This window comes from Terrisporobacter mayombei, assembly GCF_020748465.1.
GTDB lineage: Bacteria > Bacillota > Clostridia > Peptostreptococcales > Peptostreptococcaceae > Terrisporobacter > Terrisporobacter mayombei.
In genome coordinates, this window is sequence record NZ_JAHZMP010000009.1 from 1 (window position 1) to 57,671 (window position 57,671).

General features: G+C 28.4%; 52 protein-coding genes and 1 riboswitch (1 of these 53 running past the window's edge). Of the genes, 7 read left to right on the forward strand and 45 right to left on the reverse strand.

The features are described 5' to 3' along the window. Positions 1-526: 526 nt before the first annotated feature. The gene (locus K0039_RS18030; RefSeq protein WP_228106461.1) at positions 527-3,142 is read right to left on the reverse strand and encodes a heavy metal translocating P-type ATPase; all 2,616 of its coding nucleotides are present in this window, start codon (positions 3,140-3,142) and stop codon (positions 527-529) included. Positions 3,143-3,153: 11 nt separating this feature from the next. Beyond that, positions 3,154-3,522 (reverse strand): ArsR/SmtB family transcription factor, encoded by a 369-nt coding sequence (locus K0039_RS18035; protein WP_228106462.1) that lies wholly within the window; start codon positions 3,520-3,522, stop codon positions 3,154-3,156. 207 nt (positions 3,523-3,729) lie between these two features. Here K0039_RS18035 and K0039_RS18040 point away from each other — a divergent pair, with 207 nt between their 5' ends. Then, positions 3,730-4,221 carry a hypothetical protein gene (locus K0039_RS18040; RefSeq protein WP_228106463.1) on the forward strand — a complete coding sequence of 164 codons (492 nt, stop codon included), beginning with the start codon at positions 3,730-3,732 and terminating at the stop codon, positions 4,219-4,221. A 288-nt stretch (positions 4,222-4,509) separates the two neighbouring features. On the opposite strand, the gene K0039_RS22070 is transcribed toward K0039_RS18040, so the two are convergent. Together K0039_RS22070 and K0039_RS18045 are read right to left on the reverse strand one after the other, a co-directional pair. Then, complete coding sequence (locus K0039_RS22070; protein WP_265589527.1) at positions 4,510-4,638, reverse strand: hypothetical protein; 129 nt, start codon at positions 4,636-4,638, stop codon at positions 4,510-4,512. Positions 4,639-4,759: 121 nt separating this feature from the next. Next, positions 4,760-5,842 (reverse strand): hypothetical protein, encoded by a 1,083-nt coding sequence (locus tag K0039_RS18045; protein WP_228106464.1) that lies wholly within the window; start codon positions 5,840-5,842, stop codon positions 4,760-4,762. A gap of 134 nt (positions 5,843-5,976) precedes the next feature. Between K0039_RS18045 and K0039_RS18050 the strand changes: the two genes are divergently transcribed. Further along, complete coding sequence (locus tag K0039_RS18050; protein ID WP_228106465.1) at positions 5,977-6,711, forward strand: HAD family hydrolase; 735 nt, start codon at positions 5,977-5,979, stop codon at positions 6,709-6,711. Positions 6,712-6,738: 27 nt separating this feature from the next. Next, positions 6,739-7,518 (forward strand): hypothetical protein, encoded by a 780-nt coding sequence (locus K0039_RS18055; protein WP_228106466.1) that lies wholly within the window; start codon positions 6,739-6,741, stop codon positions 7,516-7,518. Between the two features lie 49 nt (positions 7,519-7,567). On the opposite strand, the gene K0039_RS18060 is transcribed toward K0039_RS18055, so the two are convergent. From K0039_RS18060 to K0039_RS18070, 3 genes are read right to left on the reverse strand one after another with little or no spacing between them, the layout of a single operon-like run. Then, positions 7,568-8,056 carry a DUF2232 domain-containing protein gene (locus K0039_RS18060; protein WP_228106467.1) on the reverse strand — a complete coding sequence of 163 codons (489 nt, stop codon included), beginning with the start codon at positions 8,054-8,056 and terminating at the stop codon, positions 7,568-7,570. Between the two features lie 16 nt (positions 8,057-8,072). After that, positions 8,073-8,495, reverse strand: a complete 423-nt coding sequence (locus tag K0039_RS18065) for a tetratricopeptide repeat protein (RefSeq protein WP_228106468.1) — start codon at positions 8,493-8,495, stop codon at positions 8,073-8,075. Next, the gene (locus tag K0039_RS18070) at positions 8,485-9,324 is read right to left on the reverse strand and encodes a DUF5685 family protein (protein ID WP_228106469.1); all 840 of its coding nucleotides are present in this window, start codon (positions 9,322-9,324) and stop codon (positions 8,485-8,487) included. Before K0039_RS18070 ends, K0039_RS18065 begins: the two co-directional genes overlap by 11 nt. A 217-nt stretch (positions 9,325-9,541) precedes the next feature. On the opposite strand from K0039_RS18070, the gene K0039_RS23915 reads away from it, so the two are divergent. After that, a complete protein-coding gene (locus K0039_RS23915) occupies positions 9,542-10,270 on the forward strand; it encodes a carbon starvation CstA family protein (protein ID WP_331476781.1) in 729 nt (242 codons plus the stop codon). Beyond that, positions 10,170-10,934, forward strand: coding sequence for a carbon starvation CstA family protein (locus K0039_RS23920; protein ID WP_331476782.1), 765 nt, complete (start codon positions 10,170-10,172; stop codon positions 10,932-10,934). Before K0039_RS23915 ends, K0039_RS23920 begins: the two co-directional genes overlap by 101 nt. Positions 10,935-11,021: 87 nt before the next feature. On the opposite strand, the gene K0039_RS18080 is transcribed toward K0039_RS23920, so the two are convergent. After that, entirely contained in the window at positions 11,022-11,285 is a 264-nt protein-coding gene (locus tag K0039_RS18080) for a hypothetical protein (protein ID WP_228106470.1), read from the reverse strand. Positions 11,286-11,513: 228 nt separating this feature from the next. Between K0039_RS18080 and K0039_RS18085 the strand changes: the two genes are divergently transcribed. Next, positions 11,514-15,188 (forward strand): efflux RND transporter permease subunit, encoded by a 3,675-nt coding sequence (locus K0039_RS18085; RefSeq protein ID WP_228106471.1) that lies wholly within the window; start codon positions 11,514-11,516, stop codon positions 15,186-15,188. Positions 15,189-15,190: 2 nt separating this feature from the next. Continuing rightward, positions 15,191-15,811 carry a TetR/AcrR family transcriptional regulator gene (locus tag K0039_RS18090; RefSeq protein WP_228106472.1) on the forward strand — a complete coding sequence of 207 codons (621 nt, stop codon included), beginning with the start codon at positions 15,191-15,193 and terminating at the stop codon, positions 15,809-15,811. Between the two features lie 64 nt (positions 15,812-15,875). Here K0039_RS18090 and htpG read toward each other — a convergent pair whose 3' ends face one another. The 37 genes from htpG to K0039_RS18275 all read right to left on the reverse strand — a co-directional run. Further along, entirely contained in the window at positions 15,876-17,744 is a 1,869-nt protein-coding gene (htpG, locus tag K0039_RS18095) for a molecular chaperone HtpG (protein ID WP_228106473.1), read from the reverse strand. A gap of 202 nt (positions 17,745-17,946) precedes the next feature. Further along, positions 17,947-18,387, reverse strand: coding sequence for an Hsp20/alpha crystallin family protein (locus K0039_RS18100; protein WP_228106474.1), 441 nt, complete (start codon positions 18,385-18,387; stop codon positions 17,947-17,949). 390 nt (positions 18,388-18,777) lie between these two features. Continuing rightward, complete coding sequence (locus tag K0039_RS18105; RefSeq protein ID WP_228106475.1) at positions 18,778-19,386, reverse strand: hypothetical protein; 609 nt, start codon at positions 19,384-19,386, stop codon at positions 18,778-18,780. After that, the gene (locus tag K0039_RS18110; RefSeq protein ID WP_228106476.1) at positions 19,364-19,738 is read right to left on the reverse strand and encodes a hypothetical protein; all 375 of its coding nucleotides are present in this window, start codon (positions 19,736-19,738) and stop codon (positions 19,364-19,366) included. The genes K0039_RS18105 and K0039_RS18110 overlap by 23 nt, the downstream gene beginning before the upstream one ends. Continuing rightward, entirely contained in the window at positions 19,719-19,958 is a 240-nt protein-coding gene (locus tag K0039_RS18115; protein ID WP_228106477.1) for a helix-turn-helix domain-containing protein, read from the reverse strand. The genes K0039_RS18110 and K0039_RS18115 overlap by 20 nt, the downstream gene beginning before the upstream one ends. Before the next feature lie 20 nt (positions 19,959-19,978). Next, positions 19,979-20,938 carry a hypothetical protein gene (locus tag K0039_RS18120; RefSeq protein ID WP_228106478.1) on the reverse strand — a complete coding sequence of 320 codons (960 nt, stop codon included), beginning with the start codon at positions 20,936-20,938 and terminating at the stop codon, positions 19,979-19,981. A gap of 201 nt (positions 20,939-21,139) precedes the next feature. Next, the gene (locus tag K0039_RS18125; RefSeq protein ID WP_228106479.1) at positions 21,140-22,297 is read right to left on the reverse strand and encodes an ABC-2 transporter permease family protein; all 1,158 of its coding nucleotides are present in this window, start codon (positions 22,295-22,297) and stop codon (positions 21,140-21,142) included. A gap of 12 nt (positions 22,298-22,309) precedes the next feature. Further along, on the reverse strand, positions 22,310-23,191 hold the full coding sequence (locus tag K0039_RS18130) for an ABC transporter ATP-binding protein (RefSeq protein WP_228106480.1): 882 nt from the start codon (positions 23,189-23,191) through the stop codon (positions 22,310-22,312). Between the two features lie 9 nt (positions 23,192-23,200). After that, a complete protein-coding gene (locus tag K0039_RS18135; RefSeq protein WP_228106481.1) occupies positions 23,201-24,049 on the reverse strand; it encodes a hypothetical protein in 849 nt (282 codons plus the stop codon). After that, entirely contained in the window at positions 24,012-24,596 is a 585-nt protein-coding gene (locus K0039_RS18140; RefSeq protein WP_228106482.1) for an RNA polymerase sigma factor, read from the reverse strand. Before K0039_RS18140 ends, K0039_RS18135 begins: the two co-directional genes overlap by 38 nt. 308 nt (positions 24,597-24,904) lie before the next feature. Further along, complete coding sequence (locus tag K0039_RS18145; protein WP_228106483.1) at positions 24,905-25,414, reverse strand: OB-fold protein; 510 nt, start codon at positions 25,412-25,414, stop codon at positions 24,905-24,907. Between the two features lie 33 nt (positions 25,415-25,447). Further along, positions 25,448-26,560 (reverse strand): hypothetical protein, encoded by a 1,113-nt coding sequence (locus tag K0039_RS18150; protein ID WP_228106484.1) that lies wholly within the window; start codon positions 26,558-26,560, stop codon positions 25,448-25,450. 86 nt (positions 26,561-26,646) lie between these two features. Continuing rightward, complete coding sequence (locus tag K0039_RS18155) at positions 26,647-27,609, reverse strand: hypothetical protein (protein ID WP_228106485.1); 963 nt, start codon at positions 27,607-27,609, stop codon at positions 26,647-26,649. Between the two features lie 153 nt (positions 27,610-27,762). Beyond that, positions 27,763-31,551, reverse strand: a complete 3,789-nt coding sequence (locus K0039_RS18160) for a phosphoribosylformylglycinamidine synthase (RefSeq protein WP_228106486.1) — start codon at positions 31,549-31,551, stop codon at positions 27,763-27,765. A 24-nt stretch (positions 31,552-31,575) separates the two neighbouring features. Beyond that, entirely contained in the window at positions 31,576-32,826 is a 1,251-nt protein-coding gene (gene purD / locus K0039_RS18165) for a phosphoribosylamine--glycine ligase (protein ID WP_228106487.1), read from the reverse strand. A 12-nt stretch (positions 32,827-32,838) separates the two neighbouring features. Beyond that, positions 32,839-34,371, reverse strand: coding sequence for a bifunctional phosphoribosylaminoimidazolecarboxamide formyltransferase/IMP cyclohydrolase (gene purH / locus K0039_RS18170; RefSeq protein ID WP_228106488.1), 1,533 nt, complete (start codon positions 34,369-34,371; stop codon positions 32,839-32,841). Continuing rightward, the gene (gene purN / locus K0039_RS18175) at positions 34,364-34,957 is read right to left on the reverse strand and encodes a phosphoribosylglycinamide formyltransferase (protein ID WP_228106489.1); all 594 of its coding nucleotides are present in this window, start codon (positions 34,955-34,957) and stop codon (positions 34,364-34,366) included. The genes purH and purN overlap by 8 nt, the downstream gene beginning before the upstream one ends. Further along, positions 34,951-36,027 (reverse strand): phosphoribosylformylglycinamidine cyclo-ligase, encoded by a 1,077-nt coding sequence (gene purM, locus K0039_RS18180; protein WP_228106490.1) that lies wholly within the window; start codon positions 36,025-36,027, stop codon positions 34,951-34,953. The genes purN and purM overlap by 7 nt, the downstream gene beginning before the upstream one ends. After that, positions 36,021-37,391: an amidophosphoribosyltransferase gene (gene purF / locus K0039_RS18185; protein ID WP_228106491.1), complete on the reverse strand. Its 1,371-nt coding sequence runs from the start codon at positions 37,389-37,391 to the stop codon at positions 36,021-36,023. Before purF ends, purM begins: the two co-directional genes overlap by 7 nt. 16 nt (positions 37,392-37,407) lie before the next feature. After that, complete coding sequence (purC, locus tag K0039_RS18190) at positions 37,408-38,103, reverse strand: phosphoribosylaminoimidazolesuccinocarboxamide synthase (RefSeq protein ID WP_228106492.1); 696 nt, start codon at positions 38,101-38,103, stop codon at positions 37,408-37,410. A gap of 5 nt (positions 38,104-38,108) precedes the next feature. After that, positions 38,109-38,585: a 5-(carboxyamino)imidazole ribonucleotide mutase gene (purE, locus tag K0039_RS18195; protein WP_228106493.1), complete on the reverse strand. Its 477-nt coding sequence runs from the start codon at positions 38,583-38,585 to the stop codon at positions 38,109-38,111. Between the two features lie 571 nt (positions 38,586-39,156). Further along, positions 39,157-40,482: an NCS2 family permease gene (locus tag K0039_RS18200; RefSeq protein WP_228106494.1), complete on the reverse strand. Its 1,326-nt coding sequence runs from the start codon at positions 40,480-40,482 to the stop codon at positions 39,157-39,159. Positions 40,483-40,762: 280 nt separating this feature from the next. After that, positions 40,763-41,437, reverse strand: coding sequence for a copper homeostasis protein CutC (locus tag K0039_RS18205; protein ID WP_228106495.1), 675 nt, complete (start codon positions 41,435-41,437; stop codon positions 40,763-40,765). A 137-nt stretch (positions 41,438-41,574) separates the two neighbouring features. Further along, a complete protein-coding gene (locus tag K0039_RS18210; protein WP_228106496.1) occupies positions 41,575-42,603 on the reverse strand; it encodes a BMP family lipoprotein in 1,029 nt (342 codons plus the stop codon). A gap of 159 nt (positions 42,604-42,762) precedes the next feature. Then, the gene (gene guaA / locus K0039_RS18215; protein ID WP_228106497.1) at positions 42,763-44,295 is read right to left on the reverse strand and encodes a glutamine-hydrolyzing GMP synthase; all 1,533 of its coding nucleotides are present in this window, start codon (positions 44,293-44,295) and stop codon (positions 42,763-42,765) included. Continuing rightward, on the reverse strand, positions 44,295-45,761 hold the full coding sequence (gene guaB / locus K0039_RS18220; protein WP_228106498.1) for an IMP dehydrogenase: 1,467 nt from the start codon (positions 45,759-45,761) through the stop codon (positions 44,295-44,297). Before guaB ends, guaA begins: the two co-directional genes overlap by 1 nt. Before the next feature lie 163 nt (positions 45,762-45,924). Beyond that, positions 45,925-46,026, reverse strand: a riboswitch (purine riboswitch). Between the two features lie 303 nt (positions 46,027-46,329). Further along, complete coding sequence (gene larB, locus K0039_RS18225) at positions 46,330-47,073, reverse strand: nickel pincer cofactor biosynthesis protein LarB (protein ID WP_228106499.1); 744 nt, start codon at positions 47,071-47,073, stop codon at positions 46,330-46,332. Between the two features lie 74 nt (positions 47,074-47,147). Further along, positions 47,148-48,959 (reverse strand): gamma-glutamyltransferase, encoded by a 1,812-nt coding sequence (gene ggt, locus K0039_RS18230; protein ID WP_228106500.1) that lies wholly within the window; start codon positions 48,957-48,959, stop codon positions 47,148-47,150. A gap of 161 nt (positions 48,960-49,120) precedes the next feature. After that, positions 49,121-50,746 carry a chaperonin GroEL gene (gene groL / locus K0039_RS18235; RefSeq protein WP_228106501.1) on the reverse strand — a complete coding sequence of 542 codons (1,626 nt, stop codon included), beginning with the start codon at positions 50,744-50,746 and terminating at the stop codon, positions 49,121-49,123. A gap of 19 nt (positions 50,747-50,765) precedes the next feature. Next, positions 50,766-51,050, reverse strand: a complete 285-nt coding sequence (locus K0039_RS18240; protein ID WP_018590021.1) for a co-chaperone GroES — start codon at positions 51,048-51,050, stop codon at positions 50,766-50,768. Positions 51,051-51,303: 253 nt separating this feature from the next. Next, positions 51,304-52,038, reverse strand: a complete 735-nt coding sequence (locus K0039_RS18245; RefSeq protein ID WP_228106502.1) for an ABC transporter ATP-binding protein — start codon at positions 52,036-52,038, stop codon at positions 51,304-51,306. Further along, a complete protein-coding gene (locus K0039_RS18250; protein ID WP_228106503.1) occupies positions 52,038-52,820 on the reverse strand; it encodes an ABC transporter permease in 783 nt (260 codons plus the stop codon). Before K0039_RS18250 ends, K0039_RS18245 begins: the two co-directional genes overlap by 1 nt. Before the next feature lie 202 nt (positions 52,821-53,022). Continuing rightward, complete coding sequence (gene cls, locus K0039_RS18255) at positions 53,023-54,501, reverse strand: cardiolipin synthase (RefSeq protein WP_228106504.1); 1,479 nt, start codon at positions 54,499-54,501, stop codon at positions 53,023-53,025. Positions 54,502-54,526: 25 nt separating this feature from the next. Further along, the gene (locus tag K0039_RS18260) at positions 54,527-55,405 is read right to left on the reverse strand and encodes a DNA-3-methyladenine glycosylase family protein (protein WP_228106505.1); all 879 of its coding nucleotides are present in this window, start codon (positions 55,403-55,405) and stop codon (positions 54,527-54,529) included. A gap of 189 nt (positions 55,406-55,594) precedes the next feature. Beyond that, complete coding sequence (gene pyrE / locus K0039_RS18265) at positions 55,595-56,179, reverse strand: orotate phosphoribosyltransferase (RefSeq protein ID WP_228106506.1); 585 nt, start codon at positions 56,177-56,179, stop codon at positions 55,595-55,597. Between the two features lie 59 nt (positions 56,180-56,238). After that, the gene (locus K0039_RS18270; protein ID WP_228106507.1) at positions 56,239-57,141 is read right to left on the reverse strand and encodes a dihydroorotate dehydrogenase; all 903 of its coding nucleotides are present in this window, start codon (positions 57,139-57,141) and stop codon (positions 56,239-56,241) included. Continuing rightward, a protein-coding gene (locus K0039_RS18275; RefSeq protein WP_228106508.1) for a dihydroorotate dehydrogenase electron transfer subunit crosses the window boundary here: on the reverse strand, positions 57,134-57,671 show its 3' portion. It continues 155 nt past the right edge of the window; 538 of the gene's 693 nt are visible here — the last part of the coding sequence; its start codon lies beyond the right edge, outside the window — the gene reads right to left on this strand; the stop codon is at positions 57,134-57,136. Before K0039_RS18275 ends, K0039_RS18270 begins: the two co-directional genes overlap by 8 nt.

The following is a 57,671-nucleotide window of genomic DNA, read 5'->3' on the forward strand; positions in this document are numbered from 1 at the left end:
GTCCATCGCTCAGACTAATCATTATCTGAATATCTGGCTTGGTTTGTTTGTTGTTTCAGTTTAATTCTTAAAGAATTAATTTATTGTTAACCTACTGTTTAATTTTCAAAGTTCTTTGCTTGTTTCAGCTTCTTTATTCTATCAAAGCTATTTTTCCTTGTCAACAACTTTTTTCCAAAAGTTTTTGTTGACGTTTTGTCCCTGTCTCAAGGACAAGTAATACTATATCACCATAGTAAAATATCGTCAATATCTTTTTAAAAGTTTTTTTATATTTTTTCTAAAATTATTGACGTTTTATGACTTATTATTAAACTAAATTTATCATTGTATTTGAATTTTCATTGAAATTTCAAGCTTTTACACATTCAGTTTTATATTAACCTTTATCCTATATTTTATAATAAATATTTAATTCTAATGAAATTCTATAACTAGCGTGCTTTGTTATATTAAATAAAAAAGTACCACTATAATATACGTAAATTTACCTATTTACAATATAATAAAGTAGTACTTTAATATTTTATTTCATTATTCTCATTGCATTTAATACTGCGATTAAAGCAACACCTACATCAGCAAATACTGCTTCCCACATACTTGCCATACCTAAAGCTCCAAATATCATAACTATAACTTTAATACCTAATGCAAATATAATGTTTTGCCATACTATCTTATAAGTCTTTTTAGATATTTTTATTCCCTCAGCTATTTTACTTGGTTCGTCTGTCATTATAACTATATCTGCCGCTTCTATGGCTGCATCTGATCCTAAACCACCCATAGCTATCCCTACATCTACACGGGCAAGAACTGGAGCATCATTTATTCCATCTCCTACGAAGGCAATTTTTTCTTTCTCATTTCTACCTTCATATATAGATTCTATCTTTTCTACTTTTTCATTTGGTAATAAATTTGAGTATACTTTATCTACCTTTAACTGTCTTGCTACTGAGTCAGCCACTTCTTTATTATCTCCAGTTAGCATAACAGTTTCCTTTATTCCTTGATCTTTTATTTCCTTAATAGCTTTTTCACTATCTGATTTTATTTTATCAGAAATAACTATAGATCCTTTAAACTGATTATTTACCGCTACATAAACAACTGTTCCTATTTGTTCATTTTTATTTACTTTTATATTATTAGCTGTCATTAATTTTTCATTTCCAGCTAATATTTCTTCATTTTCATATTTTACTTTTATTCCATAGGCAGCTATTTCTTCATAACTTTCTATTTTATTTAAATTAATTTCTTTATTATAGTAATTTAAAATAGACTTAGCAATTGGATGATTTGAATTAGCTTCTGCAATAGATGCATATTTAATTAATTCTTCTTCTGATATTCCAACAGCATTAACTTTTACAACATCAAATACACCTTCTGTTAATGTTCCAGTTTTGTCAAACACAACTGTATCAACATATCTTAAAGCTTCTAGATAGTTACTTCCTTTTATTAATATACCATTTCTAGAAGCAACACCTATTCCACTGAAATAACTTAGTGGTATGGATAAAACTAGAGCACATGGGCATGATACAACTAAAAATACTAATCCTCTGTGTAACCAATCACTAAACATTGCTCCTGGAACAAATATTGGTGGAACTACTGCTATCAATGTAGCTAATATAACTACTATCGGTGTATAGTATTTTGAAAATACAGATATAAAGTTTTCTGTTTTAGACTTTTTACTACTTGCATTTTCTACTAAGTCTAGTATTTTTGATACAGTAGACTCAGAGAAACTTTTAGTTACTTTTACTGTTAATAAAGAGTTTTTATTAATAAATCCTGATAATAATTCATCTCCTGACTTAACAGTTCTTAAAACAGACTCTCCAGTTAATGCAGATGTATCTACCATAGAATTTCCATCTACTACTACACCATCTAGAGGTACTTTTTCACCCGGCTTAACTATTATAAAATCACCAATTTCTACTTCTTCTGGATCTACAACTTTAATAGAGTTACCTACTTTTAAGTTTGCCACATCTGGTTTTATTTGCATTAAATCAGAAATAGATTTTCTTGATTTACCTACTGCAAGCTCTTGTAAGTATTCTCCAACCTTATAAAATAACATTACTCCAACAGCTTCTGATGCATCTCCTATTGCAATTGCTCCAACCGTTGCTAGAGTCATCAAGAAGTTTTCATCAAATATTCTACCTTTTGCCATATTTCGTAAAGCTTTATATACAACATCTCCACCTACTAATATATAAGACACTAAGAATATTAATATTGAATATTTACTTTCTACTCCCATCATTTCTTCATAAAATGCAAATATAAATACAAATGTCCCTAATAATATCTTTAGAAGTTCTAATTTATTATTATCTCTTATTACTTTACTTTCTTTTTTAGCTTTTTTGTTTTCTTTTGTTCCTTCAACTTGTATGTCAAGTCCTGGTTCTGTATCATTTATTATGTTTATTATATTTTTTATTGTAATATTTTCATTTGTATTATATATTTCTACAGATAGTTTTTTATTTACAAAATTCATATTAGAGCTTTTAACTCCATCTAGTAAAGATACTTTATTACCTATTACTTCTGCACAGTGAGCACAATTAAGACCTCCTAAAATAATATCTTTCTTCATATATGACTTATTTTTATTTCCAACCACTTGAATATCAAGACCTGGTTCTATTGAATCAATTAAACCAATAACATCTTCTATTATTTTGTCTTCATTTTTTCGAGAATTTAGTTCTAGTGTTAATTTTTTATTTACAAAATTCAAGTTACTGCTTTGAATTCCTTCTAAATATTTTACTTTATCACCTATCACTTCTGCACAATGGGCACATGTTAATCCATTTAACATTAACTCTTTTTTATTACCTGTGCTTACTTTTTTATCAAGTACTTGAATATCAAGTCCTGGTTCTATTGAATCAATAAGAGACATCACTTCACTTATTACTGTTTCTTCATCACAAGAAGAATCAATTTCTAAAGTTAGTTTTTTACTGATAAAATTCATATTACTACTTTCAATTCCATTAATATTTTTTACAGCTTCTCCTATAGTTTCAGCACAGTGAGCACATGTTAATCCATTTATCATTAGCTCTTTTTTTGTCAATACTGCCGCCAACATTATTATACCCCCTATCTATTATAAGTTTCCTCTATATGGCATAAGCCACAGTTAAATATTTGATTTATATGATTATCATCCAATGAATAATAAACAATCTTGCCTTCTTTTCTAAATTTAACTAATCTAGCTTGTTTTAAAACCCTTAGCTGATGAGATATTGCCGATTGAGTCATATTTAAAAGATCTGCTATATCACATACACACATTTCTTCTTCAAATAAAGCATATAAAATTTTTATTCTTGTAGTATCGCCAAAGACTTTAAATAACTCTGCTAAATCATAAAGTTTTTCATCTTCAGGCATTTTATCTTTAACCTTACATATTACCTCTTCATGTACACAGGTACATTCGCATCTATTTATAATATCTTTCATTTGTATTCCTCCGACTAATATTAATATATGAACAACTGTTCATATATTAATATTATGATATTTGTTCTATTTGTGCAACCTTTTTATATATTTTTTAGATTTGTAACTATTTTTAAAATACTCATATCTAGATTTTTTTTTAATATATATATTAGTAGTATTAGTAAATTTATTATATGAAAAATTGAAAGGAGAGTTCATATTAAAATGAATTATAATAATATGTATCCTAATAGAATGAGCGATAACATAGATCCAAACTATATATACCCTCAACCATATATAGATCCTTTAATGTACATGAATCCTTATGTTATGAATAACAACCAAGGCGGAAATTTCAATCAAAATATAAACCCTGAATACTCAACATATTCTAATCAATATGTAGATAATCAACAATTTAATCCTTATGAAAATATGCCTAGCAACAACATGAAGGAGGAATTTGAAAACAACAATAATATGCATGACATGAATAATCAGATGAATAATCAAATGAGTAATATACCTATGATTCCTATGATGCCTCCTAATATGATGTTTCCTGGCATGTTTCCCCCTAATATGATGTTTCCTGGAGCGATGCCACCTAACATGATGTATCCTGGAACGATGCCACCTAACATGATGTACCCTGGTGTAATGCAAAATATACCTACCGTTAATATGGATGAGTTTGATGAGGAAGAAATGTAGATTAAACAATATTAAAATATCAGTATAGCCCCTATATATTAGGGGTTTTTTAATTTTTTTTAAAAAGGTGTTATAAAATTTTAAAATTTGTCTACACTATTTAATGTATTCCTCATAATATTCCCCCAATATTATAAATACAAAAAAGGGCATTCTAGTTATACTAGCATTGCCCTTCTTTTTTTATTCCAATATTGACATTTATTTTTAATATAAAAAAGCTTCTCTAGATTGACTCTAGAAAAGCATATTTTATATTATTTATTAAATTTATTATAAATCTCATATTTAGCGACAATTATTTAATGATGATAGTTTTTTATTAAAACTTACACCAAATATAACCTCAATTATAACTTCTATTACTGCTATTAAATTAAATATTATTCCTTTGTTTTTTATAGATATATTTTTCATATTTATAACCCCTTTCATATTTATGAAATATTTTGTCTTAACAAGTTATGTTTTTATTCTACAATACTCTATAAAAAACACATATGGATTTACCTTACAACTATATTACGTTTATGTAATTTTAATCTAAAAAATCCTCAAAATCATCTGATCCAGATTCTACAAAGTCATAAAGAACATTTTCTTCAAAGAAATAACTTTCATCAACTTTTAAATACTCTTTATATTTAGTCATTAGTAACTTATTAATGTATTTTCGATCTCCTTCAGAGTAAGTTCCTACAAAAAATTCATCACCTAACTGATAATATATTGATTTTATATCATTATTTATTACATAAATATCTTTTTTTACATGATTATTATTAAAATTAAATCTAGTAAAGAATACCCCTTCCTCCATTTCGCTTTTTAACATAAATGGATTGTCGTTATAGAATTCCATTAGAAATTCATCCTTATTTTTAACTTTGTAAACATCTATAAATTCAGATTTTGATATTTCATCAAAAACTTCAAAATCATATATAGGTTCTTTATCTGTAACTAATAAAGATTTAATTCTAAAATTATCTTTTTCTTTAAATATATTAAAAGCTATCTTACAAGTATAATATCCATCTTCGTCCTCATATAAAGCTTCACTAATATATACTTCTTCATTTCTTTTAGTTACTTTATTCTTTAAAAGAGCTCCATTAATTTTTGTTATATGATTATTTGATATTTCTTCACTACCAGAAAAATATTTTAAACTTTCTCTATCTCTAGCTATAAATCTCATTGTCATATAATTTATAAATTCAACTTCATCATCAACCTTTTTATTTATAATAGGATAAACTTCATCTAGAGTTAAATTACTTTTATAATTTGTTATTATATCTATGTACTCTTCTGTGTCTCCCGGTAATTCTTTACCATACTCTAAATTTTTACTACCAAAATGATTTATTAAGAATAAAGCTACTTCTTCTTTAACTAGTATCCTGTTCTCTCCTAAGCCACCCATTAATCGATCTTCCTCGTTACAAGCTTCTTTTGATGTAGGATTTTTTAAACTAACATAATCAGCAATTCCTAGTCCTTCTCCATCTAATAAAAAATACTGGTATATATTATTGTCATTATTCTCATATTTAATAGTAAGACCCATACTTCCCATAAGTCTAGATTTTGTTACTTTGGCATAATCAAATGTCATCAAATCACGTCCTTAATACTTTTATAATTACTAAATAGTTAAAACTCATATTTTATTTTCTATTTATAATTATAGTTTACAACAAAATTGAATTTTATAATATAATAAAGTAAATACTTAGATGAGGTGATTCAATGAAAAATATAGGAGCTTTTTTTGATATTGACGGAACAATCTACAGAGACTCCCTGATGGTAGAGCATTTCAAAAAGCTTATTAAATACGAAATAGTTGATCAAAAAGCTTGGGTTACTCATGCTAGAGACACTTTTTTAGACTGGGATAAAAGACAAGCAAATTATGATGATTATCTACTAGAAATATGTGACTTATATGTTAAATCACTACAAAATGTAGATAAGTCTTGTATAGATTTTACTAGCGACCAGGTTATTGCGTTAAAAGCAGAGCGTGTTTATAAATATACTCGCTTAAGAATTAAATGGCATTTAGACAATGGGCACAAAGTTATATTCATATCCGGTAGCCCAAATTTCTTAGTTGAAAAAATGGCTAAAAAATACGGTGCCTCAGATTATGTTGGTAGTAACTATATATTTGAAGATGGAAAATTTAACGGAACAGTAATTCCCATGTGGGATGCAGAAAGTAAAAATGTAGCTATAGATAGTTTTGTTGAAAAGTATGATATAGATTTAAGCCAGTCTTATGCCTATGGAGATACTAACGGAGATATTAATATGCTTAAACGTGTTGGTAATCCAATTGCTATAAATCCAACTAATGAATTATTAAATCATATGATAGAGGATGAGACTTTACATGACAAGGCCCAAATAATCGTAGAAAGAAAAGATATTGTATATTCTTTGGATTGCAATGTAGAAAGATTTGATATAGGCTTATAGTATATTATTTGTACGGAGGATGATAGTTTGAAAATCAACGAAAAAATACTAAGCTTTAGCGATATATATAATGATTTAGATGAAATAAGCAAAAAACTATACTTGGAATCTCCTGAAATCTGGATTGATTTTTCAGATAAAGTAGGAGAGCAAAAACTAGATGAAATGGTACTTTTTTATGCTGCTAAATTTAACTACTTATCTATCTTAAAGTATGTAATAGATAATAATGTTATAGACTTAAATATTCCATCTAAAAACAAAAGTTATTTATCTATTAAAGAACATCTTTTAGCTGTATCAAAGGATTATAAAAGTTATGATGTTTACAATTACTTAGATGGTGACTACAAATTAAGTGAGGATAATACAGAAACAGAAATAAATAAATCATCAGAAGTAAATGAAGAAAAAAATCATAATGATTACTTCCCTGTTTTCCTTTGCCCTCACTGTAATACAAACATACTTAAATCAGGTTATAAGGTATATGAAGAAATAAGTTTTTCTTTTTCTCAAGATAAAAGTAAGTCCCAGGAATTAAATAGAAAAAGAGACAATAAAGTTTTCTGTAATAATTGTAATAGTAATATTGATAATGTTACGACAGAATTGTTAGAGAATATGTGCTCTATTAATAATTGCAAAAAATGCGGAAAAGATTTAACTAAAATAGGAATTACTGAAAAGATAAAGATGAAATTTAAGGAAGAAGACAGCAAATTTATAGGTGATGAAAAAACTTATAATTGTCCTTCTTGTGATGAAGAATTAAATGAATCTCAAAAAAAATATTTTAATTTATAATATAAAAGGAGACTATAAAGCTATAAAAATACTTAATAGTCTCCTTTATTTATCTTTTTACAAATCTTTTAAGTTTATCATTATAAAAATCTATAAATTGAGAATATACAAAATCATAAACTATAAAAGCTATTTCAAATATTAATACGGTAAATATATTAATGGGAATATACACAAATTGTTTTAAGATTATATATGCAAATATTATAAGTATATTTGCAGCTAAAAATTTTAATATATATTCTTGAACAAAGCTTCTATCTTTTTCTATTATATATTTTACTAAACCATAAATACCGAATGTAAAAATATATAATATCCATTGAGCTTTGTTTGCCATAATCATAAAACTCAATAGAACAGATCCTATATAAAATATAATCCCTGCCTTAGGTCCATATTCAATAATTACAATAGCTATTGGCAAAGATGCCAGACCCAAAAGAAATAAAGTATTTATGGGTATTATATTAACCAACAGTAATAAGATAATATTTAAGGACAATAATATACCACTATAGGCAATTTTTCTACTCATGATTATTCATCATCTCCTAGAAGCAAGTACATAAATCTCCTCCACAGCATTCACAGCATGAATCACATACATATAAAGTACATAAATTGCTACAACAGTCATCATCACAGCAACAACAACAGCAACCAGGTGAGTCATAACGTCTATTTCTATTGTAGTTATAAGAACGTCTGTCATAATCATTTCTATAATTATTATATCTATTATAAGAATAAACATATTCTTTATTATTAGGATCCATAAACTTAGCTCTTTTTAGAAAGTCTTCTCCTTCTTCATAGTATCCAATATTCATAGCAGATAATCCTGTTAAGTAATACCACTCACTACATTTTTCATTTATACTTTGTAAAAAATTATATGCTCTTTTAAAATCTTTATTTTCAATCATTCTCCTTGCTTTCATAAAACAGTCATTTTCATAAACATTACTGTACATTATTCCCACATCCTTTTTCTAATATATTTTTATACCTTAAATATACACCAGAATAAACTATATTTTCTATAATTCCTCTGTTTAATTGTAAATTTAAGTTATCAATTGACGCTGCTAATAAGCCTAGAGATATACTAATTAATCTATCAACTTTCAATTTTAATTCTTCTTTATTGTCTATACATTCTATAAAAGGATTATACCTCCCCTTTTTATAGTCAGCCTCTAAATCTTCGTAAGCATCTAATATATAAATATATTTCCCTATATTAAAGCCTACCCTTCTTAAATCTTCTTCATACTTATCATTTTTATAAGAAAAAATTTCTCCCATTAGCTCTCCGAAAGTATTTGATACCTTATCTATGTTGCAATTTTCTTCTTTTTCCAATTGATTAAGTAAATTCATTTGTTCTTTAATAACTTTTGATTTATTAGGATACTTTTCATGAGCTAATTTTAATTTCCCCTTATAAATATTATAAGCTAAAATATCCTTTATTCCTTTATCATCTAATAAATTATCTTCTAATTTATAATACGTTAATAGTGTATTCATACTAGCTGCATATTCTGTTATTTCATTTATAATTTTTTTCTTCTTTTTAAAGGGGCTAACTATACAGACTTCTTCTACAATATTAGTTTTAGGTTTATAAATAGCTGTAAGAATCACGATTAAAAAAGTAATATCATAATTTAAGCCTAATCTAGATATTTCCCCATGATTCTCTTTTAAGTATTTACACAATCCACAGTAATACCCTTTATAATCTTCAAACTCTCTAAAAGTTAAGTCCTTTTTATTTATTCTAACATATCCAAACATATTTATTTCCTTCCTACATTATAGCTATCAATTAATTATATAATACTACAACATTTTTTATTATTATACAGTTATAAAGTTAAATTATAATTTTATTTATTGATAAGTGCATATTTTATCTAAAATAAAATGTGTCAGTATACAGAAATTTTTATGTATAAAAACGCTTCCTTATTGACAGAAAAATTATATTGCAATTATTAGAAGGGGGACTAAAATGATTACATTTTTGGCATGTGTATCTATCCTTGTTATAGGTTACTTCACATATGGAACATATGTAAGTAAAACTTTAGGATACGATGATTCTATTCAAACTCCAGCTATAAGGCTTGAAGATGGTGTAGACTACATGCCGATGCCTTGGCATAAGGTTTTCTTAATTCAATTCCTTAACATAGCTGGTACTGGACCAATATTCAGAGCTATCTCAGGTGCTTTATTTGGACCAGTTGCATTCTTATGGATAACTTTTGGTTGTATATTTGCAGGAGCTGTTCATGACTTATTATCAGGTGTTATATCTATGAAACATGATGGTACTTCTATACCAGAAATAGTTGAAATATACTTAGGTAAAAATATGAAGATTATAATGGTTGCATTCTCAATAGTACTTCTTGTTTTAGTTGGTACTGTTTTTATAACTTCGCCTGCTGGTTTATTAACTTCTATGACTGGTATAAACAAAAATATATGGTTAGTGTTAATAATAATTTATTATATAGTTGCTACTGTATTACCAGTTGATAAGGTTATAGGAAAATTATATACAATATTCGGATCTGCATTATTATTAATGGCAGCTGGTTTATTTGGTGCTATGATAATAGGCCCTTACAAATATGCATCCAGGCGGATTGTCTATATTCCCATTCTTATTCACTACAATAGCTTGTGGTGCAATATCAGGGTTCCATGCTACTCAATCACCTATGATGGCTAGATGTATAAATAGAGAATCTGAAACTAGAAGAGTATTCTTCGGATCAATAATAGTTGAAGGTATTGTTGCTTTAATCTGGTGCGCTGTTACTATAGCATTCTTTGGTGATAGCTTAGATATACAAGCTGCTGGTACTCCTTCTGAAATTGTCAACACAATATCTAAAGCATTACTTAGACCTGCTGGTACTATTCTTGCTGTTCTTGGCGTTGTTGCTTGCCCAATAACTTCAGGAGATACTGCTTTCATAAGTGCTCGACTTACAATAGCTGATGCTTTCAAAATAAAGCAAGATGGATTAAAAAATAGGTTTATGTTAGCTTTACCTTTATTTGCAGTTGGTGTTGCATTAACTCAAATAAACTTCGATATAATCTGGAGATATTTTGCTTGGTCTAACCAAACATTAGCAATGATATTCTTATGGACAGGTGCTGCTTACTTATTAGTTAATAAGAAAAACTACTGGATAGCTGTAATACCTGCAATATTCATGAGTTATGTATCTGTAGCTTATATATTACAAGCTCCAGAAGGATTTAAATTAAATGCTACATTCTCTAATGCAACTGATGTTGTTGTTGCTATAGCATTCTTCATCGCATTTATGATGAGAGTTAAGAAAGAAAAAAACGAAGTTGAAAAATTTGAAAAAGCTAGTTAATTATCATTAACATAAAGAAAAAGGAAATGATGTTTTATATCATTTCCTTTTTTATATTGAAACAAATTTATTCTTTTAACTATATGTTTATAAAATAAACCTTATGAATTTATTATCACTATCTTCTATTGCTAAAACTTCCAGATCTTTATAATTCTTAAATAACCATTTTATATCTGTCATTATTTGACTCACTTGCTTCTTATCCAATTTCCCAATACAATACTCCTCTCTTGTTTCTGCAAACTCCTTTGATGCTAAAAAATTTTTAATAGCTGCATAGGCTATTGTATTTGGAATAGGATTACCCGTTTCTTTTGAACGTTTACTCCCTTTCATATACATTTTCATATAATATCCTCCTGAAGGTTTCTTAATTTATTACATATCTATATATATGAGGTCATACCTTCTTTAAATGCTTATTAAGTATAAATGATATAAGTTATAAATATCTCTCTTAAAGATAAGGTAAAATAAATTTTTGATTTAAATTTTCCATTTTATTGAAATTAATATTCAACATGATTACAATTAAAAATATCTGACTGACTAGTCAGTTCTAAAATTAAGAAAGAGGTGAAATATTTGCTACCAAAATTCAGTGTAAGAAAACCTTTAACTGTCTTTGTTTCTGTAATTATGGTACTAATGCTAGGATTTGTGTCCTTCACAAAAATGACCCCAGACTTATTACCTAGTATAGATTTACCTTATGTAATCGCTATGACTACATATCCTGGTTCTAGCCCAGAAAAAATTGAAACAACAGTAACAAAGCCAATTGAGCAAGCTGTTTCAACTACAAGCGGAATTAAGAACGTAACTTCCGTTTCAAACGAGAACTACAGTGTAGTAATTCTAGAGTTTAATCAAGATACAAATATGGACACTGCCATGTTGGATCTAAACGGCAAAATAGACCTAATTAAAGATTCTCTAGAAGATGGTGTTGGAGCAACTACTTTAATGCAACTTAATCCAGATATGATGCCTGTTATGACATTAAGTATGGATGTAGACAATATGAATATTGAAGAAGTCTCTACTTATGTTAACAATGAAATAATCCCTAAGTTTGAGCGTATAAATGGTGTCGCATCTGTAACAGGTGTTGGTTTAGTAGAAAAACAGTTAGAAATATCTTTAAACAAAGATAAAATTGACGAATTAAATAACAAATTAAAATCAAGTGTTACTTCTAAATTAGATAAACAACAAAGTCAACTTAATAGCGCCAAATCAGAAATACAAAATGGAAAAGCCGCCCTAGAAAAACAAAGTAATACTCAAATGAAAAAACTTCTTGAAGCTAGTAGTCAACTTCAATCTGGTATAAACCAATTAGAAAGTATGGCTGGTATTTTAAATTCAACAGGTTCTAGCAAAGAAGATTTAGAAAAGTATATTGAAAGTGCAACTACCACCCTTAATGATACTAAGTTAAAATTAAAAGAATTAAAAAAACAACTGAATAGTTTGCCAGAAGATTCTACTATTGATAAAGAAAAATTGCAAGAAGATATAGAAAGCTTAGAAGGTGTCATAGCATCTTTAGAAAAGGCCATATCAAATGCAGGTCAAGGAATAAGTGCAGTAGATTCATTGGAAACGCTAAAAAAGCAACAAAAAGAATTGGAAAGTGCTAAGCTTACTCTGTCTCAAGAATTAACAAAAGCTACTGTACAACTTTCCGTAAGTGAATCACAAATAAAATCTGCTGAAACTCAGTTAAATGAAGCTAGAAAACAAGCTTTAGAATCAGCAGATATAACAGATAAAATTACTCCAGAAACAATAAATCAAATTCTAACAGCAGAGAACTTTTCCATGCCTGCTGGATATATATCTGATGACGAAACTGAGTACTCTGTAAAAGTAGGAGATAAGTTCACTTCTATAAATGAAGTTAAAAATTTAATATTATTTTCTATGGATGGCATTGGTGATGTACACCTCAAAGATATAGCCAATGTAAAAATGTCAGACAACTCATCAGATAGTTATACAAACATAAATGGAAATGCTGGTGTTATACTATCCTTCCAAAAAACTAGTACTGCCTCAACTACTAAAGTGTGTAACGAAATAAATAAAGTAATTAAGGATTTAAATAATAGTAATAATAAATTACATATTCTTTCTTTAATGGATCAAGGCGTTTATATAGATTTTATTATATCGAGTGTGCTTGATAACCTAATTTATGGTGGTATACTAGCAATTTTTGTTTTACTAATATTCTTAAAAAGTATAAAACCAACTATTGTGATTGCATTTAGTATTCCTATAAGTTTATTATTTTCCATTGTTTTGATGTACTTTAGTGGCGTTACATTAAATATTATTTCTTTATCAGGTTTAGCCCTTGGAGTTGGGATGCTAGTCGATAATAGTATAGTTGTTATTGAGAATATCTATAGACTAAGAAATAAAGGAATGGGCAAATTTAAAGCTGCTGTATATGGAGCTAGACAAGTATCTGGAGCAATCTTTGCTTCCACACTTACTACTATTTGTGTATTCTTACCTATTGTTTTTACTGAAGGTATAACTAGACAATTATTTACAGATATGGGGCTTACAATAGCCTACTCCTTAATTGCCAGTTTAATCGTTGCCTTAACTTTAGTACCGTGTATGGCATCAAATTTACTATCTAATGTAGATGAAAAGTCTCATCCTTTATTTGATAAAATGGTTGATGGCTATGAAAAATTATTAAGACTATGCTTAAAATTTAAACCTGTTGTTTTATGTTTTTCTGTAGTACTATTAATAGTTGCTGCTTTTGCAACAACTAAAATAGGAACATCATTTATGCCAAAAATGGATTCACCACAAATGATGGCAACTATCAATATAGATAGTGATCTTCCAAAAGAGGAAGCTCGACATATTACAGATCAAGTTGTACAACAAGTTTTAACAATTGATGATGTGGAAGGTATCGGAGCTATGGATTCATCAGGTCCCATGTCATTTGGTTCATCTTCAAATAACCCTAATAATATGGCCGCTTACGTTATTTTAAAAGATGATAAAAAGAAAACAAATGATGAAATTTCAGAAGAGATAAAAGAAAAAACAAAGTCTCTTAATTGTGAAGTTACAGTCTCGTCTTCATCTATGGATACTTCTTCTTTAGGAGGATCTGGATTACAAATAATTGTTAAAGGTGATGATTTAGATGAACTTAAGAAAATTTCTGATGACTTGGTAATCATGCTATCCAGTATAGAAGGTACTACCGATATCAATGGTGGTATGGGTATAACTGCTAAGGAAGAAAGAATTGTAATCAACAAAAATAAAGCTATGAAGTATGGATTAACAGTGGCTCAAGTATTCCAACAAGTTTCTGCAAAATTATCAACAGAAACTACTTCAACTACTTTGACAATAAATTCTGAAGACTATCCAGTAATTATTGTTAATCATGATACTTCAAGTCTAGATAAATTAAAAAATGTTGAAATCACTGGAACAAAAGGAACTGCGTCTGTTTCAGTAAAATTAAAAGATATTTCATCTATAGAAATGACTGATACTCCTACTTCTATAAATCACGATAACCAAACTAGATATATATCTGTAACAGCTGGTATTGATTCTAAGCACAATATAGGTTTAGTAAGTAAGGAAGTTCAATCAAAATTAGATAATTATAAAACTCCTATTGGATATGAAATAAAAATGGGCGGCGAAACTGAATCTATTAATCAAGCTATTAGTGATTTAATTAAAATGATTGCTCTTGCCATAGCATTTATTTATTTAATAATGGTTGCACAATTCCAATCATTATTGTCGCCATTTATAGTAATGTTCACTATACCTCTTGCATTTACTGGTGGTTTACTAGCATTAATTATAACTGGCCAAGAATTAAGCGTTATATCTATGCTAGGATTTTTAGTTCTTGCTGGTGTAGTTGTTAATAACGGTATAGTTTTTGTGGATTATGTGAATCAATTGCGTATAAGTGGATTAAATAAAAAAGAAGCTCTTATAGAGGCTGGACGTACTCGTATAAGACCTATACTAATGACTGCTTTAACAACAATACTAGCCATGTCTACAATGGCCCTTGGTGTTGGCATGGGTGCTGAAATATCTCAAGCTTTAGCTATAGTAACTATAGGCGGTTTAACTTACGCTACCCTATTAACTTTATTTGTTGTTCCTACTTTATACGATATATTCCATCGTCGCAAAGAATTAAGACAGATAATCATCGATGAGGAGGACTAAACATGAACAGAAAATACGCAGAAAAAGAATTGCTAATATTTGATGGATTTAAGAAAATAATAACTGATAATAGTAATATTGAAAATATTAAAGTGTCTGATATTGCAAAAGCTGCTGGAATTGGAAAAGGTACAATTTATGAATATTTTAAAAGCAAAGATGAAATTATAGCAAGGTCAATAATTTATAATTTTAAAATAGATATTATAAATACTATCGAAGCTATAAAAAAAGTTTCTACTTTTAAAGAACAGTGTAACCATTTATTTCATTACAGCATTAACAGTGGAAAATTCATCTTTCCCTCTTTAAGAATATTATATAATCAAGTTATACCAAAAGAATTAAATAATATTCTACTTGAAGATTTTGAGGAAATTTTAGAATTAAAAACTCAACTTTATAATTTGTTGGATTATGTAATTAATACTGGAATAGATGAAAATATTATTAATAAAGATTTAAGCAGAGATTATCAAAGATATGTGCTTATAAGTTCTTCTATGGGTATTATTAATAAAATTAATGCTAACCACTTTAGACAAATCAGCTTAAGTGATGACCAATCTATTAATACTCAAAAGAGTTTTGCTTATACCATGATATTAAAATCGTTAGCTTAATAAAAAACTCCCTCTTAAACACTAAGAGGGAGTTTTTTTTATTACATTTTATATTAATAATGATTTATAAAGCTATCACCTTACTCATTAAAGAATTACTTCTTTTTATAAATAAATCTAATTCTTCTGCATTTAATTCTTTATTAGCAAGTAGAGCTAAATCTACTATTTGATTACAAATCACATCTATTTCTTCTTTTTTATCTTCATTGTCTTTTAGTGACACTAATTTTTTTACTAATGGGTTATTCTTATTTATAACTAAAGTTTTTTCTTCTTTTAAGTCCATTCCAAAATTCATTCCAGCAAACCTAGATTGCATTTCCATCATTCTTCTAGATTCTTCTGATACTAAAATCATAGCTGGTGTTTCTTCATTTTTAAGACTTTCCACTGAATATTCTTCTACTCTTTCATTTATAACAGACTTGAATAATGAAGTTATTTTTTCATCTTCTTCTTTATTTTCTTCACTATCTTTGTCTTTTAGTACGTCTGATAAATCTGAGTCTATTCTATTAAACTTAGTTCCCATTTCTTTGTATTCTATAAATGAAATAAAGTTGTTGTCTATTGTACTATCTAGTACAACTGCATTTAATCCATAATCTTTAAATAGTTTAACATATTGAGATTGTTGATCCAGATTATTTACATAGAAAACTTTATTTTCATGTTTTTCTTTTGCTACCTCTAGGTAATCTGTTAATGTAATATATTTTCCATCTATATCTTTATATAAGATATAATCTTTTACCTTGTCATAGAAACCTTCATCTTTTAAGCAACCAAACTTGATGAATATTTGTATATCATCCCAGAATTTTTCATACTCTTGCCTATTATTTTTGCATAAAGATTTAAGTTTATCAGCAACCTTCTTAACTATATGCTTAGATATTTTGCTTACATCTCTGTCATTTTGTAAGAAACTTCTAGACACATTTAGTGGTAAGTCTGGACAGTCTATTACACCTTTAAGTAATAATAAGAATTCTGGTATAACTTCTTTTATATTATCTGCTACGAATACTTGATTGTTATAAAGTTTTACCTTACCTTCTACTAGTTCAAACTCATTGTTTAATTTAGGGAAGTAAAGAATTCCTTTTAAGTTAAACGGATAATCCACATTTAAATGAATCCAGAATAATGGTTCATCAAATACATTAAATACTTTTCTGTAGAATTCTTTATATTCTTCATCTGTACAATCTTTAGGTGATTTTAACCATAATGGATTAGTATCATTTAATGGTGCTGGTTCAACTTTTTCTTCATCTTCTTTAACTTCTGCATCTTCGCCTTCTACATATATTTCAACAGGTAAGAAAGAGCAGTATTTATTTATTATGCTTCTTACTTCATATTCGTTTAAGAATTCTTCACTATCTTCAGCTAAAAATAGTGTTATTGTAGTTCCTCTTGTAGTTCTTGTTCCTGATGGACTTATTTCAAATTCAGTTCCACCTTCTGATATCCATCTTACAGGCTCTGCTCCCTCTTGGAAAGATAATGTATCTATTTCAACCTTTGTAGATACCATAAATGATGAATAGAATCCTAATCCAAAATGACCTATAATATCAGTTTCTTCCATTCTATCTTTATATTTATTGAAGAAATCTTCTGCACCAGAAAAAGCAACTTGATTTATGTATTTATCTACTTCTTCGGCTGTCATTCCTATACCATTGTCGTTGAATTTTATAGTTTTATTATTCTTACTTACCGATACTGTAATTTTATACTCTTCATCTTGAGAATTTTTAACTTCGCCGAGAGAAACAAGTCTTTTATATTTGCTTACAGCATCGCAACCATTACTTATTAATTCTCTTATAAAAATGTCTTTGTCTGAGTATAACCATTTCTTAATTATTGGAAAAATATTTTCTGTATCAATTGAAATACTACCTTTTGTTACTTCCATGTTTATCCTCCTTAAACTTATATCTTTATAAAATTTAATTATTTTCAAATCACAAAATGCAAGGTGGGGGAATAAATAACCTTGCATTTTAAGGGCTTTAATTTAATTTTAACACATTTACTATTTACTCCCATTTTAATTATAGAATTTTTTTGTTAGCACTGTCAAGTGTCGAGTGCTAAAAATGTTAAATTTTTTATTACTAATCAATAGTAATATATTTTATCTCTTTTTCTTTTTTTCCTACCTCTTTAGGGAATGTAAGCTCCAATATTCCGTTTTTAAAACTTGCTTTTATATCTTCTTCTTTTAAATTTTCTCCTACATAGAAACTTCTTGAACACTTTCCACAATATCTTTCTCTTCTTATATAGTTTCCTTTTTCATCTTTATCTTCTTTTGAACTATTCTTTTGTGCTGTTATTGTTAAATATCCATCTTTAAGTTGTGCTTTTATATCAGATTTATCATATCCTGGTAAATCCATGTCAAGGATATAGTTATTATCTTTTTCTTGTATATCTGTTTTCATAAGTTTTGTTGTTGACCCACTATTTGTAAAAAATGGACCTCTGAACATATCATCAAACATATTGTCAAATAAACTAAATCCTAAATTGTTATTCATTGGTACTAATTTCATAATTAATTCCTCCTTACATTTATCCTATTACTTTGGTTAAGTAAAAAGATAAGTTTAAATTTTAATATTATTTTTTGTTTATGCACTATGATTTGTTCTTTGTTTGTTTTCTTACTTATTATTATAATCATTTTGTTAGCACTGTCAAGCAATGAGTGCTAAATTTTTAAATTTTTTTCTACAATAGCTATCATATTAATTACTATCTAGAAATATACACAAAAAGCCTACATATGAGCAGGCTTTTACTAATAAATTATAAATTAAAATTCATCGTTCATGAAAATTCACAGGGAACATTCGATGACACTTATGCTATGATCCTTCGCATTTGCTTATTTTCAATCTATATATACTAATATTTCTCTGTGTATTAGTTAATATTTTTTATTATTTTTTAATATATAAATTCTTAGGTATTACTATACCATTTTTGTTGGCATAATTACAAAGATGATTAATCTCCTCGTTATTTATTTTATATCTATCATAAATAGTACGTTTAGTTATTTCTTTTCCATTCTTATCAATGCAAATCTCTTCTACTATTATATATGCTGTATTTTTACCTATTTTAAATTTATAATCATTATTCTTGTGTACAATATCTTTTGTGTTTATAACTGTATCATTACTACTAATTTCTTTTATTTTTATACTTTTTAACTCATCGACAGGCTCAACACTTACTGTATAGGTAAATTTTTCAGTCTTACTTTTTGAATTGTCATTAGTTGTACTATTACTGCTTGCTGAAGTCGATGATATTCCTTCCTTTTCTCCATCAACATGAATACTACTTCCGTCCCTTACAGTATAATATTTTTTACCCTCTTTAATTATAGGATTAAATTGAATGATTCCCTTAAACTTGCTTGTAACATATATTGTAGCTTCAATTTTATTTTCTTCAGAAGTTGCATTTATATCAGGTTCTGGTACTGTTTCTGTATCTTCTGTAGTAATAATTTCTTTACTATTTTCCTCTGTAATTAACATTTAAACTAAAATGTATATTTTGAAATACATTATCACCAACTGCACTTTTTAATTTGTTTTCACCTTTTCCTTCTTTATGCAGAAAAAGTGCATATCCTTTTAAATTTCCAAATTTATATTTTTCTATATCTTTATCAAATATTTTTTCTCCAAAAGTACCATAATATTTTTTATATTCATCATCAAAAGTAGAATCTTTACCATCTAATTCATAAGTAATAAATGTTCCACATAAGTTTTCCACTTCTTTATACTGGCTATCCTCTTTTGCTAATTGGCAACCAGATAAATTAATTACACTTCCTATTACTAATACCAAACTTAATATTTTCTTATTGGTTTGAATCCTCATCCTCATTATCCCCCAATTTACCATCAAATTTTAATATGTCCCCTATTTCACAATCTAAATAAAAACAAATTTTGTTTATAGTTTCAAATCTTACACCTTTGGCCTTTCCACTTCTAAGTATGGAAAGGTTAGCTTCTGTAATGCCTATTATTTTGGCAAGTTCCTTAGATGTCATTTGTTTTTTCTTCAATACATCTTCTAAGTGTACTTCTATGCCCATTTCTTGCCTCCTTATTTTAGCTAAATAATTGTATTATTATCATCGTATAAATCCTTACTTTCTTGAAAATATTTACATAATATTATTCCCACAAAAGCAACTATTAAAGGTATAAATGGCACACTTAAAAACATATTAATATCTCTTATAGTAGAAGATAAAAATAACTGCATACCGTTTATTAATAGAGAATATATAACTGATAAATATACGGTTATTTTGCTATATTCATATATTTTCTTAATGCTTTCTACTACAGTTTCTCCGTATTGATTTTGTCTAAAATCATTAATAAGTTTTATCCCCACAAAAATAACTATCATTGACATTATCATAGGAGCAACTGATAAAATATATTTTATTATATAAAATATAAATCCAGATTTATATAACTTGCTTAAAAGATCAAATATTCCAAAATAAAATATTACTATTATATCCGATATTAAAAATAAAACTAAAATTATTTGAAGGCCTTTTAAAGCATTTTTATTATTAGTTTTTTCTTGTAATGATAAAGAAGTTAGTGAAATTAGTACAAAATAGCTAATTATTATAATATAAAACATCATAGATACACATAGTTTTCCTGCACTTATAAATCCTTCACTACCATATAGATCATTGGGTAATAAGGAGTAAAGTTCCATGGGATTTATAAACTGGTATATTGCGTAAAATAAATATGTACTTGCACCTATTAATATACAATCTATCTCTTTGTTACTCCCTTTCTTATATTTGTATAGATAAATTAATGAAGGTATTAAACAAGTTAATATATAGATAAACAAAGCTATAATATTTCCAATTATTGATGAAAGTGATAATTTTCTAAGTCCATACCCTATTAAGTCAAATGGATAATACATAATATAAAGGCTACTTTCTGATTTTAAAATAAATATCATTATGAAGCTTAATACCAATGATACTATTGATGTTATCACTAGTATTTTTTTCGTTTTCAACATGTTCATAAGTATTTCCCCTTCCCCTAATTATTATTGTAAAACAATAATTATAATATAATAGTATCAGTACAATTATTGTTTACCAATAATTTATTATGTAATTTTAAAAATAATACAAAAATGCACATAGAAGATTTTCTCCCATGTGCATCAATTGTATTTTATTTTAAATAATTTGATATAAATTCTAAATTTATAATTCGTTAGCTATATAGTCTGTTTTTTTCCAAAATATCTTATTAAATATATTACAATTGGTATAAATACAACTACTAGACTTATTAATAAAGTTGAATATAATACGGGTGTTCCCAGAATATTATAAGTACTAGGATTTACAAACATACCTTCTATTTTAATAGCTTCTGCTAAGTTTATTTCCCTAAATACCCTTCCTACTGAATCCATTGGGATGAAATTTCCGAAAAATGCTGGAATATAGTACAAACCTAAACTTAATAATAAAGCTATCATATTATTTTTTACTAATAATGACATCAACATCGTTACTAAAGAATATAATATTGCACCTATAAAGCTTATACCTAATCCTGTTATATAAAAGTCAATAACTCTCATATCGAAAGGTGTATTTCCATAGTATTTAAATAACTCTAAAGGCGTACTCCACCCTCTAAAATCATATAGTAAGGCTCCAATCATATATACAACATTTATTATAATAAATATTGTTGCTGTAAATATTAAACCAGTTATCATCTTAGATAAAACTATCTTATTCTTTCCATATTTACAACTTAACATTATTTGTGCGCTATTGCTTTGATATTCATCACTAAATATTGCTGCTAATCCTACTGCTATTAGAGTTGTTATCAATGTTGCTATTGCTTTAAAGTCCACAGTTGACAGCCACCCATGAGAAAAATAAAATTTTGATTCTTGTACATTTTTCACTTTTTCATATATAAAATTAAGATTCTTATATTCATATGTATCTGTTTTATTTTCATTTTTTAATTTATTTATTTCATCTTTCATTTCATCTATTGTATAGTATTTGTTATTTATTATATATGTGGGATATGGTGATCTCATTGTATCGTACAAATAATTCATATAAATAATTTCTTTTTTAGTAAGTTTTTCTCCCCTGCTTTTCTTTTCTTTTAAATCATTTATAGTATTTTCTGCCTTAATTGCACTTTCTTCTGTAATAGCCTTTCCATCGTACTCTTTCATAATACTATATACATCATCTATATGATCTACACCTTGATATTTAACATATACACTTTCAGCAACTACATTAAAAATTCCAAATAATATAGTTAATAACAAAACTATACGTACTGATTTTTTAGAAAATATTTTATATAACTCAAATTTTATCAAATCTAACATTTCAAAATCCCCCTATATACTGACACTTTCATTAAAATAATATAAAAATACATCTTCTAAATTTGGCTCTTCTTCTATGTATTTAAATTTATTTATATTAGGTTTCTTATCTCCAACTACTCTTACGTTAATTCCACTATTATTTCTTATCATACTAGATATTTTAAACTTATTTTCAACCTCTTCTAAATCACATTCATTAACACTTATTGTGTACACCTTACCTCTAACAGTATCTAAAATATCCTCTAATGATGATTTTTCAACTAATTTCCCATCTTTCATAACAAGTACTTCATTTGCTATAAACTCTATATCAGAAACTATATGTGTTGATAGTATTACTATTTTTCCTTTAGATAATTGTGATATTAAGTTTTTAAATCTTATCCTTTCATTTGGATCAAGACCTGCCGTAGGTTCATCTAATATAAGTATTTTAGGGTCATTTAAAAGAGCTTGTGCAATTCCTAGTCTTTGCTTCATACCTCCTGAAAACTTTCCTATTCTTCTTTTTCTATCTTGTTCTAAGTTAACAAATTTTAGAAGTTCATCGACTTTACTTTTTTCAATATTTTTATCAACACCTTTTAATGCTGCTACATAATATAAAAATTTTTCTGCTGTAAAATTTTTATAAAATCCTATATGTTGAGGAACATAACCTATTAAATCTCTATACTCAGCACCTAGCTCACTTTTACTTTCTCCATTAACTAAAATATCTCCACTACTGGCACTAGAAACGTCTGCAAGTATTCTCATAAGAGTTGTTTTTCCTGAACCATTTGGTCCAAGTAGACCATATATTCCACTATTTAAAGTTACGCTAAATTTATCAACAGCTATTTTATCTTTAAATTCTTTGCTTATATTCTTTATAATAAGTTCCATAAAATCCCCCTAAAAATCAAATGTTCTAGTATCTATACTATTAATACTTTTCTTATAAAATAATTTCATTGATACTAATGTAAATATTACTGATATACCCAAAGTCATAAATGTATTAATATGAGTTATATCAGCTATTGTTTCATACACGCTAATGCTCATTGCACCTAAAATCCATATTGATATACATAAGGCAATGCTATTTATACCTCTGTAGAAAGAAGTGATAATCAAAGATAATGATCCTACTAAGAATATAGGAATTAGCCATATACTAATCATTTTTAGTAAATTTATTTGCGAGTAAGCATTATTTAAAATAAGACTCATCATGATGCTTATTAATACTGAAACTACATTTATAATTACTAACCTTGAGAAGACAATTTCTCTTAAAGAATATTTATAGCTAAGCTCCAACTCCCAAACATTTTCTTCTCTTCCTTTTATTATTTCAAATATACCAATCAAGATTGGTATAGGTGCAATTATAGTTGCACTTAAATATATACTTAAATTTAATTTTATCGTAGTTATAGTTCCTACAAGAATTAGTAATAAGGATGCTATAAAATATACTTTACTGATTAAGCTAAACTGAAATTTTAATAAGCTTATATTTTCTTTTATTCTATCTACAAGGTGATCCTGTACTTTAACATGTTGCAATTCTTCTTTTGGCATATATGATTTTAATATATCAATTGTTGAATCTATTTTTTCTTCATCAACCTTACTTACTACATAACTATCCAGAAAATCTTCTATATCTATTAAATCTGCTTCCAATAATTCTTCAAATTGTTCATCTTCTATATTTTCACATCTTAGGCTGTGAATATTTAGATTTTTCTTCACATATATCACCTCCAAGTAATTTTTTAAGGTTTTTGATTCCATTGTAAAGCCTTGATTTTATTGTGTTTTCATTGTCTCCAGTTATAGTGCTTATCTCTTTTATTTTTAAATCATTATAGTACTTTAATAAAATAGCTTCTCTCTGAAGTTTTGGTAAATTTTCAACAGCTTCCTTTATTTTTATTGCTTCTTCTCTTTTATAAATTATATCGATTACATTGGATTTATCTTCTATTTGATGATTTTCTATATCACAAATTTCACTTCTTTGTATATATGTTTTACTTTTAAAATAATCTTTTGTCGTGTTTACTGCTATTTTTAATAACCAGTTTTTAAATTTACCACTATCTAAATTATATTTATCTATGTTTTTCATCATTTTTATAAATACTTCTTGAGTTATATCATAGGATGTATTGTAATCATTTGTGGTCCTGTATATATAGCTATGTACAAGGTCATAATTTCTCTTAACTAGTATTTCCATAGCACTTTCATTGCCTTTTAATATCTCTTTTATTAATTTTTCATCTGTCTGAGCCAAATCATCATCCTCCTTTCACTTATATAACGAGTTGTATTTATAAAAAGTTTTATTTTTTCTAAAATATATTTAAATTTCTATTTATTATTTTACTATAACAATATTAGAAAAATGTAATATTAAACTTGTATAAAACAAAATAGGAGTTAACCATTATAGGCTAAATACTATTTGTACTTATTCTATAATAGTTAACTTCTTTTTAATAAAATGTTGATTATAATACAACTGTATTATGTATAATTTTTAATTATTCCTGTATATTTTTAGGTAGTAACAATTTTGTGCCCCCCTTGTATATTTTAATATTAACATTTAAACACGGTACAGTCGCTTACTCTTAATACATTTTTTCTTCTAAACAACCTACCCGTACTCATTTTTAATTTATCACCTTTTTTTAAGTTAAATAAATAATCAAAATCTTCTTCAAATGCAAAATAACATTCAATGATATAATTTCTGCTATTCGTTTTTAAATAAACTAATACTTTACTTTTATGTACTATATTAATACTATCTACTTCTCCATTTATCAATATTGGCTTGCGTCTATATAATTTATCTGCAAATAAAAAATCTTCCTCATAAGCATTAATTAACTCCTCTACTGTTACTTCTATACGTGGTAATTCACATCTATATAGAGTTAATTCATTTCCGATCCTCTCCAGTTGCCCATCCTTAGCTACTATTAAACCACCTTGATGTAGATTTGATAAGTAGTAATAATTATCTTGTTCAAAATGACAATAAATTGAGTATTTACTATTGTAAGAATAAAATTTAACCGAAGCATACATATCTTTTAGTTTCATAACTTCTTCAATATAACCAGTAAGGTTGATACCTTAATTCGTTAAATTATCATGATTCATACTTTCATCTTCTATAATATAATCATCCAAGGGATATAATAAATTTCTATCAGAGTTTTTTTGATCTTTTTCATACATATCTATAAGTCTCTTAGCTGTTAAATTAATACTTTTATCTTCATATAGCTCAAAATCTATGTTTTGTACAGTTTTTATAACCCTTGATTTCTTACAGTTATTTTCTAATTCCTTTCCTAGCAATCCACTTTTAGCAAAAATATATAAATCATTTTTAACTTCTTTGGTTATGTCTTCCTGATTTGAATCATTGCATTGAAATACTAGTCTATTTTTTCCATCAATATTTTCTATTTTCACATTCTCACTAAATATTCGACTATAATTTCTTATTGCTTTTAAATGATTTTCTATTTTATAACATTTTCTTGAAATATAGTTTATATTTGTTATATACTCATTGTCCAATGATTCTAAGATAATATAGATTCTATAATTTTCTACATAATTATAAGGAATGTCTCTAGACTCTACCCAAATTCCATTCCTTAAAAATCTTTCATTTTGAACCTTTTCAAAATCACTCATTTTCACACCAGGTTTACCATTATGAGTGTACTGACCATATTTATACTCTGTTTCATTATATATATCTATCTCATTTAGTTCATCTTCTTTTTCTCTCCAGTCATCCCAATATTGACCGCCATAGTACCATGATTGATATATTTCTTCACTATCTTCATCGTCTTCATAGTCCCAATCAATCTCTTCATCTTCATCATAATAACAAGCTTCTTTTAACTTTTGATATTTATACTCTTTATATTCAACTTTTAAAAATTGTTCTTTTTCTTTACATGTTAATAGCTCATCTAAAATATCTACATCATCTACTACAAGATTTTTATAAGTATTTTCTTCTTTTGTATATTTAAATCCTAAATCAAATATATTATCATCTTCTACTTGATTAACTTTACAGACTTCTCTAGCCTTAAACCTCTCCTTAAAATACTTTAAAACATCCTCTTTTTTAGCTGGTATATCTTCTTTTTTATCTAAATATATTTTATAATTGTAATCATTCTTATTTATCAGCTTTTCATATAAGTAAATTTTATCCATAATTGCTCCTTATTTACCTAATCACTTTATGTTATATCTTATAATTACATATTCTAGTATTATATAATTACACTAGAAATTATTTATTACTTCATAAAATCTATGATTAAATCTTCTGCGTGCACCTTTATCACAGTATATTCCTCTACTCCTACTAATAATTGAAACTCTATGGAATTATCAAAATCTATTTTTATACAACAAGAATGAATAGAACCCGTATAATTAGCTTCCAATTCTCTTACTCCTATAAATCTAATTTGTAGTAATTCAACTTCTGGATCATCCTCATTAAATTCAAAATAACTAGGACCGCTTTCTATCCTAATATAAAAATCACCTCTATATGTCTTTCCAAAATCATTTACTGTACATTCTCTAAAATCAAAATTTTCAACAAAATATTGAATATCCTTCGATACTTTTAAGTTTTTAGTTCTCTTTAATCTATCATATTGATCTGTTATTACTTTGCTCATTGATATTAATTCATTAAACCTATAATAATAACCTATATCATCATTATTTTGCCACTGCTGTAAAATTTTTAATTTGAATTCTTCACCTTTTTGTTCACTTAAATGCTTATAATATTCATTTACATAATTTTTATCAGATATATTTTCTATTTCCTCAATTACTAACTCTTTAGCTTCAATTTGTGGTATAAATGTTTCTTCTTCCTCTATTTCATGTAAATCTTCAATATATATTAAAATTGCAGCTTTGAACCCACCTTGCGTTTTGTACAATACAGTTTTATCAATTTTTTGATCTATTAATCTGTATAGATCATAATATAAACCTTTAAATGTTAATCTTAAATAATTAAATTCTAATTTTGTGTTTCTACAATCTAACTCCACTATGTGATTATTTTGAAAATCATATTGTTCATATTTAACTATTGCGCCATTTAACAAATTATTTTCAAATATATACTTATACTTTACATCGCTCATAAAACTCACATTTTTTTCTGAGTAATTCCAATCTATATTTTCTGTTATATCGTTACAAAATATTTCATACATACTTTTTTTATGCATAAATTAACCTCTCCCCACATTCTGAAATATTGTTATTCCCCTCAAATAGTTTTATGAATATATTAGCATATTATAATAAACATTAAAATATAGTTTCCATACTCAACATAAAATGCACATAGAAGGCATTCTCCTATGTGCATTAATTACATCCTATTTAAAATAATTTACTCCAGACTCAAATATCTTTTGATCCTTTTCGCCTATTATGTTTTTCATTACATGTTTACCAATTCTTTCAGAATGACCCATCTTACCAAATATTCTACCATCAACACTAGTTATACCTTCTACTGCAAAGTATGAACCATTTGGATTGTATTCTATATCATAAGTTGCCTCACCATTTAAGTCAACATATTGAGCTGCTATTTGACCGTTTTCAAGTAGTTGCTTGAATACTTCTTCATTAGCAACGAATTTACCTTCTCCGTGAGATACTGCTACGTTGTGTATATCTCCAACTTCTGTCCCTGCTAGCCAAGGAGATTTATTAGAAGATATTCTTGTTCTTATAATTTTAGCTTGATGTCTTCCTATATTGTTATAAGTTAATGTAGGAGCATCTACAACAGTTTCTCTTATTTCTCCATAAGGTACAAGTCCTAACTTTATTAATGCTTGGAATCCATTACATACACCTAACATTAAACCATCTTGCTTAGTTAAGAATTCATTTAAAGCCTCTGCTATTTTAGGGTTTCTAAATACAGTTGCTATAAATTTACCTGATCCATCTGGCTCATCACCAGCACTGAATCCTCCTGGTAACATTATTATTTGAGAAGTTTTTATTTCATTTACTATAGTTTCTATAGACTGCTCTATATCTTTGTAAGTTAAGTTTTTGAACACTTTTATACTACTTTTAGCTCCTGCTCTTTCGAAAGCTCTTGCTGAATCGTACTCACAGTTTGTACCAGGGAATGCTGGTATAAATACTTTTGGAGTAGCTATTGAAGAAGCAGGTTTTGATCTTTCATTAGTTGTTACAAAGCTTATAGTTTCTATTTTGTCTTTAATTTCTTTAGCTTTTGTTGGGAATATTGGCTCTAAAGTACTTTCGAAAGCTTTGTATAATTCATTTAAAGATATTCTTTCATCTTTAACTAATATACTTGGCCCTTCTAAAGTTTTTCCTACTACTTTATAGTTATATCCATCTAATAAAGCTAAATCTTCTTCATTTATTTCTAGTAACATATTTCCATAAGCAGCGTTGAATATATTACTAGGACATATACCTTCATTAACTTTAAATCCTATTTTATTACCAAATGCCATTTTAGCTATAGCTTCACCTAATCCACCATAACCTAAAGCATAAGATGCTAAAACTTTTTTATCTTGAATTAAAGTTCTCACTTTGTCTAAGTTTCTTTTTAACTCATCAAAGTCTAGTACATCATTTTCTAATTTATTAGTTATTAACTCAACTACTGTTGAATTAGCTTTTTTAAATTCAGGAGATACTACATAATCAGCATCTACTGTATCAACTGCAAATGAAACTAATGTTGGAGGTACGTCTATATCTTTGAAAGTACCAGACATACTGTCTTTTCCACCTATTGCAGGTATTTCTAATTTATTTTGAACATAATATGCTCCAAGTAAAGCAGCAAATGGTTTACCCCATCTAGTAGCATCTTCTCCTAGTTTTTCGAAGTACTCTTGTAAAGTAAGTCTAGTTGTTTTGTAGTTACCACCTATTGCAACTAATTTACAAATAGATTCTACTACTGCATATAAAGCTCCGTGGAATGGACTCCATTTTCCTATTTTAGGATTATATCCAAATGTCATTATAGTTGAAGTAGTTGTTTCTCCACCTAGTACTGGTATTTTTGCAACCATACCTTGTGATGGAGTTGCTTGATGTTTTCCACCAAAAGGCATTAATACTGTATTTCCACCTATTGTATTGTCAAATTTTTCAACTAAACCTTTGTGTGAACATATATTTAAATCAGCTAAAGCTTTTTCAAATTTTTGTTTCATAGAGTTTGATTCACATGAAACATTACCTTTTGTAAAGAATGTTTCTTCTTCATTTACTTTGTTAACATGAATATCCGTTGTTTGTTTTATTCCGTTTGTATCTAAGAACTCTCTTTTTAAATTAACTATTGTTTGGTCTTTCCAAGTTAATCTTAAATATCCAGTGTCAGTTACTGTCGCAACATGAGTTGCTTCTAAGTTTTCTTCTCCAGCTAGTGCTATGAACTTTTCTTTGTTTGCTGGATCTATAGCAACTGCCATTCTTTCTTGTGACTCAGATATGGCAAGTTCTGTTCCATCTAATCCATCGTATTTTTTAGGAACTAAATCTAAGTTTATATCTAAACTTTCAGCTATTTCTCCTATAGCAACACTTACTCCACCTGCACCAAAGTCATTACATCTTTTTATCATCCTAGCAACTTCTTTATTTCTAAAGAATCTTTGAATTTTTCTTTCGTTAGGAGCATCACCTTTTTGTACTTCTGCTGAACAAGTTTTTATTGATTCTTCACTGTGTTCTTTTGATGAACCAGTAGCTCCTCCACAACCATCTCTTCCTGTTTTTCCTCCAAGAAGAACAATTATATCTCCAGCTTCTGGTCTAACTCTTACTACGTTTTCTTTCGGTGCTGCAGCTATTACTGCTCCAACTTCCATTCTTTTAGCTACGAAATCTTCATCATACACTTCTGCAACTTGACCAGTAGTTAAACCTATTTGGTTACCATAAGAGCAATATCCATTAGCTGCTTCTGTAGTTATTTTCTTTTGCATTAACTTACCTGGTAATGTATCTTCTAAAGATGATCTAGGGTCTGCACTACCTGTAACACGCATTGCTTGATATACGTAGCTTCTTCCTGAAAGTGGATCTCTTATAGCTCCCCCTAAACAAGTAGCAGCTCCACCAAATGGTTCTATTTCAGTTGGATGGTTATGAGTTTCATTTTTGAACATTACTAAGTATTTTTCAATCTTTCCATCAACATTAACATCAACATTTATAGAACAAGCATTTATTTCTTCACTTTCATCTAAATCTTCTAGCTTTCCTTCTTTTCTTAGTTGTTTCATAGCTATAGTTGCTATATCCATTAAGCAAACATCTTTGTCTCTATCAACATAGACCTTGCTTCTTGATTGTAAATACATATCATAAGCTTCTTTTATTATGTCATTGTATTTACCCTCTTCTATTTTAACGTCTTCTATTTTAGTCATAAATGTAGTGTGTCTACAGTGATCTGACCAATAAGTATCAAGAACTTTTATTTCTGTTATAGTAGGGTTTCTTCTTTCTTCATTTTTGAAATAGTTTTGAACGTGTTGTAAGTCAGCTAAAGTCATAGCTAACCCTTGATTATTTAAGAAGTTTTCTAATTCTTCACTTGAATAATCCACAAAACCATCTAAGATCTCCACAGCTGTTGGTACTTCAACTTCCATTTCTAAAGTGTTTGGTATTGATAAATCAGCTTCTCTACTGTCTACTGGATTTATGCAGTATGATTTTATTCTTGCGAAATCTTCATCACTTATATCTCCACTTAATATATATACTATAGCTGTACTTATGTTAGGTCTTTTACCATCGTTAACTATTTGTATACATTGAGCTGCCCAATCTCCCCTTTGGTCGTATTGACCTGGCAAGTATTCTATGGCAAATATTCTATCATTTTCATTTATCTCTTGTACTTCATCATAAGAAACTATGTCTAAGTTAGTTTCTGAGAATATAGTTTTAGCTGCATTTTCAAAAACTTCTTCATTTAGATCTTCTACGTCATATCTATTTAAAACTCTTATGTTTTCTATTGTATCTATGTGTAAACTTTCTATTAAATCCTTTTTTAAACTTTGAGCTTCTAAGTCAAATCCTGCTCTTTTCTCAACTAAAACTCTTCTTACAGTTCTTTGTAAATCCATAGTGTTCATTAACATTCCTCCAAATTTGAAAATTTATTTCCATATATCTTTTCTATAATGCATTCCTTCAAAGTTTATTTTTTTAATATTTTCATAAACTTTATCAGACGCTTCTTTAACGGAACTTCCCTTTGCAGTTATTCCTATTACTCTTCCACCGTTTGTTACTATATTTTCTTTATCAAACTTAGTTCCACTGTGGAATACAACTATATCTGAATCTAAATTTTCAAGCCCTGTTATTACTTTCCCTTTTTCATAGGCTTCAGGATATCCTCCTGAAGTAAGCATTACACATATTGCTTCTTCTTTCGAGTAATTTATTTCTATATTTTTAAGATTGTTATCTATGATTGCTGTCATTATTTTATTTAAATCAGTATTTAGTCTAAATAATACTGACTGAGTTTCTGGGTCCCCAAATCTTACATTGTATTCTAGAACTTTAGGTCCTTTTTCAGTTATCATAAGACCAACAAATAGAATTCCCTTGTATTCTAAATTATCTTTTTTAAATCCGTCTAAAGTTTTATCTAAGATTTTTTCTTGTATTTCTTTAGCTAATTCATCTGTATATATTTCACTTGGTGAGAATGTTCCCATTCCACCTGTATTTAATCCAGTTTCATTTTCAAAAACTTTCTTGTGATCTTTTGCACTTACCATAGGAACTATAGTGTCGTTGTCTACAAAAGCAAGAATTGAAGTTTCTATACCAGTTAAAAACTCCTCTATTACTATTTTGTCTCCTGCGTGACCAAATTTATGATCAGCCATCATTTCTTTTAAAGTTTCTATTGCATCTTCTCTGTTTTCTGGAATAACAACACCTTTACCAGCTGCTAAACCATCTGCTTTTATAACTACTGGATATCCAAACTCATCTATTTCATCTATAGCTTTATCTAAGTCTGTATATTCTTTGTATTTTGCAGTAGGAAGATTGTGTCTTATCATAAAGTCTTTAGAGAAAGCTTTACTTCCCTCTAACTGAGCACATTTCTTATTTGGCCCAAATACTTTTAAATTTTCTTTTTCAAACTCATCTACAATACCTGCAACAAGAGGTACTTCTGGTCCTACTATAGTTAAGTCTATTTCATTTTCTTTAGCAAATTGTAGTAAAGCTTCTATATCACTATCCCCAATGTTTACACACTGAGCTACATTAGATATTCCCGCATTACCTGGTGCACAGTATATTTTTTCTACATTAGATTCATTACTTAACTTCCAGCAAATAGCGTGTTCTCTTCCGCCACCACCAACAACTAAAATTTTCATTATTCATACCTCCTAGTGTTTGAAGTGTCTTATTCCTGTAAACACCATTGTCATCTCAAATTTATTACAAGCATCTATAGAATCTTGATCTTTCATTGATCCTCCTGGTTGAACTATTGCTTTTATTCCTACTTCATTTGCAAGAGTTACACAGTCATCAAATGGGAAGAATGCATCTGAAGCAAGTACTGCACCTTCAAAGTTTTTATCTTGGTTGTTCTCTATTGCATTTTTTAATGCCCATATTCTTGACGTTTGACCACATCCTAAAGCTAAAGTTTCTCCATCTTTTACTATAGCTATAGCATTTGATTTCATATTTTTAACTACTTTCATTCCAAATTCCATATCAGCTAATTGCTCTTTAGTTGGTTCAACAGTTGTTACTGTTTCATACTTTGATGCTAAAGTAGTATTTTTATCTTGAATTAATAATTTTCCATCTAAGTATTTCATATCATGAGGTTGTAAGCTATCTTCTAATTTAGCTAATTTTAAAACTCTTAAGTTTTTCTTTCCTCTTAAGATTTCTAAAGCTTCTTCTGTAAAATCATAGGCTACAACTATTTCTAAGAATATTTCATTTAGTTTCTTAGCAGTTTCAGCATCTATAGTTGATGTTATTCCTAGGATTCCTCCAAATATAGAAACTTTATCTGCTTCGTAGCATTTTGTGTAAGCTTCGTAAGCATCTTTTCCAAGACCAACACCACATGGATTAGTGTGTTTAATTGCTACTGAAACTACTTCTTCGCTATCTTTAAATTCTCTCATTAATTCTAAACAACCATGTAAATCATTTATATTATTGAAAGATAATTCTTTTCCGTTTAATTGTTCAAATTTTAATATTGGGTTTTTAGCGTTAGGTTGGCTATATAAAACACCATTTTGATGTGGATTTTCCCCATATCTTAATGTTTGTTCTTTTTGGAAAGCTAAATTTAATATTTCTGGATATTCATCTTTAACTTCTCCTGCAAAGTAACTTGATATAAGAGCATCATATCTACCTGTTGTAGAGAATGCTTTGTAGGCTAATTTTTTTCTATCTTCTAAAGTTAAAGAATCATTTTTTAATTTTTCTATTATCATAGGGTAGTCATTTACATCTACTATTACTGCCACGTCTTTATAATTTTTAGCAGCAGAACGTATCATAGATGGTCCACCTATATCTATATTTTCTATCATTTCTTCATGAGATTTTCCTGCTTTTAAAGTTCCTTCAAAATCATATAGATTTACAACTACTAAATCTATTGGGTTTATGTTGTGTTCATTTACAGTTGCCACATGATTTTCATTATCTCTTTTATATAAAATTCCACCATGTATATATGGATTTAAAGTTTTTACTCTTCCATCTAATATTTCGGGGAATTTAGTTACTTCATCTATTTGTATAGCTTTTACATCTTGTTCTTTTAACATTTTAAAAGTATTTCCTGTAGATATTACTTCATATCCTAATTTGTTTAATTCTGTACAAAACTCTACTACTCCAGTTTTATCAGTTACGCTTACTAATGCTCTTTTAATCATTTATATAAACCCTCCTACCTTGAACAGTTAGCTTATTTTCACAGAACATTGCTATACTTTTCGTAAGTATTTCATGTTCTACGTCTAGTACCCTTGCTGCTAATTTTTTTGCATCATCATCTTGTTTAACTTCTACTATTTTTTGCATGATTATTGGACCTGTGTCTGCTCCTTCATCAACAAAGTGAACTGTTGCTCCAGTGACTTTTGCTCCATAATCAATTACACCTTGGTGTACTTTTTCTCCATAATATCCCTTACCACAAAAAGCTGGGATTAATGACGGATGAATATTTATTATTCTATTTTTATACTCATTTACCAGTTTTGGACTGATTATTTTTAAATAACCAGCCAAAACTACTAAATCTACTTTATTTTCTTTTAATATTTCAATTATTTTATCTTCTTCATTTTCAAAAACAGCTTTTATATTATGATTTTTAGCTCTTTGAAGTCCGAAAGCTTCTAATTTGTTGGATATTACTACTTTTACTTCACCATTTATAGTTTTATTTTCACAGTTATCTATAACAGCTTGTAAATTAGTTCCTCCACCTGAAATTAAAACACCTATCTTTACCATAGTTCAACACCTTCATGATTATCTACAACTTCACCTATTATATAAGCTTTGTCTTTCATTAATTCAGTGTATTTTTCCTCTATTTCAACTTCATTTTGTAAATTGTTATTATTGATGTAGTTAACAACATCTTGTGCTTCGTCTTTATCAACTACTAAGACTAACCCTACACCCATGTTGAAAGATTTATGAAGTTCTCTTTTATCAACCATATCAAGTTTTTCTATCATTTCAAATATAGGTGGCTTTTCCCAAGAATCAGTTTTTATATTTAATCCTAATCCTTCTGGTATAACTCTAGTTATATTTTCTATTACTCCCCCACCAGTTATGTGAGATATAGCTTTTATATTTTGTTTTTCAAGTAAATCTAAAACTAATTTAACATATATTTTTGTTGGAGTTAAAAGTGCTTCACCTAAAGTCATTCCTAACTCTTCTTTATAGTCATTCAAGTCCCATTTTAAAGTATCTAAGAATATTTTTCTTACAAATGAGAATCCATTACTATGTACCCCACTTGATGATATTCCTATTAATACATCACCTTTTTTAACATCTTTTCCACATACTATTTTTTCTTTGTCTGCTATACCAACAGCAAATCCTGCTAAATCATATTCATCTTCAGTGTACATTCCTGGCATTTCGGCAGTTTCTCCACCTATTAATGCACATCCTGACATTTTACATCCGTTGGCAACACCTTCAACTATTTTATCTATATGTTCAGGAACTAACTTTCCTATTGCTATATAATCTAAGAATAACAATGGCTTAGCACCTTGGCAAATTAAATCGTTTACACTCATAGCAACTAAATCTATACCTACTGTGTTATGCTTATCCATCATTTGAGCTAATTTAAGTTTTGTCCCAACACCGTCTGTCGCAGCAAGTAAAACTGGTTCTTTCATAGTTAAAAAGTCTTTTAAGCTATATAATCCACTGAAATTCCCAAGATCACCTATTACATTTTTATCATAAGTTCCTTTAATTTTATTTTTTATTAAGCTTACAGCTCTATTTCCTTCATCTATATTTACACCTGATTGTTCATAAGTTAGCATGATATTGCTTCCCCCTTGTCTATTTTCTTAACTGGATAATCTCCATCAAAACAAGCTTTGCAGAAGTTAAATGGTTCATCAACTGCGTCTAGCATTCCTTCTATATCTAAGAATCTTAAAGAGTCGCATCCTATATACTCTATCATTTCTTCCACAGTTTTATTTGATGCTATCAGTTTAGATCTGTTTGGTGTATCTATTCCGTAATAGCAAGAATATTTAACTGGGGGTGATGTTATTCTTAAGTGTATTTCTTTCGCTCCAGCTTCTCTAAGTGATTTCACTAATAGTCTAGATGTTGTACCTCTAACTATTGAATCATCTACTAGAACTATTGATTTTCCTTTTATAACTCTTGATAAAGGGTTAAGTTTTATCTTAACACCTAATTCTCTTTCTTCTTGAGTAGGTTTTATAAATGTTCTTCCAACATATCTATTTTTTACTAAAGCTTCAGCCACTGGAATTTTACTAGCATTTGCATATCCTATTGCACCTGGCCATCCTGAGTCTGGTACTGGAACTACCATGTCTGCATTTATAGCATCATCTTGTGCTAGTATTCCTCCTGACTTAACTCTAAATTCATAAGCATTTACATCGTCTATAGTTGCATCATTTCTAGCAAAGTAAATATGTTCAAATATGCAACTTTTTTTCATTGATTTATAATTTTCACTGAAATTATATGATTTTAATTCTCCGTCCTTTATTACTACTATTTCACCTGGTTCCACATCTCTGATTACTTCCCCACCTAATATATCTATGGCACAGTTTTCTGATGCAAGAATATATTGGTCATCTTTTTTACCTAAAATTAAAGGCCTGAATCCAAAGGGATCTCTAACTCCTATTAATTCATCATCACTCATAATTACAAGCGAATATGCACCTTTTATATAGTCCATTGTAAGTTTCAAACTTTCTACTATATTACCCTTATAGTACCTAGCAAGGATATAAAGGATTACTTCTGTATCAGTGTTGCTTGTGAACATATATCCATCTTCTTCAAGCATATCTTTTAATGTTTGAGCATTTACTAAGTTTCCATTATGAGCTAATGCAAGGCTTCTTTTTCTTACACTTCCTACTAATGGTTGACAGTTAGCAAAAGCGCTCCCACCTGCTGTGGAGTATCTAACATGAGCTATACCCATATTACCTTGTAATTGCTCTAACTTTTTAGGTGTAAATACATCACCTACAAGCCCCATATCCTTGTAATAGCTTATTTCGTCTCCATTAGATACTGCCATTCCACAACTTTCTTGTCCTCTATGTTGTATAGAATATAATGAATAATATAACTGCTTTGATATGTCTTTGTCTTTAGAGTAAATCCCTACAACTCCGCACATGTGAAATCCTCCTAAATTATTTATTTAACCTTGCTAATACTTCTTCATAACCTTGAACTAAATCTCCAAGATCCCTTCTAAATCTATCTTTGTCTAATTTCTCATTAGTGTTTACATCCCAAAGTCTGCAAGTATCAGGTGAGATTTCATCTGCTAATATTACATTTCCATTTACATCTTCTCCAAACTCAAGTTTGAAATCAACTAGTTTTAAATCCATTTTTAAGAAGAATTTCTTCATTATTTCATTTATTTTTAAAGTTTGAGTTCTTAAAAAATCTATTTCTTCTCTATTTGCTAATTTTAATGCAACTGCATGATCATCATTTAATAGTGGGTCTCCAAAGTCGTCGTTTTTATATGACATTTCAAATATAGGTGTGTCTAATACTATTCCTTCTTCTACTCCATATCTCTTGCAGAATGAACCTGCTGTAATATTTCTTACTATTACTTCTAATGGTAGTATTTCAACTTTTTTTACAAGCATTTCTCTGTCAGATAGGCTTTTTATGAAGTGTGATTCTATTCCTTCTTTTGCTAACTCTTCAAACATAATAGTCGAGATTTTATTATTTAATATTCCTTTTGATGCTATTTCTGCTTTTTTCTCTCCATTAAATGCTGTAGCATCATCTTTGTAGTAAACTACAAACTCATTTTCATTTTCTGTACTATATATTTTTTTCGCTTTTCCTTCGTATAATAACATGTTAATTACCCCCTTAAACTTTCATCATCATTTAAAACTATTTCTGCCATTTCTTTTCTATATGATTTTAAATCCTCTTTTAACTTAGGATATTTTATACTCATTATTTGCATTGCCATTAAAACTGCATTTAAGCCAGAGTCAATTGTAACAGTGGCTACTGGTATTCCACTTGGCATTTGTACCATTGATAAAAGTGAATCTAATCCATCCATTGTAGAAGATTTTATTGGTAATCCTACTACTGGAATTAATGTATTTGCTGCTATTACACCTGGTAGATGCGCTGCTTTTCCTGCTGCTGCTATTATTACGTCAACTTCATTGTCTATTCTTTGTATAAACTCTTCTAACTCTCTTGGTGTTCTATGAGCTGATAAAACACGAACAATAACTTCAACATTATATTTCTTTAAGAAGTTTATCCCCTCTTCTAATTTAGGATAATCTGACTTAGATCCCATAACTACTGCTATTTTCATTATATTCCTCCTTAATTTATGATTGTGAATGCTCTTCACTATCTCTTATTAGATACGAACTATTATATGTTAATAGTATAATAATATTAATATTTTATCAATAGAATTTCATATTTTTATTTTTATTTTTTCCAAAAATATATGTTATATATCGAATTATTAAGTTATATTTATGACAAACGTACATAAATGCTTTATTTTATCGTCTTAATTGACACATATGCTATAATAAATAAAGATATATCCACAATAAAAAGGGAGATTCTTAATCATGATAACTATAGAGAATTATAATATTAATTTTTCAAATGAATTAATAAAAGAATATTTTTAGAAATACTCTAATAACATTTTTCATTTCATATAAAGCTTTAATAAACAATACTCTAAAATACTATTTGATGGGCATGAAAATGGAGATATGCTTAAATGTATAAGTTTATTAGAAGAAGGTTTGGAAACTGAAGATGAATTTTTAGAATTAAATAAAGTCAAAAATTACTTAAATAACTCTAGAAAAAATCAAGCCTAGAAGAATATATCTAGGCTTAATTTTTATAATATTAAATTTTTATCCTAAAAGTACGAATTTTATAATGAATAAGATTGATAAAATTATCATAGATAAGTTTACTTCTTCTTTTCTATTTGTAGCTAATTTTAATAATGTATAAGATAATATACCAAATATTATCCCGTCTCCAATACTATTTGTAAGTGGCATAAATGAGAAAGTTATAAATGCTGGTATAGCATTTGTAAAATCAGAAAAATCAATTTTATTAAGAGATCCAGCCATCATTACTCCAACTATTATTAATACAGCTGAAGTAGCTTGTGTTGGTATTGCAACAAATAATGGAGAAAATAATAGAGACAAAATAAATAACAATCCTGTTGTTATAGCAGTCAAACCAGTTCTTCCACCTTCTCCTATTCCTGATGCACTTTCTATAAATGAAGTTACCGTTGATGTTCCAAGTAAAGCTCCTGTAGTTGTTCCTATAGCATCAGCTAAAAGAGCCTCTCTAGCTTTTGGTATATTTCCATTTTCATCTAAAAGATTTCCTTTTTCAGCAACACCTACCAAACACCCTACTGTATCAAATAAATCAACAAATAATAATGTAAATACTATTATTACCATATTTAGACTAAATATTTCATTAGGATCTACTGAGAATGCTTGTAAAAATACTGGTTTTAGTGAAGGTATGTTAAGTGACATTATACCTTCTGGTAGACTTACTAATTTAAGTGCCATTCCTATAACAGATATTAATACTATAGAAATTAATAATGCACCTTTTTTATTTTTAGCAACTAATACTCCTGTTACTAATAATCCAAATAATGTTAATATAACTAATGGATCATGCATATTTCCTAAACTTCCATCTACTATTATACTTGCATTTTTTAATCCTATATAAGCTATAAATAAACCAACACCTGCTGTTACTGCATATTTTAAGTTTGTTGGTATACATTCAATTATTTTTTCTCTTAAATCTGTTACTGTAAGTAAAATAAATATAAGTCCTTCTATAAATACTGCCATAAGAGCAAATTGCCATGAATATCCCATTTGTAAAACTATGGTATTAGCAAAGAATACATTTAATCCCATACCCGGAGCTAATGCTATTGGATAATTTGCTAAAAATCCCATAAAGAAAGTTGCTATTGCTGCTGATAGAGCTGTTGCAACAAATACTGCTCCTTGATCCATTCCTGTTTGAGAAAGTATCGATGGGTTAACAACTAATATATATGCCATAGTCATAAATGTAGTTATTCCTGCCATTACTTCTGTTTTTGTGTCTGTATTATTTTCTTCTAATTTAAAAATTTTCTGTAGTAAATTTTCTTTTTTTGATTTTGATGTCATTTCCATAATTATCATCACCCTATTTCATATATTATATTTGATTAATGTTCCATACATATCTTATCTTCGACTAAAAATAAGTATTTTTGTTCGTGTTTTATAAGTACAATAATAGAATAACATCTCACATATTTACTGTCAATATACATTTTCGCTTTTTTACGAACTTTTTTTTACTTCTTATAATATTTTATAGTTATTTATATAATAAATACGAACTTTTTATTATGTAATTTACCATTTTACACAAAAAAGAGAAAGCTTGATACTTTCTCTTTAAATTAATCTATAATTTTATTATGCATACTAATTTCTTCAATTTGTCTTCATTTATACCTTTGAAAGGATTATTATCTACTCTTACTGCTGTTCCAAAGTGAAAATCTGTAGCTTTTGTGAATTTTTTTATTTTATCAATATTATCAAAGTTTAATCCTCCACCTAAGAGTATATTTATTCTTTTTTCTTCGTTTATAGTGTCTTTTATTTCATTAATATTTTCAGTTATTGTTTTCTTACCTCCTGATGTTAATATATTTGTTATTTTTTCATATTTTTTAAGTATCTTCATACTTTCATTTAAGTCTGTATCATCTATTGCTCTATGAAAAGTTACATCTAATCCATCACATTCATTCAAAAGTTCAATTAAATGTTTTTCATTAATATTATTTTTCTCATCTAAAACTCCTAAAACCACACCATTAGCACCTGAATCTTTTACTATTTGTATATCTTTTTTCATTATTTTCAAATCTTCTTCACTATATACGAATCCATTTGCATGATGTCTTATCATTACATTTACAGGTATATCTACGCTGTTTACTACACTTTCTATAAGCCCATAACTTGGTGTCAAACCACCTTCAGTTAATGCACTTACAAGTTCTATTCTATCTGCGCCACACTTTTCTATCGACTTAGCATCTTCTACGGTCATTCCTATTATCTCTAGCATTCTCCACCTCTTAGTAAAATATATATTGTTCCTGTGATTGTATTATTTATATAAAAATATTTCAATATATTTCATTATAAAATATTTACTTTACATAAAAATAGAGATAAGAAGTTTTAGCTTCTTATCTCTATTTTTTAGTCTAATTTATCAAGTTCTTTTTCTGTATCTGGAACTTTTATTTCTCCATTTTTAACTTTATCTGCCATAGTATTTACATAGTCTATTATATCTTGAGGAACTAAATTTTTAGTAGATTCAGGTATGCCAACACCGTCCTCTTTTAATCCATATACTTTGGCTTCTCCACCAGTTAATTTTCCATCTTTAAATTCTTTAACTGTATCATATACACCAACATTAACTTTTTTCAAAGCTGATGTTAAAACATTATTTGGTGCTAAGTCACTTTGATCTTTATCTACACCAATTGCGTATTTATTTTGTTCTTTAGCTGACTCTATAGCTCCTACACCTGTGCCACCAGCTGCTGAAAGAATTACATCTACACCTTTTGAATACATTTGATTTGCTATAGATTTACCTTTTGCTGCATCTGCAAAAGTTCCAGCAAATTGGACTTGTACATCTGCCTTATCATTAGATTGATCTATACCATATTCATATCCATATAAAAATCTATATATAATTGGATTTTCCATACCACCTATAAAACCAACTTTATTAGTTTTTGTCATTTTTCCTGCTATCAGTCCAGCTAAAAAAGTAGCTTCATTTTCTTTAAATAATATAGTTGTTATATTTTCAGGTATTTTATTATAAGTTTCATCTATTATAGCAAAACTTAAATCCGGATAATTCTCTGCTTGAGTTTTAATATCTTCTACCATAGTGTTACCAACACCTATAATTAAATCCATTCCATCGTCAGCTAAAGTTTCTATATTCCCAATATATTCAGAGGCCTGCTTTGATTCTATTACTTTTACTTCTACTCCTAATTCTTTCTGTGCTTTTTGTAAGCCTTCCCATGCACTTTGATTAAAAGACTCATCATTTATACCACCTACATCGGCAACCATTCCTACTTTTATAGCTTTAGTATCTTTCGTTTTTGTGTTGTCTTTTTTGCTTGTGCATCCCACTAAACTCATTGAACCTATTAATATTGCTGAACTTAATGCCACAATTTTTTTATAATTCATATTATGCCTCCTGTCATTTTAATAATTATGTATGTATCTATGTTTTATAAAGCTTTGGCATTTATAATCTTATTATTTCAATAAGTCTATAAATTAATTACAAAAAACAAAAAATAAAAAAGACAAATAACAATATGTTATTTATCTTTTTTATTTATATTATTCCCACTCTATAGTTCCTGGTGGTTTTGAAGTTATATCGTAAACTACTCTGTTTGCTCCATCAACTTCATTTACTATTCTATTTGATATTTTTTCTAATACATCATATGGCATTTTGTACCAGTCAGAAGTCATTCCGTCAGAAGATGTTACTGCTCTTAAACCTACTAAGTAAGCATAAGTTCTTTCATCTCCCATAACTCCTACAGTTTTTACATCTGGTAATGTAGCAAATGCTTGCCATATTTCTTTGTATAAACCTGCCTTTTTAAGTTCTTCCATATATATAGCATCAGCTTCTCTTAATATGTCACATCTCTCTTTTGTAACTTCACCGATAACTCTTATTCCAAGTCCTGGTCCTGGGAATGGATGTCTGAATATTAATCCTTCTTCTATTCCAAGTTCTAAACCTATTTTTCTAACTTCATCCTTGAATAATTCTCTTAATGGTTCAACTATTTGGAATTCTATATCTTCAGGTATTCCACCAACATTGTGATGAGATTTTATTGTAGCAGCTTCTCCATGTCCACTTTCTACAACGTCTGGATATATAGTTCCTTGAGCTAAGAAGTCCATTTTTCCAAGTTTATTTGATTCTTCTTCAAATACTCTTATGAACTCTTCACCTATTATTTTTCTCTTAGATTCTGGCTCTGTTACACCTTTTAATTTACCTAAGAATCTATCTTCACAGTTAACTCTTATTAAGTTCATATCAAACTTATCTCTGAATATTCTTTCTACATCGTTACCTTCATTTTTTCTAAGTAATCCATGGTCAACGAATACACAAGTTAAGTTATCTCCTATAGCTTTATGAACAAGTACTGCTGCAACTGATGAGTCAACCCCACCACTTAAAGCGCATAATACTTTTTTATCGCCTATTATTTCTTTTAATTCTTTTATCTTATCGTTTATGAATGAATCTGTAGTCCAATCTCCACTTACTTCACAAACATTATATAAGAAGTTTTTAAGTATTTTATCTCCTTCTAAACAATGTTCAACTTCTGGATGGAACTGTACTCCATAAAGATTTTTTTCTTTGTTTTCTACTGCTGCAACTGGACAATCAGCTGTATAAGCTATTACTTCAAATCCTTCTGCTACAGTATCAACTAAATCTGTGTGACTCATCCAAACTGTGTTTGTAGTCATTCCTTCTAATAATCTTGATTCTTTATATGTTATAGCTGTTTTTCCATACTCTTTTTCAGCTGTATTACCTTTTCTAACAACACCACCTAAAACATGTGACATTATCTGATGTCCGTAACATATTCCAAGTATTGGAACTCCTATTTCAAATATTTCTTTTGATATTGTTGGAGAATCTGCTAAATATGCACTATTAGGTCCTCCTGTAAATATTATCCCTTTTGGATTTTTAGCTTTTATAGTTTCTATATCTGTAGTATATGGTATTATCTCACAATATACATTATTTTCTCTTACTCTTCTTGCTATTAACTGATTGTATTGACCCCCAAAGTCAACAACTAATACTAATTCATGTTTCATTACATCATATCTCCTTGTGTACTATAGTTTGGTGCTTCTTTTGTTATTGTTATATCATGTGGATGACTTTCTTTTAAAGAAGCTGCTGTTATTTTTACAAATTGAGCTGTCTCTTGTAAGTCTTTTATTGTAGGTGCTCCACAGTAACCCATTCCAGATCTTAAGCCACCTATCATTTGGTATGTTATATCTTCTGCTTTACCTTTGTAAGCAACCATACCTTCAACACCTTCTGGAACTAATTTCTTAGCACCATCTTGGAAATATCTATCTTTTGAACCATCTTCCATAGCTGCTATAGATCCCATTCCTCTATAAGTTTTATATGATCGACCTCTGTAAAGAACTGTTTCTCCTGGACTCTCGTCAGTTCCTGCAAATAAAGAACCCATCATACAAACATTTGCTCCAGCAGCTAAAGCTTTAACCACATCGCCAGAATATTTAATACCACCATCCGCTATTACTGGTATACCATATTTAGCAGCAGCTTTTGCACAATCCATAACTGCTGTTACTTGTGGAACTCCTATACCAGCAACTACTCTTGTAGTACATATTGATCCTGGTCCCATACCTATTTTCACACAATCAGCTCCAGCTTTTATTAAGTCTTCACAACCTTGAGCTGTAGCTACGTTTCCTGCTATTACTTGTAAGTCTGGATATACTGATTTTATTTTTTGTACCGCTTCTATAACACCCTTTGAGTGTCCATGTGCACTATCTAAAACTATAGCATCTACTTTTGCTTCATATAATGCTTTTACTCTATCTAATACATCTCCAGTTATACCAACTGCTGCACCACATAAAAGTCTTCCTTTTTTATCTTTTGCAGAGTTTGGATATTGAATTTTCTTTTCTATATCTTTTATTGTTATTAAACCTTTTAAATGATTATCTTCATCTACTATTGGTAATTTTTCGATTTTATGTTGTTTAAGAATTTGTTCAGCTTCTCCTAAAGTAACCCCTTCTCTAGCCGTTACTAGATTATCTTTAGTCATAGCATCTTCTATTTTTTTAGACATATCTTTTTCAAACTTAATATCTCTGTTTGTTATTATTCCAATAAGTTTTTTATCTTCGTCTATTATTGGAACTCCTGATATTCTAAATTTTCCCATTATATTGTCAGCATCTTGAATTGTATGGTCTTTTGTTAAGTAAAATGGATCCACAATTACTCCACTTTCGCTTCTCTTTACTCTATCTACTTCTGAAGCTTGCTCTGCAATAGACATATTTTTATGAATTATACCCATACCACCTTGTCTTGCCATAGATATTGCCATTTTTGACTCTGTAACAGTATCCATTCCAGCACTCATTAAAGGTATATTTAATTGTATCGTCTTAGTTAAGTACGTTTGTGTATTTATCTCTTTTGGTAATATTTCAGATCTTTGAGGTATTAATAAAACATCATCAAAAGTTAATCCTTCTTTTATTATTGTAGCCATACTAATCTCCTTTCAATTTAACCCATTTTATATTTGAACATTTAATTTTTTATAAAAAAAAACCTGTATAGCTTCCATCTTTTTACTAAAAAGTGAAATCACTATACAGGTTTGAATATATGACTTAAAACTGCCTATTATTAAGCAGCTAATATATCCAAATATATATAATAATTTCACCCATAGCCAAGATTTTTACGGTTTCTCGGTAGAAACTCTCAGACCATATTTCTGAGTATATACGAGTGATTTTGTTTTAAAAATTTTCGTTATTCGCTTTATGTTTGAATAATAATTTACCAAAATAATTCGCTTGTGTCAACAAATTTTTACGATTTTCTTTATTAACCATTATATTTATTCTCATATAAGCTTCTTTAGTTAACATATTGGAATTAATTACTATAATTCTTTATATGAGAAATTATATTTTCACTTTATTTAATTTACTATTATAATATTATTACTTAATTTTTATATTAACAAAAACATATTTTTTGGATTAGAACTTTTATATAAAATTTGTTTTTCCATATATATTTTTTACTTATTTAAGTAATAACAATTATTATTTTAATTTATTAATAGTAGATGCCAAATAACCAGCCCCGAATCCGTTATCTATATTTACTACAGATATACCTGAAGCACAACTATTTAGCATAGCTAAAAGTGGAGCTAGTCCATCAAAATTCGCACCATACCCAACTGATGTAGGCACTGCAATAACTGGTACATCTACTAAACCTCCTATTACACTAGGAAGAGCACCTTCCATACCTGCTACTGCCACAATTACCCTAGCATTTTCAATCATATGTCTATTAGCTAATAACCTATGAATTCCAGCAACTCCTACATCATATAATCTTTCAACTTTATTTCCACAGAATAAGGCTGTATAGTATGCTTCATTTGCCACAGGTATGTCAGATGTACCTCCTGTAACAATTAAAATAGTTCCCTTACCTTGATCTTTTATTTCTTCATTTTTTATTCTTAATATTTTTGATAATTCATCATATTCTGCATTAGGATATAGTTTAAGAATTTTATCATAAGTAGTTTTTTCACATCTTGTTCCAAGAATGTTACTACCTTTCTCGTTCATCCTCTCTATAATCCCTAAAATATGATCATCACTTTTCCCCTTACAATATATTACTTCTGGATATCCATTTCTTATACTCCTATGATGATCAATATGAGCATATCCTATATCTTCAAAAGGCAAATCTTTTAATTTCTCTAAAGCATCTTCTATTTCTATGTTGCTATTTTTAACATCATTTAATAATTTTTCTAAGTCCATAATTCCCCTCTTTTGCTCTTATTTTATTTATATATAATTATACCTTAATATTTTATTTAAAACACAACTATTTATTAATTACCTAGAGCTTTTCCATCTCTCCTAGAATCTGCTCCACCTATTAGCTTTCCATCTTTGTATTGTACTCCTTGCACCCCACCAAAGTGTTTATCGTAACCTTCTTCATATTTTTCAGTCTTATGACCCATGGATTTAAGTTTATTTATAGTTTTACCACTTATTCCACCTTCATAAATAATTTTGTCATTAGTATTATCATACATTCTATAAGTATCTATAGCCTCTTGTATATCCATATCATAGTCTATAACATTACTAATAACTTCGGTTACAGTAGGAATAATTCTAGATCCTCCAGGGGAGCCAATAACCATAAAAGGTGTATTATCTTCATTTAATAATATTGTTGGACTCATAGAGCTTAAAGGTCTCTTTCCACTATCAACACAGTTTGGCGAGTCTGACTCTGGAGAAAAATCACTTATCTCATTATTTAATACAAAACCATAGTCATTTACTGCTAATCCAGATCCGAATGTCCAATTTATAGTCTGAGTTACAGCAACCATATTGCCTTCTTTGTCTGCTACCGAATAATGCGTTGTATCTTCATGTTCATAAATCCATGGATCATCAGCTGTATATTCTTGTGAATAGTTTATATCAATTTTATTAGCTAAAACTTTAGCATAGTCTTTATTTAATAAACCAATAATAGGTATATCAACATACTTTGGATCTCCAGCATATTTCGTTCTATCTTCATAGACCAATTTAAATACTTCCGACAATAAATGATATCTTTCTGGTGAATATACTCCATACTTAGAAATATCAAAATTCTCTAGTATATTTAAAGATTGAATAACATGAGTTCCACCAGATGATGGTAGAGGTGATGAAATAATAGTTTTTCCTCTATAACTACCTTGTATAGGCTCCATTTCTTCTACCTCATAGTTTTCTAGGTCTTCTAGTGTAATTATTCCACCATATTCTTTTGCTGTATCAACTATAGATTTAGCTATATCTCCTTCATAAAATGCCTTCTTCCCATCTTTAGATATTCTTTTTAAAGTATTAGCTAAATCTTCATTTTTATATAAATCGCCAACATTATAATAAGCTCCTTTTTTATTAAGAATTAAAGTTTTTAACCTTGGATATTTATTAATCATCTCCTGTACACTTTTCATATCTTTTAGAAGTGTTGGAGTTACATAGAATCCATTTTGAGCTAAATTAATGGCCGGTGTCATAACTTCTTCTAATGTAAGATTTCCAGATCCATATTTTTCAAAAGCATATATTAATCCAGCTACCTGTCCTGGTACTGCTACGGACTTTCCTCCACTTTCATTTTCATCATTAATTACTTTTCCTTTAGAATCAAGGTTCCACATATCTGGATTTGCTGCTGATGGTGCAGTCTCTCTAAAATCTATGTATACATTTTTTCCCTCTTTATTTCTTATAAGCATACATCCACCACCTGCTATCCCTGTAGCATTTGGCTCTACAACGCATAAAGCAAATCCTGTGGCAATGGCAGCATCAACTGCATTCCCTCCTGATTTAATAACTTCTAATCCAGCTTGAGATGCCTCATATTTTCCTGATGAAACTACAGCATTTTCTCCTGTATCACTTCTTCCCTCTTTAGTTAAATGATTTTCATCATCCCACAGCTCCCATCCCTTATTATCCGATACTTTACCTGTAGATGGTTTTTCTATTTTTTCTATTTGTATTTCATTAGTATTAATTTTATTTTTTTTAATTTCATTATTATTGCAACCTGTAACAAATGTTACAACAGTAATTATACATAACATTATCACAAAAATTTTTTTATGTTTTATCATAATTTCCTCCTATATGTAATTCTACGAAAAACTGCTTGATAATTTTTGTATAAAAACATATTTTATCATATTATTTGAGAAATTTAAAATAATCATTCTATAAACGCAAAAAAGAGAGAACCCTATGAGTTCCCTCCTTTTATTTTAAAATTTTTATTATATTACATCATCCCTGGCATTCCTGCTCCCATAGGTGCAGCTTTGTCTTCTTTTTCTGGAATATCTGCAACAGCGGCTTCTGTTGTTAAGAATACCCCTGCTATAGATGCTGCATTTTGAAGAGCACTTCTAGTAACCTTAGTTGGGTCAACTATACCAGCTTCTATCATGTTTACATATTTTTCGTTTAATGCATCAAATCCTATTTCTGGATCTTCTGCTATTACATTTTGAACTATTACTGCACCTTCAAGACCTGCATTTATAGCTATTTGTCTTAATGGTTCTTCCAATGCTTTTCTTACTATCTTGGCTCCTAGTTTTTCTTCTCCTTCAAGAGTTTCAACTAATTTATCTAAAACTGGTATTGTACTAACTAATGCAGCACCACCACCAGCAACTATACCTTCCTCAACAGCAGCTCTAGTTGCATTTAAAGCATCTTCTATTCTTAATTTCTTTTCTTTCATTTCTACTTCTGTAGCTGCACCAACTTTAACTACTGCTACTCCACCAGATAACTTAGCTAATCTTTCTAATAATTTTTCTTTATCAAAATCAGAAGTTGTAACTTCTACTAAATGTTTTATTTGATTAACTCTATTTTGTATATCTTCTTTTTCTCCATGACCACCAACTATAGTAGTGCTATCTTTTACCACTTTAACTGAAGAAGCTCTACCTAACATTCCTAAATCAGCTTCTTTTAAGTCATATCCTACTTCCTCTGATATTACAACACCACCAGTAAGAACTGCTATATCTTGAAGCATTTCTTTTCTTCTATCACCAAATCCTGGAGCCTTTACAGCAACTATTTCACAAACTCCTCTTAGTTTGTTAAGAACTAAAGTTGATAAAGCTTCACCTTCAACATCTTCTGCTATTATTAATAATCTCTTACCTTGCTCAACTATTTGATTTAATATTGGCAATAATTCTTGTATGTTAGATATCTTTTTATCAGTTATTAATATATAAGGATCATTTAAGACTGCTTCCATTTTATCAACATCTGTAACCATGTAAGCAGAAACAAATCCTCTGTCAAATTGCATACCTTCAACAGTTTCTAATTCTGTATTCATAGTCTTAGATTCTTCTACAGTTATAACTCCTTCTTTTCCTACTACTTTCATAGCCTCAGCTATTAATTTACCTATTTCATCATCTCCTGAAGATACTGCACCAACTTGAGCTATTTCTTCTTGAGTTTCTATTATTCTTGATTGTTTCTTTAATTCCTCAACTGAAATTTCTACTGCTTTTTGTATACCTTTTCTAAGTATTATTGGATTAGTTCCAGCAGTAACATTTTTTAAACCTTCTCTTATTATCGCTTGTGCTAAAACTGTAGCAGTAGTTGTACCGTCTCCTGCCACATCATTAGTCTTAGTTGCAACTTGCTTAACAAGTTGTGCACCCATATTTTCAAATCTATCTTCTAATTCTATTTCTTTTGCTATAGTAACACCATCATTAGTTATTAGAGGTACTCCAAACATTTTGTCTAATATAACATTTCTTCCTTTTGGTCCAAGAGTCACCTTAACTGTATCAGCTAATTTGTTTACACCAGTTTCTAATGCTTTTCTTGTATCTTGCGCAAATCTAATATCCTTTGCCATTTTCATACCCTCCTAATTTTTACTCAATAACAGCTAATATATCGCTTTGTCTTAAGATTATGTATTCTTCTGAGTCTATTTTAACTTCATTTCCTGCATATTTTGAGTATATTACTTTATCTCCAACTTCAACTTCCATTTTAACTTCGCTTCCATCTACGAAACCTCCTGGCCCAACTTCTATAACTTGTGCCATTTGTGGTTGTTCTTTTGCTGAACCTGGTAAGATAATACCACTTGCAGTTTTCTCTTCGGCTTCAACTTTTTTGATTACTACTCTGTCTGCTAAAGGTCTTATTTTCATAATTTATCCCTCCTAAAATAGAATTATATTATTAAATTTAATTATTATTAATTTTTTTATCACTCTATATCTTAGAGTGCTAACAAGATAATAATAAACCATTTTCATAAAATTTTCAACTTATTTTTGAACCTTTGTTTCTATATAAATATTTATCATTACACTTTGTTTTTATACCACATTATTGAAAATTTAAAATATTTTATAGTATAAAAAAAGCTTACACTTTCTATATTAGAAAGGGTAAACTTAATTACTTCATAAATTCTGTATACTGGTCAAGAACCTCCTTAGGTTCTCCCATCATTTTAATTACACCATCGTGCATCCACATTACAGTATCACAAAGTTCATTTAAGGTAGAAATATTATGAGAAACTATAACTACTGTTCTCTTTCTATCAGAAATAAGATTTTTCATTTTTGCATAACTTTTCTTTTTAAATTTTTGATCTCCTACACTTAGTACTTCATCAATAAGCATTATATCTGTTTCTAATATAGCTGTGATGGAAAAAGCTAACTTTGAAAACATACCACTCGAATATGTTTTTACAGGCATATCTATGAATTTACCAAGCTCTGCAAATTCTATTATTTCATCCATTTTACTTCTTATTTCTTCTTCTGAGAATCCAAGAAGCATTCCTGATAAAAGAATATTTTCTCTACCTGTCAAACTTTTATTAAATCCAACACCTATAGATAATAAAGATACTGATTTATTATGTAAATCTATAAACCCTTCATCTGGAGAAAATATTCCAGCTAAAGCTTTTAGCATCGTAGATTTTCCACTTCCATTTTTACCTATTATACCTAGAATTTTACCTTCTTCTAAATCAAAAGATACATTTTGTACTGCCTTAAATTCTTTAACTTTTGCTTTTTTTAATTTCAATAAATTCTTTTTTATTGAATAAGCTTTCATACTTTTATAAGTTATACTCAAATTACTTACTTTTATAGCTAATTTTCTATCCTCCATTATATCACCTTCACATAACTATTTTCATTTTTATAGATTGTTTTTACACCTATTATTGATATAATTAATCCCACTACTGTCCATATTAAAAGAACTTTTAAAGAAGGTCGTTCTCCATATAATAAGCAATTTCTAAAAGAAGATAGAGAAAATGCAATAGGATTACATTTTAATAAAATATCTGAGTAAGGTGATGCTATACGACTTTCTATAGAATAAAAAATTCCCGTCATATAAAATACTGCTCTTAGTGCTATATTTACTATATTTGCTAAATCTTCTATAAAAACGCCAAAATGAAGTAAAATTGTCATAAACCCAAAATTTACAATCCAAAGAGTTATCATTATAGGTATTACATATAGTATATTCCACGTTATTGAAACGCTGTAAACAATCATCATAAGAACTACTATTGCAAAACAAATCATCATTTTGAATCCATTAACTAACATTTTAGAGAAAATCAACACAAATTTAGGTATATAAACTTTAGATACAATAGCTTTATTAGTTTTTACCATCTTAACACTATTTTTCATATTTCTATTAAAAAAATCCCAAGCCATTATACCTATAAAAATAAAAATGGGAAAATTCTCTTCACTTGCATTAAAAACCACGCCAAATATAAAAGAATATATTAGCATAAAACACAATGGTTCCAATATCCACCATACCCAGTTTAAATAAGAGCTAGCTACTTCTGCTTTTAGTTCTGATTTAGCTGAATATATGGCATACTTATAATATTTTTTAAAATCATTAATAAATCTGTCCATAATATTCTCCCTTGATTCATAATACTCCTACATTTTTTACCTTTTTATTCCAAAAGTTTACTAATTCTATGTTAGCAGATTAAATAATTTCTTTCAATTATAAACTCTATTTTCTAGCAAAGATTATTTATAGTAATTTTTTCATAAAGATAAGTTGTAAGAAATTAAAAAGTATGCTATTTAATGTAAAATAACATACTTTTTATAATAAAGGAGAAAAAAGTCTTGCTATAGACTCTTTAATTTTCATAGCCGTGTTTCTATTCTCAAATTTATTTCTTTCTAATTCCTCACTATTCTCCAAATCGTCCATAAAATCTTTTTTAATTTCATTAATAATATTATCGTCATATATAAAGGCATTAACTTCAAAATTCAATTTAAAGCTTCTAAGGTCCATATTGGCAGATCCTGTAGATGCCATAAAATTGTCAATAATTATAACTTTTGAATGCAAAAATCCTTTGTTGTATAAATATACCTTTCCACCAGACTCTAATATTTCTTGGAAGTAAGAATATGATGCGATATTTACAATTTTATGGTCTGCAATTTTAGGAAATAAAATAATAAGTTCAACTCCACTTAAAGCTGCGCATTTTAAAGCTTTTAGCAAACTTTCATCTGGTATAAAGTATGGTGTTTCTATATAGATACTTTTTTTTGCCTGGCATATAGCATAAAAATAAGCATAATGCATAGACTCCCAATCTGAATCCGGACCACTAGCCACAATTTGCATCATACAGCTACCTTTATCATTTAACTTAGGAAATAAATTTTCTTTTAATAATACTTTTTTCGTATTGTAATACCAATCTGTTAAAAAAATCATCTGTAACATATAAACTGAAGTTCCTTCTATTCTTATATGAGTGTCTCTCCAGTATCCAAATTTTTTATTTTTACCTATATATTCATCACCTATATTTATTCCACCAGTGTATCCTATTTTTCCATCTATAACTACAATCTTCCTATGATTTCTATAATTAAGTTGTCCACCTATGGGTATTGTAATCTTACCTTTTAAATATGGAATTATTTCTATTCCATAAATTCGCATTTCATTGAAAAATTTTCTATGAAACCAAAACCTCCAACATCCTACATCATCATAAATTATTCTTATTTTTACACCAGCTTTAGCTTTATCTATTAGCTCTTTTTTTATTTTTTCTCCAATTTCACTGTCTTTAATTATAAAGTATTCTAAATGAATATGGTCTTTTGCATCTCGTATATCTTTTATTAAATTTTTAAATTTTTCATTTCCATCCACATAAATTTCTACATTATTATTAATAGTAAACGGAAAAATCCCTGTATTAAGCAATAAACTAACGACTCTTAAAACTCTAAAGTCTATATTTTTACTATAGGGTAGCTTTCCTTCTTTTATCATTGTACTTTGGCATTGTGCTAATTCTTTCATTTCATCCAAGTTAAATAAAAGATTTTCTTTTTTCATATTATTTGCCATTTTATAGGCTTTGTTCATTTTTATTTTTCTAATATTTCTTCCTAATGCAGCATAGGCTAATATTCCTATGACTGGAAATAACATAAAAATCAAAATCCATATTAATGTTTTTGAAGGATCTCTATTTTCTAATATAAGTTTTATAGAAATAATCACACTTAATATATAAAAGAGTACTAAAATGATTTTTAAAACCATATCATTATTTTCATCTCCTTATGTTCTATCTACCTATTCCTAATTCTCTTGCATAGTAGAATAAATATTGTTGCGAAAATCCTGCGAGATCACCAAACTTTTCTAATGCAAATTTTCTTATTTTAGGTAGACTTAAATTTTCTTCCACATAAAATTCTTCCATAACTCTTTTTACCCAAACATCCACTGGGAATGTATCGTATTTTTGCATTCCAAATAAAGCAATACAATCTGCTACCTTTGGCCCTACACCATTAAATCTAACTAATTCATTTATACATTCATCTGTATTCAATTCTCTATAAGATAAAACATCCTCATTATTTTCACTAACATAATCGACCACACTTTTTATATATTTATCTCTAAAGCCTGTTTGACATGCTCTTATATCTTCTACAGATGCTTGACTTAATTCCTCAGGTGTTGGAAAAGCATAATGTTTCTTACCTCTGTATTCTCCTACAAACTTACCATATCTTTCTGATAAGTTATTTATGGCCCTTTGAATCATCGGTATTCTATTATTTGCAGATATTATGAAAGATATAAGCATTTCCCATCCATCTTGTTGTAAAATTCTTATACCTTGTCCAAATTCTGTTGCTTTTTCTAAATATTCATCCATAATTTTTAATTCATTTTTTATTTCACTATAGTCTCTTCCTAAATCAAAATAATCAAACCATATGTTATCAAAGTCTTCTTTATTAGTATTATCAAAAATGATTAAATCATTTTCTTTTTTTACATTTATAACTCTTCCCTGTACTACACCTGTATATGAACTATCTTCTTCTTTTAACCATCTAAAACATTGGCCACAATCAAACACATGTTGTGGATCAAAATCGTCACTTATTCCTTCTAATATAATTTTATTATCTTTCTCTATAATATTCATAGTTACTTTCCTTTCCATTTGAATCTATTTATTATTATTTTTTATTTTTATCTAATCTATCCTTTAATTTTTACAATTAAGTAATTTACAATTATACCCTTTATAATATATACCTTATTTTTGTTAATTTACACATATATGAACATAAAAAATACCTAGATAATAACTTATCTAGGTATTTTTTATGAATTACATTCCTAACTCTTTAAATTCTCTACTTCCTGGCTTAACTAACTCTTCTTTTCCTTCTTTACAAAGAGGACACTCATCAGTTTCATAAACTTTTATATCTAATTTTATAGCACTGTATATTGGCATTCCTATATCTTCGCTAGTTCTGTTTGCTATACAAGCAACACCTATTACTTCTCCACCTAAAGCTTCTAAACATTTTTTTGCTTCTATTGTTGATTTACCTGTTGTAACAACATCTTCTGCTATTATTATTTTAGAACCTGGCTTAACTTCGAATCCTCTTCTAAGTTGTACTACTCCGTCTTTTCTCTCTGTAAATACTGATTCTTTTTTAAGTTGTCTTCCAAGTTCATAAGAAACTATTACTCCACCCATAGCTGGCCCAACTACTAAATCTATATCTAAATCTTTTATTTGATCAACAACTGTACTTAATACTTGTTCAGCATACTCTGGGAATCTTAGCACCTTTGCACATTGTACATATTTGTTACTATGTTTTCCTGATGATAATAAGAAATGTCCTTCTAATAATGCATCACTTTTCTTTAATATTTCAACTACATCTACTTTACTCATTTTAATACTCCTCCAATTTACCTCATTTATATTATTTCACTTTTAATCAATTTTCTATATTAAATAATTCCTCTTATTTCATCAAGAGTCTTAATTCCTTCTTGTTTCATGAATTTTTCTATTCCATCTATTATTTCAAGTCCTATTCTTGGATTTATAAAGTTTGCTGTTCCAACTTGAATACAAGAAGAGCCTGCCATTATAAATTCTATAGCATCATTTGCATTTGTTATTCCACCCATTCCCCATACTGGTATTTCTATATTTTTAGAAACTTCATTAACCATTCTAAGGGCTATTGGCTTTATCGCCGGTCCTGATAATCCTGCATATACATTTTCAAATACAGGTTGTCTTTTATTTATATCTATTGCTAAAGCTTTAAAAGTATTTACTAAAGAAACTCCATCAGCTCCTTCTTCTTCACATACCCTAGCCATACCTACTATATCTTCAGCATTTGGAGATAATTTTATTACAAGAGGTTTATCTGCAACTTTTCTAACTTCTCTAACAACTTTTCTTGCAACTTCGTTTTTTATTCCAAAAGCCATTCCTCCAGCTTTTACATTAGGACAAGATATATTTAATTCTATTACATCTATATCCTTTCCTTTTAATAATTCAGCACCTTTTATATAGTCATCTAGTGTTCCTCCACCAAGGTTAACTATTCTCACTAAATCTAAATCCGAGAAGAAAGGTAATTCTTTATCTATAAATCCTTGTACTCCTGGATTTTCTAATCCTACACTATTCATCATTCCTGATGGAGTTTCAAAAACTCTCATTCCATTATTTCCATCTTTTTGATTTAATGTAAGTCCCTTACTGCTTATTCCACCTAATTTTTCTATATCATAAATTTCATTGTATTCTTTCCCAAATCCAAAAGTTCCAGATGCCATTATTACTGGATTTTTAAAATTAAGATCCTTAAACTTTACATTTAAATTAGCCATTAAAAATCACATCCTCTCCTCTAAATACTGGGCCATCTTTACAAGTTTTCTTATTTCCAAATTTAGTTTTACATGTACATACTAAACATGCACCCACACCACATGCCATGTGATTTTCTAAAGAAACAAATAGTTTTGTATTTGTTCCTTCCACCATCTTAACTAGTTTTTCCATCATCGGTGTCGGTCCACAAGTTAATATATAATCGTATTTTTCTACATCTATTATGTCTGTTACAAATGTATTTCCTACTGCAACATTTACTTCATCGCAAACTTCATTATATTTATCTATTAATATAGGCTCATTTCTAAATCCTAAGTAGGCATCACAATTTGGAATATTTTTTGCAACTAAATAAAGTGGTGCAACTCCTATTCCGCCTCCTACTAAAGCTACTTTTCCTTCTACTTTTCCGTAGCCATTACCATAAGGTCCTTCTAATTTTATTGTCTCTTCTGGCTTTAATTTACTAAGTATTTTTGTTCCTTCTCCTACAACTTTATATAAGAAACTTATACTATTTTCA

Bases quoted from the DNA above. Each gene is read 5' to 3' on its own strand.
- K0039_RS18030 (WP_228106461.1), bottom strand. From the start codon at position 3,142: ATGTTGGCGGCAGTATTGACAAAAAAAGAGCTAATGATAAATGGATTA.
- K0039_RS18035 (WP_228106462.1), bottom strand. From the start codon at position 3,522: ATGAAAGATATTATAAATAGATGCGAATGTACCTGTGTACATGAAGAG.
- K0039_RS18040 (WP_228106463.1), top strand. From the start codon at position 3,730: ATGAATTATAATAATATGTATCCTAATAGAATGAGCGATAACATAGAT.
- K0039_RS22070 (WP_265589527.1), bottom strand. From the start codon at position 4,638: ATGAAAAATATATCTATAAAAAACAAAGGAATAATATTTAATTTAATA.
- K0039_RS18045 (WP_228106464.1), bottom strand. From the start codon at position 5,842: ATGACATTTGATTATGCCAAAGTAACAAAATCTAGACTTATGGGAAGT.
- K0039_RS18050 (WP_228106465.1), top strand. From the start codon at position 5,977: ATGAAAAATATAGGAGCTTTTTTTGATATTGACGGAACAATCTACAGA.
- K0039_RS18060 (WP_228106467.1), bottom strand. From the start codon at position 8,056: ATGAGTAGAAAAATTGCCTATAGTGGTATATTATTGTCCTTAAATATT.
- K0039_RS18065 (WP_228106468.1), bottom strand. From the start codon at position 8,495: ATGTACAGTAATGTTTATGAAAATGACTGTTTTATGAAAGCAAGGAGA.
- K0039_RS18070 (WP_228106469.1), bottom strand. From the start codon at position 9,324: ATGTTTGGATATGTTAGAATAAATAAAAAGGACTTAACTTTTAGAGAG.
- K0039_RS23915 (WP_331476781.1), top strand. From the start codon at position 9,542: ATGATTACATTTTTGGCATGTGTATCTATCCTTGTTATAGGTTACTTC.
- K0039_RS23920 (WP_331476782.1), top strand. From the start codon at position 10,170: ATGCATCCAGGCGGATTGTCTATATTCCCATTCTTATTCACTACAATA.
- K0039_RS18080 (WP_228106470.1), bottom strand. From the start codon at position 11,285: ATGAAAATGTATATGAAAGGGAGTAAACGTTCAAAAGAAACGGGTAAT.
- K0039_RS18090 (WP_228106472.1), top strand. From the start codon at position 15,191: ATGAACAGAAAATACGCAGAAAAAGAATTGCTAATATTTGATGGATTT.
- htpG (WP_228106473.1), bottom strand. From the start codon at position 17,744: ATGGAAGTAACAAAAGGTAGTATTTCAATTGATACAGAAAATATTTTT.
- K0039_RS18100 (WP_228106474.1), bottom strand. From the start codon at position 18,387: ATGAAATTAGTACCAATGAATAACAATTTAGGATTTAGTTTATTTGAC.
- K0039_RS18105 (WP_228106475.1), bottom strand. From the start codon at position 19,386: ATGTTAATTACAGAGGAAAATAGTAAAGAAATTATTACTACAGAAGAT.
- K0039_RS18110 (WP_228106476.1), bottom strand. From the start codon at position 19,738: ATGAGGATTCAAACCAATAAGAAAATATTAAGTTTGGTATTAGTAATA.
- K0039_RS18115 (WP_228106477.1), bottom strand. From the start codon at position 19,958: ATGGGCATAGAAGTACACTTAGAAGATGTATTGAAGAAAAAACAAATG.
- K0039_RS18120 (WP_228106478.1), bottom strand. From the start codon at position 20,938: ATGAACATGTTGAAAACGAAAAAAATACTAGTGATAACATCAATAGTA.
- K0039_RS18125 (WP_228106479.1), bottom strand. From the start codon at position 22,297: ATGTTAGATTTGATAAAATTTGAGTTATATAAAATATTTTCTAAAAAA.
- K0039_RS18130 (WP_228106480.1), bottom strand. From the start codon at position 23,191: ATGGAACTTATTATAAAGAATATAAGCAAAGAATTTAAAGATAAAATA.
- K0039_RS18145 (WP_228106483.1), bottom strand. From the start codon at position 25,414: ATGAAACTAAAAGATATGTATGCTTCGGTTAAATTTTATTCTTACAAT.
- K0039_RS18150 (WP_228106484.1), bottom strand. From the start codon at position 26,560: ATGGATAAAATTTACTTATATGAAAAGCTGATAAATAAGAATGATTAC.
- K0039_RS18155 (WP_228106485.1), bottom strand. From the start codon at position 27,609: ATGCATAAAAAAAGTATGTATGAAATATTTTGTAACGATATAACAGAA.
- K0039_RS18160 (WP_228106486.1), bottom strand. From the start codon at position 31,551: ATGAACACTATGGATTTACAAAGAACTGTAAGAAGAGTTTTAGTTGAG.
- purD (WP_228106487.1), bottom strand. From the start codon at position 32,826: ATGAAAATTTTAGTTGTTGGTGGTGGCGGAAGAGAACACGCTATTTGC.
- purH (WP_228106488.1), bottom strand. From the start codon at position 34,371: ATGATTAAAAGAGCATTAGTAAGCGTAACTGATAAAACTGGAGTAGTA.
- purN (WP_228106489.1), bottom strand. From the start codon at position 34,957: ATGGTAAAGATAGGTGTTTTAATTTCAGGTGGAGGAACTAATTTACAA.
- purM (WP_228106490.1), bottom strand. From the start codon at position 36,027: ATGCTAACTTATGAACAATCAGGTGTAAATATAGATGAAGGAAATAGA.
- purF (WP_228106491.1), bottom strand. From the start codon at position 37,391: ATGTGCGGAGTTGTAGGGATTTACTCTAAAGACAAAGACATATCAAAG.
- purC (WP_228106492.1), bottom strand. From the start codon at position 38,103: ATGTTATTATACGAAGGAAAAGCGAAAAAAATATATAGTACAGAAAAT.
- purE (WP_228106493.1), bottom strand. From the start codon at position 38,585: ATGAAAATAGCAGTAGTTATGGGATCTAAGTCAGATTATCCTAAATTA.
- K0039_RS18200 (WP_228106494.1), bottom strand. From the start codon at position 40,482: ATGGAAATGACATCAAAATCAAAAAAAGAAAATTTACTACAGAAAATT.
- K0039_RS18205 (WP_228106495.1), bottom strand. From the start codon at position 41,437: ATGCTAGAGATAATAGGAATGACCGTAGAAGATGCTAAGTCGATAGAA.
- K0039_RS18210 (WP_228106496.1), bottom strand. From the start codon at position 42,603: ATGAATTATAAAAAAATTGTGGCATTAAGTTCAGCAATATTAATAGGT.
- guaA (WP_228106497.1), bottom strand. From the start codon at position 44,295: ATGAAACATGAATTAGTATTAGTTGTTGACTTTGGGGGTCAATACAAT.
- guaB (WP_228106498.1), bottom strand. From the start codon at position 45,761: ATGGCTACAATAATAAAAGAAGGATTAACTTTTGATGATGTTTTATTA.
- larB (WP_228106499.1), bottom strand. From the start codon at position 47,073: ATGGACTTAGAAAAATTATTAAATGATGTTAAAAATAGCAACATAGAA.
- ggt (WP_228106500.1), bottom strand. From the start codon at position 48,959: ATGATAAAACATAAAAAAATTTTTGTGATAATGTTATGTATAATTACT.
- groL (WP_228106501.1), bottom strand. From the start codon at position 50,746: ATGGCAAAGGATATTAGATTTGCGCAAGATACAAGAAAAGCATTAGAA.
- K0039_RS18240 (WP_018590021.1), bottom strand. From the start codon at position 51,050: ATGAAAATAAGACCTTTAGCAGACAGAGTAGTAATCAAAAAAGTTGAA.
- K0039_RS18245 (WP_228106502.1), bottom strand. From the start codon at position 52,038: ATGGAGGATAGAAAATTAGCTATAAAAGTAAGTAATTTGAGTATAACT.
- K0039_RS18250 (WP_228106503.1), bottom strand. From the start codon at position 52,820: ATGGACAGATTTATTAATGATTTTAAAAAATATTATAAGTATGCCATA.
- cls (WP_228106504.1), bottom strand. From the start codon at position 54,501: ATGGTTTTAAAAATCATTTTAGTACTCTTTTATATATTAAGTGTGATT.
- K0039_RS18260 (WP_228106505.1), bottom strand. From the start codon at position 55,405: ATGAATATTATAGAGAAAGATAATAAAATTATATTAGAAGGAATAAGT.
- pyrE (WP_228106506.1), bottom strand. From the start codon at position 56,179: ATGAGTAAAGTAGATGTAGTTGAAATATTAAAGAAAAGTGATGCATTA.
- K0039_RS18270 (WP_228106507.1), bottom strand. From the start codon at position 57,141: ATGGCTAATTTAAATGTAAAGTTTAAGGATCTTAATTTTAAAAATCCA.